This window comes from Paenibacillus aceti, from assembly GCF_003614185.1.
Classification (GTDB): Bacteria; Bacillota; Bacilli; order Paenibacillales; family Paenibacillaceae; genus Fontibacillus; species Fontibacillus aceti.
On the sequence record NZ_KZ987724.1, the window covers coordinates 5,503,806 to 5,561,476 of the forward strand.

The window sequence follows — 57,671 nt, forward strand, 5'->3', positions numbered from 1 at the left end:
CTTTCTCGTTTATCAAGCTCGTAAGGGAGATATGCTCGTCAAAGTGGACAACCAATCGGCTATAGTACATGTAGATGCAGCTCCATTCGAGCACATGTTGTTTACCACAGACCCCAATGATCCGTTATACGCCGAGCGTAAACGATATATCAAGGAAAGAACAAGGGCTGAAGGAACAGCATAGGAAGGGGGGAGCAACTTTGCGCCGTATCACGATAGTTACTTGTATGCTAATAATGCTGGTTCACAGCTTTGCCCTCGCTACGCCAGCTTTGGCAGCTAGTGAAAAAGGCATCATAGGTCAACAGGTCGAGCAGTATTATGAGGATGAGGATAATAAGCCTGGCTTGATGGAGCGAACCCTTTCTGATGTCCTCATTGGAGCGGCTAATTTTTTGATAAAAAAATTTAATATGAAAGATGTAACTTTGCTGGTATTCGGCAAAAATCCCGAAACATCCAATGATGGGTTCTTGCAGGGGGGTACGGAAGACCTTCGATCAAGTTTATACCTTGGAGTATTTTCCGAGGGAATGATGGATGCGATAGACGCGATCTATACTGCTTTGGAACGTTTTATACCGTATCCTATTTTTATTGCTCTTATACTGATGGCTTTTTTACTTCTCTGGCACGGATACACTGGAGAAGGCAGAACAAAGGCCAAAGATTATGCAACAGCCTTTGTTGTCGGACTAATATCTTTAAGATTTGGTGTGTATTTGTGGAAGTTCGTTGCTACGATTGTTAGCTGGTTTACGGATTTAATCTGGGCGGTTATGGTCGATTACGGACTTCAGCCAGGACTGTTCCTCAATACGATTTGGGGAACTGGCGAAGCTGGGTATGATGATATGGTTAGCTATCGGGGATTTATCGTTTCAATTTTAGTTCTGCTAGCCGCACTTATGACTGCAAAACTAAACTACGACTATACCATACGATCCATCAACCTGATGCTACTCATAATCACATTCGTTCCGTGTTGCATAATGACGCTGTTTCCTCGCTATCGCAACGCTTTGCAAACGTGGTGGGATCAGTTTGTTGCCAATATGATATTGCCCTTAGCCCATGCTCTAGCATTAGGGCTATTTTTTTTATTGCTTCATTTTAGTAGTGAAGGTATTTCTAATTGGGTGATTGTAGCGTATCTGTTTGGTTTTTCTTCCATACAAAATTTTGTTCAACGTCTATTAGGGGTTGAGCAGCCAGACTCTAGAGCGGGGAGAGCTTTAGGTTTCGGCACGATCCTTGCGATGAGTAAAATGTTTTCAGGAAAGAAATCAAACAGTGTTAATAATGGAAAGACGAGCGCGTCCAAAGACCAGTTGGTAGGAGAGAATAGCTCATCTGACGCGATCGGCGGTATGCCTGGTGATGCTACGTCTGCGGGGACAAGAGGAACCGTTTCTGGTACTTCGTCTTCTAGTGCAATGTCTGGTAAGCCGAATTTCAGAAATAAGGCGACAAATATAAGTAAAAAGGTCGCAGGTTTCGCATTAAATCAAGGAGCCAAAGGTGCTGGCGCTGTTTTAGGGACCTCTATCGGACTTATGGCTGGGGATCCCCTAAAAGGCGCTGTAATTGGCGGAGCGGCTGGAGGCCTTATCGGAAAAGGAACCCAAAAAATTGGCCAAGGCAGTATGTGGTTGGGTAAGAAAGCTTACTCTGGAGTACAGAAATTAAGTGGATTGAGGAACTCAGAAACAATTTCAAGCGAAGAGAGTGAGATCGGAGAAGATATGCCGATTTCTTACCCAGTTTCCTCAGTTCCGTATGAAGAAAAGCCAATACAGCGTTCTAATACAACAACGACTGAACAGCCCTTTAGACCAAGAGTGACTAATACAAAAGCGTCAAACGAAGGTGTAACTATGCACAGTAGTAGACTTGGCAGAATGGTAACTGGTCAGCCTACTACTAGAATGGAGACTGATCTGAGTGGTCAATCTGGAAAAATCAAAGATGAAAACACCATAAACAGGGGCGTTAAAAACAACGGCGAAAACTTTAAAAGCAACGTTGTTGTAAACGGGAGAAATGGGGGAGTCACGATTAAAAAAGAAATGATAGACGCCAATCAAATCAAAAATGAGGAAGGGGAGACTGTATATTCATCGAGAGAGGACAATACTCCTTCACAATCTGGTTTTTTTCAAAAATCGGATTCGTCTAAATCCCCCCCATCTGGAGGAAAGCATTATAACTACCACGTATAAGGTGAAAAAATGGATATTGAAAAAATATTAAAACAAGGTGGCAAGCTTCTTCTTGATAAAGCGGTCAAGGCAATACTCAAAGCAATTCTCCCCTACGCACTTGCTATTGGAGGAATTGTACTGCTGCTATTTTTGATCTATTTTATGATTTTCGAGCTGCCGAAGCAGTCAGTGATGGGGACGCTTGATACGGTTAAGGAGCGCACATCTGGTTTCTTCTATGGGACGAAAGAAGAAACGGATGAACAGTTGTTTGATGAGTATCAGAGCATTGCTGATCGCTGGCATGAAGAATTAACAGCGGAGCAGGAAGTACAGGTTCAAAGCTACGCCTTGAATTGGCAGTGGCTTGCTCAGGTGGATCGTTCATTGAACGATCCTTCTTTTTTTAACACATTTTTAGATGAAAACGTCAAAGAAGTTGTGCTGAAACCAGAGGAGACTTTTGAAGAAGTACGCCCCAAGTTCACCTGGAAAAATTCTGAGATTGTCACGGCGAAAGAGGTCTGTCTTCGAAATGAAGATGAGGAAGGTGAAGTTACGTACAAAAAGTCAACAGTGAGTGAGCGTCAGCCCGTTCTTCTTCTGAAAAAGGCAGAGACGATTCAAAATGATTATGTCTATACTTATGCTTCGGAAACAACAACTGAAACGTCACCGTCTCCATGCGGCGAGTTGACAACAACGGTAACCCAAGACAAATTACAACGGATTGAACCAATGTACAGCGAAGATTGGGAGCCATTAAGAGAAATCCTTATTGCTCATGGTGCAAAGAGAGTAGAAGATCAGGACTTTCTTTTAGAATACTGGCTTTCATATCTTTCTGATGGTGACGGCGAAGGAAATCCTCTAATTGGCTGGTCTCCAGTTATTGGGGGATTAGTTTGGCCAACAGAGGGAAGTAAGATCACATCAACTTTTGGTAGCCGAGTCCATCCAATCACAGGGCTGATAAAACTGCACGCGGGCGTTGATATTGGAGTACCGATTGGTACACCTGTTTATGCTGCGAAATCCGGTAAGGTGATCTTTGCTGACTTTTTGGGTAACGCAGGCAATGCGATTATGATTCAACATGATGGCGGTATGGAGACGAGGTATTATCATCTGAATAAGGTTAAGGTGGAATCAGGACAAACGGTAGAGGCAGGGGAAGAGATTGCAGAGTCGGGGAATACTGGCGGTTCAACGGGACCGCATTTGCACTTTGAAGTACGTGTAAATGGAGAGCCTGTGAATCCGCTGGTTTATTTCGGTTATGAAGAATCATCCGATATATTGACTTACCGCCCTTTGGATATTCCTGTATTACTTGAATGGTTAGGCAAACGAAATTCGATGTTGGCTACAAAAGAGATATTAACCATGATTGACGATGCGGCAAAAGCTCAAGGGGTTGATCCTTATTTGCTAATTGCTATCACTGGAGCAGAACAATCTTTTGTTCCAAAAAGCAATAAGTATGCTGATAAGATAGTGAAGAATCCATGGAATGTCTTTGGAAGCTGGAAAGAGGGGAAGGGAGCTGAATTAACAACCAAGGATGCCGCTATAATTGCAGCCAAGACGATAGTAAAGCTTTCGAAGGGGAAACCATCTACAGTTAGTCCTATCGCATGGTTGAGCGATCCTGAAAATCCAAACGGGGTATATGCAACAGGTTCAAATTGGGTTAAGAACGTAACTAGTATTTATGAACAATTATCCCAATTAGGGGATTGACGGGTGTACAAAGTCGAGATACAATAGTATTGTCCTTAGCGAAGCTATGGGCTTTTAATTGTAAAAATATACCAAAACAACAACCTCTATAATCAGGGGTTGTTTTTGTTTTGCTATAAAATGGAGGAGTACAGATGATTTTAAAAGTACGGGCGTTGTTAATGGCGATTATTTTACTGGTCAGCCATGTCCCCTTAAATACGGCTTTTGCTTTAAATGATGCATCTATTGAAGCATCTATAACTCAGGAGATCAAAGACAATTCTAAGGCATTTGATCCTGAAAAAGTGGGGAATCGCTTAAATGAAAAGGGAGAGGAACTTTTTTCTGCTGTTCGGTCAGGAAGTAACTTTTATATTTATCTCGCACTTGCCATTTTTCTAATCTTGCTTATCGGTGGTCTATTCTATAAGAAGTTGTTGTCACTTGCATTTTTGGTTTTATTCTTATCCATAATTGGTTATCTAATTATTAATTTCTGGCCGCAGATATTTGACGGGGTTATGTCTATTTTGAACTGGTTGTTTGATGATAAGGGAGGAGCGAACAGTGAAACTACACCTGGTGTTTGATTTGTCCATTCTAACGCCACTTGCTGAAGCTTTAGAAACACAAGGTTATTTTATTGCTGGTACGGATGTAACGCTTGAGCAGTTTGCCGTTGCTGCATCAGCAGGGCAGGTAGATGCGGAAATCGCAATTGTTGATGGAGGTCTAGGAGTAGTACATAGGCAGGATTGTGTGAACTTCTTGAAGGAAGTGCGTATGCGCGTACCAGATACAAGACTGATTGTTATCTTGCCAGAAGTAGATAGCGAGTGGCAAAGAAGTTTGGGGATGTACGGTATATATGATGTTTATGCCGCCGAACAATTCGGAATAGAGGATGTACAAAGATGGATTCAAACGAAAAAAACATTGGCTGATATTCCTGGCTTTAATCCTGAATTACCGGCGTCTCAAAAGAAAGTTGAGAGGAAAGTTGGATTTTCTTTAGAGAAGAATAAGGGGAAGGTTCAGACGCTGTTGTCCGACTGGACAAGGGGATTTAAACGGGCTGAAAAAATTACTGTACCGGTAAATGATGAAAGTAAAGAGAGAGAAGCCCGTGAGTTAACAGATCATGTAGAGAGTCCTGTTACTTTAAAAGAAAAACAGGAATATGTAGACATGGATAAGCAGAACAAAACCGATTCTCAACCGGAGAAACTGCCGATCTATCATGTATCCCAGCCCTACATCGTTGCAGTTGGGGGACTGGCACGTAGGAGTGGTAATACACACACAGCCCTCCAGATTGCCTATGAGACAGCGAGTAAGGGATTGAAAACGGCTTTTGTTGAATATAGAAATAAGCCCAGACCATCAGACATCGTGAGTTTTGCTACAGATTTTGACGGTTTAAAGTTCAAGCGCCACGGTATTGATTTCTTCCCTAATCGTTCGCCATTTGATGTAGCTGAAGTTTATACGCTCGGGTATGACTCAGTTATTCTTGACCTTGGCGTATTGGTGGATGAGAACGAAGGAAGATTAGAAATGAATTCGGCTGCGCAAGAATTTTTGCGTTGCCCATTTCAACTCATTACGCTCTCAGCTGCACCATGGGATTTACACTATATTGTCCAACACTTAAGCCAACTTTCTGTCCTGTTGAGGAAATCCTCTTTCATTATTAATTATGCCGATGAAGATATGATCAAGGAATTTAGAGAGATGTTCCCATCTATAACCTCTATTATGAATCTTCTAGAGGCTAATCCATTTACGGATGCAGGGGAACTTGCTTATTGGCTGGAGCAGCCCAAAACAAAAAGAAAACGATGGTTTGTACAATAAAGGAAGCCTCTACTCTATTTTTGAGTGGAGGCTTTTTTTATTTAAGAATGAGGGGAACATCTATTCCCCGATGAATTTTATTTGGAAAGGAGACACGGAATGCTTAGATGGAAGAAAGAAAAAGAACCACCGCGCTCACCGACAGGCGTTATGGTTGCGCTGTGGAACCCAGCGGGTACAGATTCTTCACTTCTTTTAGAGAAGCTGTTGAGTCAGGTGAAAAAACGGGAAGAAACGGCCGTGGTTGTTGAGTTTCCATGTTTGGGTTTGCCACGCGTTGCTTACCGCATGGGGGTGACGGAGCTCGAGCATGCACAGTCGGTAGATCAGTTGCTGATTGACTATGATAGGGGGATGTTACAGGGGATTCACCAGTATTTGCAGCATTTTGATGGGTTTGATGGATTACTGATTCAGCCCAAAAGCAAGCCTGACAGCCCTACGCTAATTAAGCTACAGCAAGAAAAGACGCTGAGTGAATTGCCCGCGTATTTGAAAGTCCATTTGTCTGGATATCACTACATCTTTACGGTCCTACAGGGGCAACTGATTCATCCAATGACCTTCTTCTCGCTAAGAGAAGCAGATCAAGTCGTGCTAAATATGAATGAGCCGGTTGAAATTATTCGTACTTATGCAGCCTACAAAACCCTAAGACAGGACTACGATATAGGGAATGTATGTCTGTTTAGTAGTGAATTTAAAAACGGTGATTTTAAGGAAGAACCTCTTCTGAGCCGTCCAGAACAATTATTTGCATTATGGGAGGGAGAAAAGGATGGCTATCGGATTGATCAATCCGGCAGAGTACGTACAGTACCGTCGGCCTGAAATTAAGGCGACCAATACCCGCAGTAAGACGGATGACGAAAACCTAAAGACTTTGCTGGAGCGGACGCAGCAATACCTTATCACAAACTACAATGATGAGTTTGTCCGGGCAATCATTGATGAGCAAGCACGGAACAGGGTCAAATACCATATCTCAGACTTTATCCGGGATCAGCGAGACTTGAAATTTAGCATGGATATTGGCGAAGTTATTGACTATATCCGTACTGAAATTACGGAGATGGGCGTGTTGCAGCCGGCACTGGATGATCCGGCAATTAGCAGTATTGAGATTAACGGTCCCGCGGAAGTGATCGTAGAGCGCAATGGGTTTCCTGTGCATATGACCGAAATCCGTTTTCGTGATAACGATCATATTTATCAGACCATTGATAAAATGCTTATGCCAATTGGTAAGACACTTACTGCAAATGAGCCTGTTATTGACGCGAATTATCGCGGGTTCCGTATCAATGTAATCATGGATGTGACTAGGGGAGGGGTCAGTACCCACAGCCCGATCATCTCCATTCGCAAATTTCCGCCGGATGTATTTTCGGATGAGGAATGTATTTCTTACGGCAACATTTCAAAGGAAATATCCGAATTTCTTAAGGATGTTCTTCCCTATGGGGTAAACTGCATCATCGCGGGGGGAACGAATAGCGGAAAAACCACGCAACTCATACGCTTTCCTCAGTACTACGATCCATTGACCCGATTTTTCTGTATTGAGGATTCCGAGGAAATGTTGCTCAAAGCTAAGCTTAGCTATCAGGATTATCCCAATATCGCTTCCGTAATTGTAAAGGAGCATGAGGATGATCGAAAAGCTTATCCCATTCCGAAACTTGTGAAAACGAGCCTTCGGCAGAATCCTGATGTTATTTTGATCGGTGAGGTACGGGATGAATTTGCTGCCACCCAAGCCCTTGTGGCTGCGAACACAGGACATATTGTCCACCTGACGATACATGCCAACGGGACGGAGGAGGCTGCTGTGCGGTTTTTACAACTTTCAGGAAATAATCCTATGACTGCATCACAGATCGTCATGTCCTTTGACTTGATTTTGTTTCAGAAATATGAAGCGAGTACTGGGAAAAGGGTGGTCTTTGAAATTGGTGAATTGATTGGTTTTGAAGGTGATAAGCCGGTTATTCAACCCATATTTCAATATGATCCAGTTCGTCGTCGATTTAATCAGAAGGGAAAGCTGACAAAGCTAAAACGAAAACTGATTGCCGAAGGCGCTCCTGAAGAAACAATATCTCGTTGGTGTGAGGAGGAGTGAGTAATGTCATTATGGGTCAGTTTCTTTTACTTTTTTGCTTTGTCTCTTGTAACATTGCTACTGGTCATTCCTAATGCCAATGCAGGTAAGGGATTCACACTCTCCAAGTTTCTTGGTTATGAGCAAGTGCGTAAGGAAGCGGAGATGGTTGGGTGGTCACTCACCTTTCGGGAGTTCGCTTTCCTGGTTATGTTTTCCGTTGGTTTGATCGGCTTGATTGCCTTGTTCACAGGAAACTACTTTTTTATTGCCTTGGGAGCCGTATTGTCTTTTACATTGCCAAGAACGATTGTCCTGAAAGTGAAACGAAAAATCAGACAAAACGTCCTGTTCGATCTTCCTTCAAACTTGCGTCTTTTTATCAGCAAGCTAACTGATTTTCCGAACGTCCAGAAAGCATTAGAAAATGCAGTGCTTGATATGGACGGTGTGACTAAGCCGATCTTCGAAAAAGCATCAAATCAATTACGCGTGGGGCTTCCGATTGATCGAGTTTTTGAAGAGATGTTAAGTGAACTGAAGATCAGAAAGATGGAAGACTTCTTGGATAAGCTCAGAATGGCTCAGATGGAAGGATTTCATCCTCAGTCATTGGATAGTTTGAAGGAAACCGTGGATGAGATTGGAGAGGATATCACTCAGATTCAGGAACTGGACATTGAAGCTAAAAGCAAACGAAAACAGCTCTTTACTGTCATCGGTATGGCGTGGATGATGCCAGTCATGATGTCCTTTATGAACAATGGCAATGCAAATGTCTTTTTAAATACTTTGCATGGTCAGATTTATATAGTTTCCTTTGCAGCCGCAACGCTGTTTTCTATAGGAAAAGGCGACGATTACCTGTCGCTTAATCTCGACAAAATTTAAAAGGGGGGATGTCCATTGATTGTATCTAATATCTTACTGTTTCTGTCTGTCATGATTAGTACCGGTCTGGCACTAAAAATTCTCTTGCCCAGCTTCGATATGGAAAAGCGCTATGCGAATCAGGCAGCCTTACTCCAGAAAAATCACAGAGAGTTACGGCAACTGAAAATGGACCCAATCACGGTTATGTTTGCAGAAAGGCTCATGCCGAAGTTACTCAATCTTCGGCTGCCAATTTTTAATGGGAAGCTTCGTCGGATGTACAATCTGCTTGGAAAAGAAAACACCTTTGAGGAAGAGCTTGCTGACAAAGCGGTTAAATCGCTTGCCGGGAGCCTTCCTTTTTTAGTGCTTCCTTTTCTGCTCGATCTTCCAGTTCTGTTTTTAGCCATACCGTTGGCAGTAGCTGTGTTCTTTTTTGCGCAACTTGGTGAAATAACCAAGGCCTATAAGCGCAGGCAGGAAGAGATTACAAGGGATTTGCCGCAGCTCATAAGCAAAATGATGATCGCTCTCGAAACAGGCAAGTCATTCTTGACGACAATTCAGAGGCTGGAGGAAACGAGTGGTCCCCGGATGAAGAAAATGCTGGCACGGCTCAATGCCAACATCCGCATTATGAAACTCACCGATGCCGTAGATTTGTTTGCGGCTGAAACCGATGTACCCGTCATGCGGGACTTTGCTGCTGCGGTAAAGATTGGGGTCAATAGCGGTTATGGAGAAGCCAAGAAGTACTTCGACAGCATTAAGGGAGATCTCCGGAAACTCCGGCTTGCTGCACTAAAGGAAGTCACCCGTAGCCAGCCAGAGAAGATTAAGATGCTATATATTCTGGTGGCTCTTCACGCTTTTGCAGCCGTCATTATTGCTTTTATTGATATTTTTTCACAAATTCAAAACTTATAAAATTCAGGAGGTAATTGGAATGAAAAGATTTTTGAACAAAGTGGTAACTTGGAAAAATGGTGTGGCTGAGAAGTTGGTAGTTCGTACTGAAACAGTTGTACTCAGACTGGCAAGACCTTTACAAAATCAACAGGGGGCTTCAATCGTAGAAATTTTGGGTTATGCCCTGTTAGCTGTACTTGCTATTGTGGTTGTATGGGGCTTGATCAAAGGCTGGCTCCCTACTTTCTGGCAATCCATCACAGGTAAACTTGACAACCTTTCTTAATGATTAATACCAAAAAAGCCACGGGAGGAGAGAGAAGTTCGGTGCTTAAAACATGGCTAGCTCCGCTCAGGAATAACCGTGGAGCTGTAGGTTCCATTCCACTCATGTTTTTCACGCTGGTCGCAGCCATTTTTCTCTATCTTGGTATCGACCTGTACGGTTACATCGTACAGCAGCAGAAATTGACTGTTGCTACAAATGAGTTGCTTGAAGTTATCAAGGCCGAGAATGGTTACGATAGTGCGAATCGCGAGCAGTTCAATAGGCTTATTCAAAAGACTGGTATTGATCCGGCTAGAGTAACTCTCACGGCTACTCCGAAACTTGTGGAAAGAGGAAATACCGTTGAGGTTGAGGCTAGTATGGAATATGAATGCATCGGCCTAAAACCGCTGGGAAAGACGGTAAAGCTCCCGATACGCGTAAAGCAAGATGGTTTAGCTCGTACATTCTTCCGATGACAGGGAAGTGATCTAATATGTTCCGAAATCTGGCGCTGATATTATTCGGCGCCTTTGCTTTGTTTTTTCTCACTGATTTTCTGGTAGTCTACAACGCCCATATCAAAATTGAGAAGGCTGTGGAACAAGCGCTTGATGGAGCGATTATTGCTGGTGTTCAGAAAGCAGAGAACCAGAGAGGACGCTTGGAATTAAGTGAACCTATAGCGAAGGACACGGTTTACAGCATTGTTAAATCAAATTTGAAACTAAATACAGACCTCACTAATGATTACTTTTCTAATAGTAATTTGAAGACGACGGTTTCTTATTTGAATACAACTTCAAAAGCGCCAAGAATTGAAGCTCAGTTTGATACTCGTGTGAAGCTCGTTGCAGGTAAGATTTTCGGATTGGAATCTTACCCATTGACAGTTAAGCGCCATACGCCATATCTTGGAGAATTTAAGTAACAGGGAGTGAAATGTATTTTGAAAAAATTATGGAATAAGGCCACACGACGATTGCTCATCGTATTTGTCGCCTTAATTTTGGCTGGAGTAGCCGTTGCTATTCAGAGCAGCATCGTCAATAAGCAGGTGACAACGGAATTGGTTTATGTGGCAGCAGATAATTTAACTCCGTATAGTCTGGTGGAAGGTAAGCTCGTACAACGCAAGGTTGTGAAGAGTGAAGTTCCAGATGATGCTATCCGGGATTTGAAGGAGTTGGAAGGCGAATCTTGGGTAACAACTGAGGTTGGGATTCTTAAAGGAATACCAGTTTCCAAGTCGATGCTTATCCCGGCTAAGGAAAGCAAATTTGGAGAAAGTCTTGAATTAAAAGACGGAGCGATGTTTGTTGGTGTCAAGACGGACCAGGTTAAGAGTGCCGGGGACATGATTAAGCCGGGAACCATTGTTGATGCTTATGTGTACATCAAGGGGCAAGACCGACAGCCATCCGAGTTGGTTACTCCTGCTGATGATCCTTTGCTTAAAGGTCTACTCATTAAAGATAGACAGAACCAGAACGGTTATGAACCTCAGAGGGAAGGATCGGGGAATCAGAATCCGATCCCAGCCATTGCCGTCGTAGAGACTACTAATCCAGATGTGGCAGCAGCACTGATTAAGTATCAACAAGAAGGAGAGGTTTACTTCACACCGACTGGTGTGAACGTAGATGTGATTTCCCTAGAAAAAGAAGTGAATGCTGCCCAAAGCCCTGATGAAGTTTACTCATCCCCATCTGGTACGGAGTCCCCTGATCAGTGATTAGGGGACTTATTCTATAACAGGAGGTTAGATAATGTTTAGAAAGTCACTTATATTCTTGATATCCGTAGCATTGTTTACATCTACACTGCTTGGACAAGGCCCACGTGCATTTGCTGATGAAAAAGTTCAGATCAGCATTAAGGCTGATCCTAAGATTGATATTGCACTGGCAGCAGGAAGCACGAATTTAGAATTGTCTAATTTCGAGCAGGATTTAAAGGCTAAATTAGCTGCTAAAGGTGTGGATGCTAATCAGTTACAAGTACAAGCTTTAGAAATGAAGTCTATGACAGCAGAAGATACATTTGATTGGCAAATATATGACCATATTAATTATCCAGAACCGTATGGTAACTCACTTTATCGGCATATTATCGTGAGTAATAAGGATATAAGTTTCTATGGTTATACTGATAAAGCTCATAAAGATTTTATGTTCATGCCAGATTCCTCTGCGGAGAAAAAAACTTTCACGTTCGAGGTTTTAGAGCAAAAAATGGACTGGCATACACTTGAAGGGGCTGGATTCTTATTTAATGCAACCATTAACAATGGATATGTTTCAGGATATGTTATTTTATTCGGTCAAACGGAAATCAAATTATTTGAGCTAAATCAGGTAAATGTAGAACTGCTTCGAAATGGCACTTATAATTCATTAGCCAATGCAGGAAGGCTGGTTTCTACATTTCCAAGACTTGCGGTGACTTCACATCAAGTCAAAATTGAGGTAACTCCAACTAGTATTAATATGTGGGATAACAATCAAGTGTTAATAAATAACTACACTTTAACAAGCAAGTATGGGAATGGGTTTGGTCCATTTGCAAGCTACACAAGCCATGGTTGCTCTTCTGTATCTTCCTTTACGTTTAAAAATATAAAAATGGAAACGAAAAAGCCAAAGCAATACAGAGAAGTATTATTGCAACCAATCTGGAGGGAAGGGTCAGATCGCTTTATTGTCAATGTTGATAATCATGTGATTTCCGATTTAAACAGCACAACGGCTTCTGGAGAAATTTTAACACGTATGATTAATAACGCTGTTGATTACGTAGCTATAGGCTCTTCAACTAACCAAGAACAGGCCAATGCCTTTATTACACGTAACAATGGTAACGGAGTATTTATTAATGGGAGTAGCTATTCAACTGCGATCGATCAGTTAGCAAACTATATCTTCACTAAAATCAGATCGAATGGCAGTTCACAATACATGATCCTCGATGAGGATAATCATCTTGAGGTTAATCCATCTTCATTCATGAAAAATACCCAAACACCAGAATTTCCAAATGGCCGTTGGAAAATTGAGCATGATAGTACGTATTATGAGAACAGTACTGGTCAAGCTCAATGGAGCGGAAGATGGCAAAAGGATTTACCGCTGAAATTTGATAAACCAGGGCGCTATGAAATCTGGTTTGGCGAAGACCATCCTACACCACAATACCTCTATGTGCATCGTAGACCAGTAGCAGATTTTACATTAAAAGTTACTAAAGGGACTAGCAATTACACGATTACAGTTAACAATCAGTCCTATGATCTCGACATGGAGTCCACACCAACAAAGGGGATTGCACAAACGGAGTGGAAATGGCGCGAGACAACAGCCACCACATGGACAGATGGCATGATTCCTGGCAACCTTCCTTTGGGTAAGGACTATTTAGTGCAACTTAGAGTATTGGATTATCAAGGAGCATGGAGCCAACCAATGGTATGTTATGTTTCTACCGGTTCCACTGCATTGAAGCCTATTGCAGATTTTCGAGTTCCAGATCAAGTGACCAAGTATAAAACGCTTGAAATACAAGATCATTCGTATGACCCGGCTGGCAGAAACATTACACAAAGGGTTTGGAGTATTAAGAGAGAGGGTACTGAAATATACTCTGGTTCAACCATGATAAGTAACTTTTTAGCTTACGGTGCAGGGGAGTATACAATCTCATTAAAAGTTTTAAATGATGCCAATTTGTGGTCGGATGTATTTCAGCGTCATATTACAGTGACGGAGGATTTATCGGCACCTAAAATCTCATTTAGTCCTTCTGATGCAACTTGGACAAGCGATCCTGTATCTGTCACTATTCATTATTTTGATGATAGTGGATTGAGCAATAAATACTACAAAGTGACTCAATCTAACCAAACTCCGTCTTCATGGGATACGGCAAAAGATATTGAAAATATTACACTTACCAATGAAGGTCAGTGGTATATTCACGCTAAAGCACAGGATATTGCAGGGAAAGAGACCACGATCTCAGCGGGGCCATACCAACTTCAACTGTCCCCGGATATTCCTGTTTTAAAACTCAATTCTATTGGTGAGAACTGGTCCGAGATCGGATGGTCACTGCCAAACCACTCTTTAGGGGATGGATATCAGTATAAAGTTGAGAATATTACAACAGGACGCTCATGGTTAGTGAACCATCCAACGGATCATATCAGGGAAGAAGGATTGGCTGCTGGATCGATTTATCAATACCGCATAAAGGCGGTGAATCACGTAGGAGAAAGTGAATGGAGTGAACAGTTTGAAGTGCTCACTCTTCCGGCTCCTGTTGATGGTTTGAAGGTATCATTTGTGCCAAATAACAGTGGGACGGTCAATGTCTCGTTTGATGATGTTGAGTCTGCTGTAAGCTACCAACTCACTATCAAGGAGGGATCTGATATTGTTTATGAGGAGGAGCTTAACACCGCTGGAACACATCAAGTAACAGGACTAGAGGGAGGCAAGCAGTATACTGTAATTGTAACTGCTCATAATGCAAGTGGCGCTGGTCAAAGTAGTGTACTTGGCTTTTTATCTCTTCCAGCAGCTCCGGGCGAATTCCAATCCGTTCAGATCAGAGAAACAGAAGTGGAGTTGTCATGGACGGCATCGCCAACCGCAGCGCTGTATGAAGTGCTGCGTGATGCAGTAAGTCGATATAGCGGGTCTGATCTATCCTTTACTGACACCGGTCTGAAAAGCGGAACAGAGTATGATTACTCGATTTCAGCTAAGAATGAATCTGGGTTCGGTGATATCGCTTATCTTAATGGGGTTTTGACGCTTCCGGGCAAGACGAAGATTACTGTCGATGAGATTGGTAAAGATGTGGTCAACTTTTCAATTGATACGGTTCGTGGTGCTGAGAAATATGTGGTGCTGGTGAACGGAGTGAAGGAAAAGGAATTGGCTCCTGAAACAAAGCAATTTGAAATCGATTCTCTTAATTCAGGCACTGAATACACATTTGAAGTCTACGCTGAAAACCGGAGCGGTACTGGCGTAGCCAACAGAGTAACAGTCCGCACTTTGCCTGACAAACCGGGCGAATTATTGATTACAGACATTTCCGATACAACGGCGAAGCTTAGTTGGCAGCCAGTAATAGGAGCGGACAAATACAAAGTTACAGTAACGGATGACGTGTATTTTGAGACATCTGGAACTGACATTTCGCTCAGCGACTTACGGGCTGGGGGAAAATATCAGTTGAAAGTGCAGGCTGGAAATGCATCGGGATATGGTGAGGCTGCTGCTAAGACATTATTAACATTGCCAGCCAGCCCCGATGTGCGGATAGACAATGTTCAAGCCACTCAGTTTACCTTGGCTTGGAACGAGGTCATTAGCGCAACGAAGTATGTAGTTCACAACGAGCAGGGTGAGATTATTGGAGAAACAAAAGAAACCAGTTACACTATCAAAAATCTGAAGCCTGGCTCCACTCATACTGTTTACGTATCCGCCGTGAATGAGACTGGCGAAGGTAAAAAATCCAGCTTCACTCAACGCACTCTTCCGGGTGAATGGGGCATCGATCCGAATGATCCTCAATCCAGTCAACCAATCACTGTTGGAGACCGAGACGAGCATTCTGTAGTGATCGTTATCGATCCGGTTGAGGGAGCGGATCAGTACAAGATTGTTGACGACGCTGGTAACGTCGTAGGCATCATTACTGCCCCTGAGACAGCCAAGGAGATCGGAGGACTGGAGAGTGCCAAAGAATATGACAATTGGTCGATCATCCCGATTAACGACGTCGGAGAAGGTCAAGCAACTCCTGTTCCGCCGTTTGTGACACTGCCGTCGTCAAACTTTGAGGTGTCTGTTGGCAATCCGACTACATCTTCGCTGACAGTCACAGTAGATAGTCAGTTAACGGATGAAATCTTTGTCTATGCAGTGAATGGGAAGGAAGTACATCGTGGTAAAGAGAAGTCATACACCGCGAGCAATTTGTCATCGGATAAGGGCTATACGTTTACTGTCTGGACAGAGAACAGCGCTGGAGATAAAACCAAACCTAAATCAGCGACTGGTAAGACGCTGCCAATACCATCATCTGGTGGAAGCAGTTTGTTGCAACCGAAACCGCCTGTAGACGAGAAAGAAGCAACACATCCGAATACAGCTGAGTCTCAAACTCATACGGATCAGGCCGGGTTTGAGGACATTGAGCGCAGCTTTGCTAAGGAAGAAATTCTTGCGCTTTACGCCAAGGGTATCGTCAAAGGCGTGTCTGATTCCAAATTTGAACCGGACCGCCAAGTGACTCGCGTGGAATTTGCTTCATTGCTCGTACGGGCTTTGGAGTTACAAGAAGCCTCTGATGCAGCACTTACCTTTGAGGACATTCAACGTACAGCCTGGTATGCACCGGAGCTTTCAGCAGCCGTATTAAACGGTGTGGCCAAAGGAATTAGTGTGAAGGAGTTCCGACCACTAGATCCAATCACACGGGAGCAAGCGGCTAAGATGACCGCTAATGCGGTATATAAAGGCAATGTCCCTGTAGCTCAAGCCAACTATAAAGACAAAGACTCAATTGCTTGGTGGGCGAAACCGGAGGTGGCTGCTCTATCTACTGAGCGAGTTATCACCGGTTATCCAGATCAGACATTTAAGCCAAAGCGTGACATGACACGGGCTGAGTGTGCTGCTCTGATATATCGCGCGCTTAGACTATATCAATGAAACCCATTTATTTAGAAATAAAGTTCTAAACTTTTTTGAAATGGTAATAATATAATAGTAACCGTGGGTAAATTGTTTCAGGAAAAGAGGAGATTTAACGCTCTCCTCTTTTCCTTTTTTTGTAAAAATATACTTCTAGCCTCTATCATCCCTCTTTATTGCTACCTCTTCTTTACTTTTGTGCTTCATTAGAGCTAAATACTCCCAAGTCAGTAGAATTATATTGGTGTTCAGCCTTGGGTTGCCGGCCATAATATGTATTCCTCCTAAATGAAATAATGTAGCCCCTTAAAGATACCAACTTTTTCGGCCAGAATTTTAATGCAACGGACTTCAAGCGAGGAAAAAAGCTCCAAATAAAAGAAAATCCTTCCCAATATGTTCGATTCTAGGTATTTTGAAGGAAAACTGTTGACCAATGTCGAATGATTAAAAAGATAGTCATCAAAAAGGCTAACAGCAAAAATGTATATGGAGGAGTATATGGAGGATTGAAAGCAGTGAAGAAAGATTGTTTTATTTTTGACGTCATTAATTCTTATGCTTTCCATGTTTATAGGAGCATCTGCTGCTGCAGGAAATGACATTAAAGTTATGATAAATAGAAAATAATGGGTTATTAAAGATGATGTGGCTCCACTTCATCGAGGTGATCCAGGCTTTAGCAGTAGGCTTAACTGCTTAATAATATTGTCGGGAAGAACTGAGAGGAAGAGGGTTCCAATTATTTTACATTGTGATGTTCCCCCAAATACATACCATGCTTGTTTTTTTTTTCAATCAGTTAGAAGGCGATTATGAATAATGGTTCAAGATTAGTGGTGATTTACCCCTAATAGAGTAAAATATGAACATCTGATACGGATAAGAGATCCTCTGAATGGATTAACAGCAATTGATAGCAAATTTTCAATTAAATAAAAGGTGAGGAAAAATATTTATGTATACTACTCAGGATATGCTTATAGAGGAAATAATACAAATTAGGACCGAAATAGAAAATGGGGTGAAGCCTTATAATCTAAAAGCCATAAGGCGTTGTGAAAAAATAGAGAGAGAGCTTAACTCCAAGGAATTCGATGCAAGATCTTTAATTAAAGAAAAATATAAGATACTAAAGATAAAGAAAATTATTGATTCAGCAGAAAAAAGGCAAAATAATAAAATAATTACATTATCGATTTACTTAATCTTAGGCTTCGAATTGATGTTAATCTTTTATAAATTCGCTTCACCAGCTAATAATTTCTTGTATAATCTTTTTTTCTTTATGTCACTTGCAGTACTTGGTTATTTAGGGGCATTAACGCATCTATATACAAAAGTTTTTAGAGCTACAAATTCTTTTGAACTCCGTGCCTTACTTGCATTGATCTTCCCTATAATATTTTTGAATATTTGTAAGATTGAAAACGAGCAGATTACTGGAGTATATCTGGTGAATTTAATTATTTTTATTGGAGGTTATAATACGGAAGTAATATTTGGTGTTTTAAATAAACTAGTTGATATGGCAAAAAAAGCAGTCAATATTCCTGATAAAGATGCTGGAATTGGATTAAGGAGCCATTCCTGTAATGAATTAATTTGAGGTTTGAATAAAAAGAGCGTCTCCTGTATGCTGGGTTCCGAATGGTCGACATTCATTCCCTAAGTTAGAAGGAGGACGCTCAATATGAAGTATAAACAATCTAAGAAACAGAATCAACGTATTGAACAAATTACCGAAAATACACTGGTTATCGGTGCAGACATCGCCAAAGAAACCCATGTAGCACGCGGGATCGATTTTCGTGGGATCGAATTGGGAAAAGATTGTGTATTTAAAAACGACCGTTCAGGTTTGTTAAAACTAGTATCGTGGATGAAGGAACTTCAACGGCAACATGCCAAGACTGACGTCATCTTCGGCATCGAACCAACCGGACACTACTGGTTTACCCTGGCTGAGTTTCTACAGCATGAGGGCATTAAACTAGTTATCGTAAACCCTCATCATGTTAGCAAGAGTAAAGAACTTGAAGACAATTCACCAACGAAAAACGACTACAAGGATGCCAAGGTTATTGCAGATCTCGTTCGTAACGGCCATTATTCGGAGCCCCGGCTTCCAAAGAGCGTTTATGCGGATTTACGCATCCTCATGAATCATCGAGAAAAGGTTATGTTAAACCTGGGTCAAGTCCAAAGACGGATTCAAAATTGGCTCGACCGGTTCTTTCCTGAATATCAAAACGTGTTTGCTGACTGGGAAGGAAAAGCCTCTCTCATCACGCTTGCAGAATTTCCTACCCCGCAAGAAATTGTAACACTTGGAGCTTTCACAGTTTTGAAACGGTGGAAACAAGAGGTTAAACGGGCGGTTGGCATGAAGCGAGCAGAGAAACTGGTTCAAGCAGCTCAGGACTCTATCGGCCTCACAGAGGGTTTAATGGCAGCCAAGATTGAATTGAAGAACTTGCTGGAGCAGCATACTTTGTTTACTCGGCAGATAGACGACATCATGAGACAGGTGGTAGAACTGCTTGAACAGATCCCTGGTTCGGAAGAAATGCTAACGGTTCCTGGGGTTGGAGTCGTAACATTGGCTGGATTTCTGGCCGAGGTAGGCGATCTCAAAGGATATAATCATAGTCAGCAGATTATACGGCTTGCGGGCTTTAATCTAAGGGAGAACAGTTCTGGGAAGAAGAAAGGGAAGTCCACGATTACCAAACGGGGACGGTCTCGACTTCGAGCTTTACTGTTCCGTGCGATGATGCCCATGGTGGCAAAAAATACAGAATTTAAAGCGCTGCATCACTATTACACGAAACGAGCCCAGAACCCGCTAAAGAAGAAACAATCTATTGTAGCCTTATGTGGAAAACTCATTCGAGTATTGCATACGTTGGGAACAAAACAGATACGCTACAATGCAAATGACGTATTGGGACCGGTACGCCAGTCTCAGCTACAGATGGTTGCTTAATTCAAACATTAACGATTCATCTTGCTTCACAGTGCTTAGACTTCAAACGCGACAAACAGAAGCACGGAGTAGCCGCAGATTTTTCATCATAAGGGCAACGACCCAGTAAAGGAGCAAGAAGCGGCATCCACCCCTTGAGAGGTAGAACGAAGGAATGTGAGGGCATAGACCCAGTGTGACATGGGAGGGTAAACCGTCGAGGGAATTGTGGATATCCAAGGTGCGATCATAGGTACCATCCACAGATTGGAAAATGTGTTCCAGGCTTTATTCCCGTCACCGGTTCCTCGAGAAAAATATGTCATAACAGCATGATATCCCCATCTCTTGAGAACATCGTGTTTGAGATTCTAAGAAAACGTGAGCAAATGAAAGAAAACATTAATTTATAGTGGGAGTAATGAACATGAGAAGAATCTTTAAGAACTTAGTTGAAGACGAAGAGTTTTTAACCGCTGCGATACATCAAGTCAGGGTTTTTGTTGTGGAAAACCATGAAGGACGTAAACGGGTAGTGGATTATGGTGGGCCAATTCGGAAATACACGCCAGAGTTTGTCAAGGTATCGGATACATATTACAACAGAGCTATTCATGAGTTTAAAGTACAAAAAGAATAAAGTATTTTGAGCGAGTTTATTGGGGGAGAACCAGATTTAATAGTCAGACAAAGAGCATACCTTTTAAATTAGAACTTAAATGGATAGAGATTACATTTTAAAACGAAATTCATAGATGATAGATTTCCTTGATCATAGAGTATGATTAAAGTGTGGGGTCAAGTTTGGGATGTTGGAAAATATATAGGTTTGATTGCTTCAACACTGTTATTTTTAATATTGCTTATTCTTCTTATTTGGTCTGCTTTCTGGGATAAATTTAATGATTTTGGCTATCTTCTGAAAGGTATGGTGTTTTGGGGATTTGTTACCGTTGCCTTTTACTACTCTATTTTTCCTCAATGGCAGCCAGACGTTCCAGCCACCCGCTCTACCAGTAACACGTTTAGTACAGGAGGAATATTACTCGGAAATTCCATCACCAAACCAGCCGATGATAAAGTCCAGGTCAAAGACACTAATGGCCAAACGGGCTTTGGCAACGTAGGAGCAAGCGGATTGGATAGTCCCGGTCAGGATAGTGTAGCAGATAAGGATGATCTACAGTCTCTTTCGTACAGCATTTCATCTATTAATGCTCATTATTTCTTTCCGAACAGCGGTGGCAATGGTTATTTAGCGATAGCTCCTGGCGATCGGGTTGAAACATCCATCGGTGAGCAAACACTCTACTTAAGCATTTATACGCTGCAATCTTCGGCATTTCTATTATGCAATACACATTTTCTTGTTAATTACTATTCGTCATTAGAAAATTTGTATACATCATCGTTCAACAAACCACAATCATAATATCGATTGTTCAAAGAAAATATTAAAAAATATAGTTATTAGTGGAGGATTTGAGATGATGGAGAGGGAAATTAAGAAGAATGAAGAATAATATGAAATCATCATTATGGATCAATCATAACTTTATGTTTATATGGTTTGGGAATATACTATATAATTTTGGGTTTCAAATTTATATTATTTCCCTTCCTTTATTTATAAATCATTCCACTGGCTCTGCTTTAGCAATGAGTACAATAAGAGCAATTGATATTTTACCAAGTATTCTGGCTGGTATTTTCGGTGGGGTGATAATAGACCGAGTTAATCGAAAAAAAATGATGATATTAACTACATTAATACAATTTTTAGTTTTATTAAGTATCATAGCTCTTGTGTTTATGAATGAAGTAGAGGTTTGGCAGCTATACATATTAGTCTTTTTTCTATCTCTTGGTGGATATACCTTTTGGAGTTCACATACATCTGCGCTACCTCAAATTTTAACCAAAGAACAACTGATGGATGCAAACTCTATAATATCGTTAACCAGTACATTAATTACTATGATTGCACCGGGTTTTGCGGGTTTTATCATTGCTTCATACTCATATATAACAAGCTTATCTATTTTTTTATTCTGTTTATTAGGCGTATTAGTATTCACACTCTTTGTAAAGATACCCGATCAAAGAGTTAACTCACATAAAGAAAGGAATTCATTTTGGAATGATTTAAAGGAAGGCTTTTATGTACTTTATAGCGAAAAATATATAATGACCCCGACAATAGCAATTTTAATCAAAAATTTTGCTAATAGTTTGATCATAGGAATTATACTTTTTTATGCAGCAAATGGTTTAGGAGCCAATGAGAAGCAGATTGGTCTTATTTTTAGTATTGCAGCACTTGGTGGGTTGATTAGTTCCTTAGTCACTCCTAGATTGCGAAAATTCCTCCCAAGGGGGAAAATATTTCTTCACTCTATATTAATTGATGTAATTGGAATGATTGGCGTAACTCTCTCAAGTAATTGGTGGATGATGGCAATTTCATTTTTTATTCGTTCCTCTGGAGTTACTATGTCAAATATCGTATACTCAACTATTAGACAGGAGGTCACACCTAATCATTTGCTAGGCCGTGTAGCTGGAACTTCATCAATGTTAATGAAATTAACCATGCCGTTGGGGTTGTTGGTTTCGGGAATATGGGCAGAATTTCTACCCATTAAGTATTTATTTGTTATTGCTACTGTTGTTATTGCTACTTTATATTTAGCTTTAAGAAAGCATTCTTTTGTAAAAGTTAATTAACATCAGTGTACATTGTATATCTAGATAAGTAATTTTAAATTAAGTGAGGTTGGCAAATAGCATGAATATTATAAATGTATTAGATAACGGTTATGTTCGTCTAGTAGACCACATGGGTTCAGATTTAAGTATTGTTAATGCAGCAAGAGTCTCTTATGCTAAAGAATCTAAAGAGTTTAGTGATAGAGATGCACGATTAATACAATTTCTTGCTAGAGAGGGACATACGTCACCCTTTAGACACGCTGTTCTGCAATTTGAAATATATGCACCCCTGATGGTTGCAAGACAATGGTGGAAATACATTATTGGATCTGCTCATTACGAAGGAACAGGGGATAGTCTTGAAGCTTGGAACGAATCGAGTAGGAGATATGTTACAGAAGACCCTACATTTTATATACCTTCATCTACTGAATGGAGGAGTAAACCCAAAAATAGTAAACAAGGTAGTGGAGATATCATTTCATGGGAACTTGGAGAGGTATACACCAAGAAGTTAATGGAATACATTGAAATAGGCATGAAGAATTATGAAGCAGCACTGGAATCAGGAATATGTGCTGAACAAGCGCGATTGTTTTTGCCGTCATATGGTATGTATGTTCGTTGGTATTGGACTGCATCACTTCAATCCGTTAGTCATTTTCTCAATCAACGTCTTGCTCATGATGCCCAGCTAGAAATCCAAGAATACGCAAAAGTTATAATGAGTTTATGTCGTGAGTATTATCCAAATGCCCTTGAAGAGTTAATTTCAACAAAGTAATTAATTCAAACAATATATAAATCGAGTAGAAGGGGGCGCCTAGCCCCCAACCTCACACCACTGTACTAGCCCGCTCGTTATACAGCGATTGATGAAATATTCCGCAATAATCAATATTTCTGTCCAACAGAATTAGTAAACTAGTTTTAATTTCGTGCGATGAATCGAACTACAAGCAATTCGCAGTACTTCTTCCTTGCATTTCCCCATTCATATGCTTTTGCCCATGAGACACTGTACGCTGTTCTCGGCCGTTCCCACTGTTTCCAGAGACACACATGCGTAATCCTCTTGGACCCATTCAGCCAGTTCTTTGAAGACTCTTGTGGTATCTAACAATCTATACTATCCACAACATCCTGTTAGATACTGTTTTAGTTCCTTTATCCATATTTATATCGCATTGGACTTTTCCATGAGGTTATTTTTTTGATCCTTGTCTTTACTCGATGTATGGATTTTTCGACATCTTAACTTTCGGCTCTTCTTTGTCCCAACTAAACGTGAATCAAAGAACTTTCGTTTCCACGGGCGGTCCACTGTACTTTTCGTTTGGTTCACATTGAATTTTAATTTTTGCTCAATTGTGCGAAGAATTCTTCACTCGCTAATTTGCCTTCCAGGTTCACGCTAGATGATCACAACCGTCCGAATAGAGGATGATTCGGGGTCGAGCTTATTCAAAGTGTGGACTTAACTTGCCCTTACAGTGTTCTTCCCTTGTAGACCAAGCGAAGGACACACGACATCTCTTGCCCTTCGAAAGTTCCAACCTTCTGAGTACCCTCGCAAATTCAACGTTACCCCAGAAAAGCCCCTTCAGGTTTATACTTTCACTGTTAACATTCGAAATGTAAGTCTTTCATTCCTATTTCTTATGTTTATCCCTTCTGCAGACTGTTGCAAAGTCTACTAAGCTATGGAACTTGCTAACTTTCTATAGGTTCGATCCTTGAAATTATTGCGTTTGATATCGCCAATAAAGTAACCGTCAAACTCAGCCCACCTTCAACGATTTAAACTTCCATGAGAGAATGAAGTAACTAAATCAAGGAGGTTGTCTCATGACGAATAAAGAGCGACGCTATCAAGAATGGGTGGTACGTATTGCCGAATATCAAACCAGCGGCCTTACGATGGCAGCGTGGTGTCAAACCCACTCGCTTACGAAAGAAAAACTGAAATATTGGATACGTAAAGCAAAACCAAATGCTACGTCACATCCTCTTCCTCATTCTCCTCGCTTTGTGTCCCTTACAACAACCAAAGACATAGAATGCTCTAGTTCTTCACTTGTTGTCCACATTGGAAGAGCCAAGATTGAACTTCGTGAAGGATTCAATCCACAGCTACTTCGTGAAGTTGTGCAAGCATTGGATGTGGATGACGTCTCATGTTGACGTTACCCAGCTCCGTTCAAGTCTATCTAGCTTGTGGATCGACGGATCTACGCAAATCTATCGATGGACTGGATCCCTTTGCACCTTCTTTATTCGCCTTTTGCAATCGCGATCGCAACAAACTTAAAATTCTGTATTGGGAACACAATGATTTTTGGCTATTCTATCGCCGTCTTGAACGAGGAACGTTTCATTGGCCCAATAAAAACAGTGAACCTGTAACCATCACTAGCCGCGAGTTCCGTTGGCTACTTGATGGGCTTTCGCTAAGTCAACGACAAGCTCATCCGAAAGTGACTTCATGAGGTGAGTACCGAAACACCATGAGGCATTAAAGGCGCTACCGCCCACAGAGGACAAGAGGCAAACGACAGCTCAGCAGGGCTAGAAATTTTGCAATCAGCTTTTTAATATTGAATGCGAACTGAAGTGAAGGAGCATCCCCCGAAGAGCGTTACACTATCCGCCAGGAGCGAAGTCTCCCGGTATTGGATGCTTATTTGGTATGGCTATGTCAAGAACGATTGTGATTGGAAGAAAAAACTGGCTCTTCGCAAATACGCCTCGAGGAGCAAAAGCTAGCGCTAAAATTTAATTGAAACAGCGAAAAAGACTGGACTAAATCCGTTAAAGTATCTCATGTATCTGTTAGAGCAACTTCCGCAGTTGCCAGATCCGAAAGACCCTGAGGCATTGGACAACCTGTTGCCTTGGTCAGCGTCACTTCCGTTAACTGCAGAGTATTTAAAGCCTAATCTAGCATAGCCCAGCCCTCATCTTGTTGAACAGGTGTGGGCTGTTTGACGCTTACCTAATAAAAGTATTATTGTTAATTTTATTCCAATAGGAATATATTTCCTTTTATTGATCTCTATATTATTATATAGTAAAATAAAATATGTAAGAAATGGGTGATTTACTGTTGGATAGAATATCATTAACTGGAATGGCATTTTTTTGCTAAACATGGAGTATTTCTAGAAGAACAAACATTAGGACAGCGTTTCGAGATAGATGCTGAATTATTATTTGAAATGTTAGATGCGGGAAAGACAGATGACCCTCTTAAAACTATAGATTATGCAGAAGTGTATCGTTGCATTGAGGGTATAGTAACTAAGAATGCATATAAGTTAATTGAACCTGAATTTCGAAAGTAACATCGTCTGAAAAACAAGAAAAGGGCTCCAATTCTTTGGTAGAATGGTGTTTGTCCAGAACATCACCTACAAAGAAAGGAGCACCTTTTAGATGAAGTCTACCACACCCGTCAGCAAAATCAAGACCGAATTTACCTTGCAAAACGCCTCAAATGTTGGAGGAAGCAAAATCTTTCTGGAATATCTCGAAAAAATCAAGCTCGGTAAGGCTTTGCAGAATTTAAATTGTACCAAGCAAGGCAATTCCCTGTTCCCTGTTTTCCGCATCCTGCTCTATCTCATTGTCGGCTGGATACTCGGATGCGAACGCCTCTTTCATTTCCGCAGGCTGCAACATGACGCGCTCATCCGGCGGTTTCTCGGCGGGCGCTGTCCGCATCACACCCTGCTGTATAAGGAACTGGATCGACTCAGCAAGACCCGCCCAACCTTAACGCTGGATTTGCGAAAGCTGAATCAGCAGATTATTGCACCCTGTCTGCCTTCTGAACTCATCGTGGACCTAGACTCCACGGTAGAAACGGTATACGGTCACCAAGAGGGGGCGGCAGTCGGCACGAATCCCCACAAACCCGGACGTAAAAGTTACCATCCGCTGATGGCGTTTGAGGGCCAGTCGCGCCTGTGCCTGAATGCAGTACTGCGTGCTGGGAATACGCACGCTTCCACCGATGCAGCCGCCTTCCTCCGTCAGATCTTTGAGTTGCTTGGTGACCGTCCGGTAAAGTACGCCCGGTTTGACAAGGGATTTGGCGGCGAAGACTTCTACAGCCTATGGGAAGCCAAGCGAATCGGGTATGTCGGGAAATTGAAATGGACGCAGCGACTTCAGGCCGAAGTAGGGCGATGCCGCTACTGGAAGCGGTTTGTCGATGAGGATTGGGTCATCGAGGGGATCACCCTGATCTACCAAGCCACCTCATGGAAGAAACCGCGCCGCGTTGTGGTGATTCGTAAAGCGCAGGTGTTTGACGGCGATCAAGCTCGGCTTCTCCTCGATACGGACTGGCATTACGAAGCGATCGTCACCAATCTCGAGTGGGAGCCGATCGACCTTTGGCGCTTTTACAACCAGCGTTGCTGCATGGAGAACTATATCAAAGAAGCCAAACGCGGCTTTTCCATCGATCGAATCGCTACCGGTGACTTTACCGCTAATGAAATCGACCTGCTCATCAAGCTGCTCGCCTACAATCTCTACGAGAGATTCAAGCGAGACTGTTGCGAACCGGTCCATCAAGGGTATACGATTGCCCGGTTCCGTCTAGAGTTTTTCCACTGTGCAGCTACGATGATTCAGCATAGCCGACAAGTCGTTCTGAAACTGGCTAAAGATTTCGCGAACCGCTGCGCCTGGCAACGTATCGCCGCCAAAGTCGCTGCCTTAGAATGACGTTTACCACAAATTAACATGGAAACCGTTTAGCCCTGTCTTATGGGGAGGGGGAAAGACTACCCTCTTTTCAGAATCGTCGCGTAATCCACTGGGTATTTCCCTGTTTATTACAGTTGTTGCCTACTAATCCTGCTACAAACTGGCCACCATTATGGGCTTTCGAAATTCAGGTTGAAACACTTGCTCATGAAATAGCTAACTCAATATTGGAGAAATACGGTCTAGTTAAAGGAGTAGTTTTAACAGTTTCAAAGCCAAGTGCCCCAATACCAGGCATTTTCAATAATGTGAGTGTCACGCTTACTAGAGAGAGAAGCTTAATGAGGGGATGTGAGAACGATTAGAAAGACGATCATCATGGGGATATTAAATCTCACTCCAGACTCTTTCTCAGATGGTGGCGCTTACTATAATGTGGATCTTGCATTAGAACGCGCAAATACAATGATACTTCAAGGTGCAGATATTATAGATGTTGGGGGAGAAAGTACCCGTCCAGGAGCTGAAAAAGTTCACTCGGACGAAGAGTGGGAGCGGTTAAGAGATGTTCTGACCCAGTTCAGAAAAGATAAAAGAATTACGGTTTCTGTTGATACGTATAAATCAAGCGTTGCAAGTAAGGCAATAAGTGCGGGTGTTCGTATTATTAATGACGTTTGGGGCGGTATGAAGGACCCGGAAATGATCCCTTTAATAGCAAGTTCAGATTGTAAATACATTTGGACTTATAATAATGAAACACCAATTTTTAACAATGTTATAGATGATTTAAATCAATGGACTGAAAGGATAATTATTGAGTGCTCCAAAAGGGGAATGGATTCAGACCGTTTATGGATAGACCCAGGAATAGGATTTAACAAATCTCATGTTCAGAACATGCAGATTCTTGCTGGCTTGCAAAATTACTGTTCAAACTTTAAGGATTACAACGTTGTTTTAGGAACAAGTAGAAAAAGTGTTATCGGTAATATCCTAAAAGTGCCCCCATCTGATCGGTTGGAAGGTTCCCTTTGTACAGTTGCATTAGGTGTATCAGCAGGAGTTTCTGTTGTTCGTGTACATGATGTTCTTCAAACAAAAAGGACTTGCGAAATGACTGAAGCAATATTAGCTTATAGTTGATTTTAAGGTTAGGGGCGATTATATGATTGCTGAATTTAAAGGAGTGCTTCCAGGACAAGAAATTTTTTTTACCACTCAAGAAGAACTATACTCTGAACCAGATTGTGCACTAATATTTGCTTTTTATAATAGACAGATTATATTTACTCACCATAAAAAAAGGGGGTGGGAGCTTCCGGGAGGGAAACGAGAAAAAAACGAATGCATAATTCAAGCCGCATTACGTGAACTACTTGAGGAAACAGGAGCAGAAGCAAAGGGGATTGAAACTATTGCACAATATAAAATTTGTGAATTTAATGAGTTGGTATTCACAAAAAATATATTTATTGCAGATATCAGTAGGATTCATGAAAGAAAGGAAATATATGAGACTGATAAAATCATGTTAATGAAAATCCCCCCTGAACCTACTGAGATAATGAATGACAGGAGTTATAGTTTGTTATTAAAAGATAAGGTCTATGAATTAGCATTATCAATTTGTCAAAATCACAGGTTTTTAAATAAAAAATAAAAATATTAAATATATTGAGGTGCTATATTTGGAACTTAATACAAATAATGAAAAACTTATTTATACACTTAGAAACAAAGTTTTGAAGAAAGATGAAAAAAGAATCCTAATCGCTAGCCTGAATGATTCCAAAGAAAATGAAGATAATTATACTCGATTGAATTGCAAAGGATACGGGAGAGTCAGAGTCTTTAAAAATTTTTCTATTCATTTCAGTTTGGAAAACCAACAGACTCGGAAACCGTTATTTAGAGGTCATCCACCAGTTGAAGAGTTACGTACACAAGTTTTTCAACTTGCAGCTTGTAATTGGCGTTGTTGGTACTGCTTTGTTGATTTTGAACTATTAGCGGGAAATCCTAAATACGGTTCTTTTTTTACCACGGATGAATTAATTGATATGTACTTAAGCGAACCTAATTATCCAGATGTTCTTGACTTATCAGGTGGACAGCCTGATATCGTTCCAGAGTGGTGTTTGTGGACAATGCAATCGTTGGAACGTCGGAACATGAAAGGGAAAATTTATGTCTGGATGGATGATAATTTAGGGACTGAAACATTATGGGAGGTGCTTACTCCAGAAGAAATAGAATATATGGCAACGTTCCCTAATCACTCTAGAGCATGCTGTTTTAAGGGATATGATGACGTTTCATTTAAGTTTAATACAGCGGAGAGGCATCTTGATTTTAGTACACAGTTTAATATATTCAATAGATTACATAAAGATGGATTTGATCTTTACGCCTATGTTACATTGACTAGTCCAAAAGGAAATGTTACCCGAAAAAAAATATCTGATTTTATAGATCAGTTACAAAAAATCCATCATAATGTACCCTTAAGAACAATTCCTTTAGAAATTCAACCATTTACAGCGATGTTATCTCGTAAAAATGATGTACAAACTGAGTCATTAGTAGAACAAGAAAAAGCCTACTATTATTGGTGGGAAGAGATGACGAAGAGATTCTCTAGTAGTGACTTGGAAAAACCATATGATCAAATTTCTTTATTGTAAGAGGACTTATCTCTTTAAATAAAATTAAAGTATAAGGGGGGGTTATATGTCGTATAAATCAATTTTAAATTACATTTCATTATTCAATCGAAACGACAAAAAACAAAATCTGCAATATATGCAAAAATTACTGGAAGAAATGGGTGATCCACATAAATATATCAAATATATTCATGTAGCTGGTACTAATGGAAAAGGTTCTGTAGTGAGTTATATTGGTAGTGTTTTAGCAGAGTCTGGTTATATCACGGGGATATACACCTCTCCTCATATTGAACGTTGGACTGAAAGGTTTAAAATAGGGAATCAAGAAATAAGTGAAGAAGAATTCATAGCTGTCGCCGAACTAGTAAAGCAGAAAGTTATTGAGCTTATGCAAAGTGGTGCAGGAGAACCCACAATGTTTGAGTTTCTTACAGCAATGGCTTTTCAATTTTTCAAAGATAAAAATTGTGACTTTGTTGTCCTTGAAACTGGCATGGGGGGAGAAGTTGATCCTACCAATATTGTAGAATCAACAATAGTATCAGTTATTACTAAAATTAGTTTAGACCATAATAGTTATCTTGGAGATACCATCGAGAATGTGGCTGCTAAAAAGGCAGGAATAATAAAACAGGGTATTAAGACAGTATTATATCCCCAGGATATCTCGGTAGAAAAAGTTGTTGAGAAAGTTGCTAGTAGACTTAAATCTAGAGTTCACAAACCGAACTTCGATCAAATTATTGTTAATGAGAAATATATTGATAAACAAATATTCTCGTATAAAAACTATCAGAATATAGAGGTCTCTTTACTAGGTAAACATCAGATTGAAAATGCTGTTGTAGCTTTAGAAACTTTAGAACTATTGAATAACATGGGTATAGATATTTCTGAGGAGAACATAAAAAAAGGTATTTCGAAAGTTAGTTGGCCTGGAAGAACAGAAGTTTTAAATACAGATCCTCTTTTTATACTTGATGGAGCACATAATCTAGACGGAATTAAGGTTCTAATTAATTCATTGAAGGAATACTTCCCTGATAAAAAACTAATATGCATATATGCCGGTTTAGAGGGGAAAGACAATAATGAAATGATAAAACTAGTTTCTCAAGAAGCACAAGTAATCTACTTTATCGATCATAATCATCCTCGAGCAATACCATCAAAAGAATTACTACAAACTGGTTTGAAATATTCCCAAAATGTAAAAGCATGTAACTCTATTGAAGAAGCTATAAAGGAAAGTATATCCGGCATAGGTCCGGATAGTTATGTTTGTGTCGCTGGCTCAGTTTTTTATATTAAAGAGTTTAGGGATTACTTTTCTAAAAAATATACTGAAACACTGTAATTTTTAAGTGAGGTTGATGAACCCTGACACGTGCACACTCCTCGGGTTACTATGGTGTAAGCTCTGCCAATCGATTGGCTACAGAAATAGGTATGAACATCCTAGAGAACAATGGGAATGCAATAGATGCCGCTATTGCTGTTTCCTACGCAATAGGGGTAGTTGAGCCTTATTCATCTGGTATAGGTGGAGGGGGAGTAATGTTGGTTAGTCCTCCTAATGAAGCTCCTATTATGATTAATTATCGTGAGATTTCATCATTTGATGAAGAACGATTATCATCGGATGTAGGTATTCCTGGATTCGTTAAAGGATTGGAACACATTCATCAAAAAATGGGAACTATCAGTATGGAGGAACTATTAAGACCTTCAATTGAACTGGCTACATATGGATTTCCAATAGGTGAAATCTTAGCAAAACAACTAAAAAATGCAACTCATTTAAATAGAGAACAATTGAAACATTTTTTTTCTAACAATCTCCCTCTACGAGAAGGAGATCATTTAATACAGTTGGAATTAGCTGAGACTCTCAAAGATATATCATCAGGAGGAGCTGAAACCTTTTATTGTGGGAAACTTGCAGAGCAACTATCAGAAGCTAGCGGATTATTATTAAATGATCTAAAGAAGTACAGAGTGGAAGAAAAAGGAGCACTTACAGGCGAATTCTGTGGTTATGAAATACACTCAGCTCCACTTCCAGCAGGTGGTTGCACACTAATTCAAATTCTTCAAATGGTTGAAATGGCTTTAGAGCATGAAGTTAAACTGACATCGGAAACAGATCTAGTTGATTTATTGTGTAAAATTGTAAATATTTGTAATTATGAAGGTATGTCTTTATTGGGAGATCCTAATCACGTTCATCTAGATGAGAACTACTTAGTGAGTAGTTCGTATTGTAAACAATTACTCGAGAGAACTTTGGATAAGTCATTTAATAACAATGTATCAAATAAAAATGCTGATTACAATAATACGACCCATATAGTAATTATGGATAAGAACAACATGATGGTGTCTGTAACAAATTCCATAAGTGGTGTTTTTGGTTCGGGGACATATGTAAAAGGCTTTTTCCTTAATAATCAACTTAGAAATTTTTCATCAGATCAAAAGTCTCCTAATGCTAAGGTTCCAGGAAAGAGACCTTTTAGTTTGGTTGCACCATCCATACTAAAAAAAAATAAAACACTATTGGGAATTGGATCAGCTGGTGGTCAACGAATTCCTATTATACTTAGTTATATTTTGATCAATTATATAAATAATAAACTATCTATAGAAGAATCGATAAAACTCCCTCGCTTTTACGTAAATTCAAACAAAATCACACTTGAAATAGGGAATGAAGACATTAAAGGGGATTTAGAAAATAGAGGATATATTGTTGAATTATTAGAAGATAGCTTCTTTTTTGGAGGCGTGAATTCGCTAATTTATGATGATAATTTAGGGCAACTTATAGGTGCGGCTGATAGCAGAAGAAATGGGCATTGTATGATAAGTAGTTTGAGTAATTAATTTAGATCAGAATACAGGAGGTAAATGCAGATGAGCACCTATGAAACCTTAACTTCAGCGTTATCGGAAAATGAAATCTTTAAGGTTCAATATAAACAAGTACTGAAGAATATAAATGATTTAGGAATAAGTAAGTTTTGTAAATTAATAGATTTAGCTGATCAAGAATTGAAAAATAACTCAGTTCAATTTTTACTGGGATATGGATCTAATTTTTATTTTCCTGAACCTACTGATGAAAGATATATTCCAGTTGATTGGATACCTAAAATTTTGACTTCAGATCAATTTTCTCTATTAGAAAAGGGGATAGAACAGAGGGCTAAAACATTTAACTTATTTCTGAATGATTATTACAATGGAAGATCGAGTATTGTCCCCGATGAGATTATCAATACTAGTAAATTTCTATGTGAAGAAAATAAGTCCCTTAAGTTCAAATATCAAGTTTACACTCATTTGTATGGAATTGATATGGTTACTTGTGATACAGGAGAAACTTATGTATTGGAAGACAATTTAGGTCTCCCAGCAGGAATTGGATATCCTCAGATTCTCAGATCTATTAGTAAAAAAGTGATTCCTGAATTATTTGATGGTTATCGCATTTCTGATATCAATATGTACTCTTTGGACTTGTATAGGGCTTTAGCATCCTTATCTGATGTTGATAATCCTGTTATAGTCTATGTGCAAAGAGGTCCTGGGGCGGTTGACCATTTTGAATCACGCTTGTTGGCACAGCATACAAATATTATATTGGCTGACCCAGAAGATCTTCATTACGAGAACAATAGTGAGATATATTTAAAATTAAGTAACGGTAAACTTATGAAAATTGACGTTATTTACTTGAGATTAACTGAAAGATTTAAAGATGTTTTTGATTTAATGTCTAGAGCTTTAGTTACTGGTAAAACTGCTATTGTCACTTTTAGAGGAAATATGTTGCCTGCGGACAAAGCGATTTTTGCTTACATACCAAAGCTAATTAAATATTATTTAAATGAGGAGGCTATTTTAAAACAACCTGAAACTTATTGGTTAGGAGAAGAAGAACATTTAAAGTGGGCACTTGAAAATATAGATAAGTATGTTATTAAGAGTAGGTCTGGTGTCGGTGGAAAACAAGTATTAATCGGCCCTGAAGCGAGTAAAGAGAAGATCGAAGAATGGAAGGAAATTATAATTTCTAACCCTAAAGAGTATATAGCTCAAGAGGTAATAAACTTTAATCAATTTGTAAAATGGGATAAAGAAAAAGATGTGTTGAGTCCTGTCTTTTCTGACCTAAGAATGTTTGGAACAATTGATAGAGATAATAGTGTTAAAGTGATGAAAGGTGGAAGCTGTAGATGTTCTTCACCTTCAAGTCGAATTGTTAATATGTCAAGTGGTGGAAAAGTAAAGGATATTTGGGTGCAAGAACCTTAAATAATATCGGTAAAGAAGGACGGTGCATATTTATGGATTTAATGACCAAAAGCAAAGCTGTCAAAATTTTTTTCTTAGGATGGCAAGCATCAAAAATTAGTAGTGATATTGACTCGATTATCACTTATTTTATTCAAAATGATCTAAGTAATTATAAAAATACTGATTATCAATGGTGGATGCTATTACTTGAAAGATTAGAAGTTCAGAAAGATTGGTTGAGTAATAATATCAAAGACCGAAGTAATTCAGTTGCAATAAAGAATTTCATTGTTAGAGATCTTAGTAATCCGAAATCTTTATTAAATTCCCTTTATATATGCAAGGAGTTTTCAAGCGGCACAATTAACATCGAAGTTTATAATGAATTGCATTCAGCTATTGAATATCTTAAAAATGTTTCTGAGGAAGAGCTTGATTTGAATTTTATTAAAATTCTTCAGAATATAAAAAAGTATTTAAATGCTGTCATCGGTATTATTTCAAGAGATGTACCTTATATGCATATAGAAAATGTTATTCAACTAAATGAGTGTTTTGCATAATTCCGTTTCAGAGAAGAAGCGATAGCATATTCACTGTCGTTAAGGGGTAATTTTCGAAAATGGTATTATATGGGTGAAGAAAAGGGCAGACTTGCAGAATTTTAGAACAGCTCGTTTTTTAAGCGGCAGCCCGTTTTGAATGATGAGAAACGGCGAGCGCAGATGCAAGCAGAACAATGGCATTCAAATACTGGTGAGTTGTGACTTTCTGAATGCCCCGGACATGTGCGGCGTCTGCCGTCAAATAGGTTTTCAATCGGGAGTTGCAGCGTTCTACGCTGGTTCGTTCATTGTAAAGTTCCTTCCAACGCTTTGTATCCCGATGAGGGATGCTGTATCGCCGGAGATCATCCTTCGCATTTACTTTGACGACCATTCCATAGTTTGAAGACGAGCAGGCAGCCATGCCAAGCGGACAGTCGACTTTACCCGTGGCATGCGGGCAGCGAAATTTATGCATATCGCCGTCAACTCCCCAGTATGTCATCGCATAACCCATGGAACAGCACGGTGTTCCGTTCGAGGTCATGCCAGCAGGCGGTTCCTTCTCCCCCCGCAGATTAAGGGGAATGATGGCTTGTGCCTTGACGTTGCGGGCGGCCTCATAAACTTTCATTTGGTCGTAGCCCGCATCGAGTATGAAAAATCGTGTGCTCGTCCTGGACGCTGTTTTCTCGATCAGGCCCGGCGCCATTTCTCCATCATTGACATGCGCCGGCGTTACTTCCAAGGCGATCGGCAATTCACTTTTCGTATCGACCGCCAGATGAATTTTGTAACCAAACCATGTGATTTTATTGCCGAAGGAATCAATTTTTGCGCCCCAGTTCGCATTACCCGTTTGCTCGCTTTTGCGTTTGGGCTGCTTTTTCTCGTAAGCGCGGAGAGCGGCGCTGTCTATGGCGACGTTACTGCCTTCTATGATACCTTCCTGCTGACAGCGTGTGACCAAATCCTCAAAAAGCCGTTTTGCCAAGTCCTTTCTCGTCAGTTCTGAGAAAACTCGGCTTAATGTGGATATGGAAGGAGCTTCTCGATCCAGCGGAAGACCACACTGATAACGAAACCGGAGATCCGTATCCAAACGCTTATGCAACCCTGAAAAGGTACTTATTCCTTCAAGCGGCGCAGCCAAGAGTGCTCGTAGAATACCTTGTCTGCAGTATCCCTCAGCGCCTCGGGGTGAACGGCTTCTCAGTTCCTTGGCATACGGTCTCAGATCGAGAGAACTGAAGAAGATCGGCAATCTCTCCTTGGGTTGAATTTTTAAAAGTTCTTCGAAGGAAAACAGACATTCTTGGAGAATATACAAAGTGACTTCCTCCATCCTTGAGGTTTTTGGGTTTGGTCACTTGAAAACTTCTCCAAGTTGGGGTGAAGTCCCTTTTTTATGTCCGAAAATCCTTACGGCTCAAGGCCTCAGATTACTGCAAAACGCTCAAATAAGTAAGGTGAGGGTTCTTATGAGATATGATGAAGCTTTGAATTACATTTCTCAATTGAGTACTAATATTTCACAACATCGAAGAGAATATATGGAAACTATTTTGGGCAAACTTAGAAACCCACATAATAATTTAAAATTCATTCATATCGCAGGTACTAATGGAAAAGGTTCAACTGCTAATTATATTAGTAATATATTATCCTCGTCTAATTACAGGGTTGGTTTATTCACATCACCTCATATAGAAAGATGGAATGAAAGAATAAAAATTAACAATGTAGAAATAGCTGATCAAGATTTTTCTGAAATTGCAGGATTAACAAAATATGCTGTAGAGCAAATGGTTCTTGAGGGATTGGAGGCTCCTACAATCGCACAATTTCTCACTACAATGGCACTTCAATACTTTAATAAAATGCAATGTGATGTAGTTGTATTAGAGACTGGATGTGGAGGAAAAATGGATCCTACCAACGTTATAAGTTCTCCTGAAGTAGCTGTTATTACAAAAATAAGCTTAGATCATACAAATTATTTTGGGAACTCGATCATTGATATAGCCAAAGAAAAGGCAGGGATAATTAAAGAAAATACAGATACAGTTCTTTACCCACAAAGTGAAGAAGTTACCAAGATACTTTTAGATTGTTGTGTATCTAAAAATGCCAAATTACAACAACCAGATTTTAACAAATTAATTGTAATGGAACAGAATATTGATCGACAAATTTTTTCATATAAAGGATATAAAGGAGTCGAAGTAACCCTTTTAGGTAAGCATCAGATTGAAAATGCTATCGTAGCTCTTGAAGCTGCTGAAGTCTTGATAAAAAAGGGCTATAAAATTACGGAGAATACAATCGCTAATGGTCTTAAAAATACAAAATGGCCAGGAAGAGTTGAACTCTTATGTAAAAATCCTGTTTTCATTCTTGATGGAGCACATAATCTCGATGGTATTGAAGCGCTCGCTAGCTTACTGAAAGAGTATTTCCCGAATAAAAAGATTATATTTATTTATGGTGGTTTAAGAGGTAAGGATAACGAAAAAATGATTCAAGTACTGGCGCCTTTGGCCGAGAGATTCTTTTTAATACCTTATAATTATCACAGGGCTGTGCCACCAAAGGAGATAGCGGAGAAAATTAGTAGCTTTATGGATAATTATAAAGTTTGTATGTCTATTGAGGAGGCTATAAAACAAAGCATCAGTACAAGTGTAGACGGTATTGTTTGTGTAGCAGGATCAATGTATTACTTCAAAGAGTTCAAAGACTACTTTAATCATAAAGAAGAAAAACTTAATTAGTCATCTTACAGTGTGACGCACCATTCTGAAGTTATTGAGGGAGAGGGAGAGGCGGAATTGAATTATATTGAAACAATAAACTATTTAGAGAGCATTGAGAAATTTGGTATTCAACCCGGACTACATCGTATGCATGCTCTCCTTGAGGAAATGGGAAATCCTCAAAAAAAACTGAAATATATTCATGTTGCAGGTACAAATGGAAAAGGGTCGACTATAACTTTTTTAAATAGTATTTTGACTGAGTCTAAGTATCGAATCGGAGTATACACATCACCGCATATACATAAATGGAATGAAAGAATAAAAGTAAATAATCAGTATATAACCGATGAGGAATTTTCAAAAGTTAATTCATATGTAAAGAACAAAGTAACGATACTACTTCAAAAGGGTTTTGAACATCCTACAACTTTCGAGATTACAACAGCAGCTGCTTTTCAATTTTTCTATGAAAAGAAATGTGAGTTAGTGTTACTTGAAGCTGGATTAGGTGGTGAGTTTGATGCTACTAATGTAATTGATTTTGCAGAAGTATCTATCATTACAAAAATAAGCTTCGATCATTTAGACATTCTAGGTAGCACATTACGAGAAATTGCTAGGACTAAATCAGGAATTATTAAAGAAGGAACCACCTTAGTTTTACATTCTCAGGATTATGAAGCTGAGAATGAAATAGTAAAAACTGTTCAAAATAAAAATGCTTCACTGATAAAACCGAATTTCGATGAAATTAAGGTATTAAAGAGTGATATTGAAGGATTCGTATTTAATTATTCAAATTTTACCAATCTATTAATAACTATGTTAGGTGAGCACCAAATTAGAAATGCAGTGATAGCTATAAATGCTTGCTTAGCTTTAAATCAAAAAAAAGACTTTAAGATAAGTGATGATGATATTCGTATTGGAATATCTAAAGCTTATTGGCTTGGAAGAATGGAGGTTATTAATGAAAACCCCTTGGTTATTATAGATGGTGCGCATAATGAGGATGGAGTTGCTAACCTAGTAAATAGCTTATCCAAATATTTTCCAGACCAAAAAATTAAATTTATTATTGGGGTTTTACAAGATAAAAATTACAAAAAAATGATTGAACTAATCTTGCCGATTGCGAGATCAATTTCAACAATTACTCCTTCTAATAATAGAGGACTATCTAGCAAAGTGCTTGCTAAATGTGTTGAGGATCAACAATTTGATGATATTGATGTTTTTGAAAGTATGCAAGAAGCTATTAGAAGCAGTTTGAATAGTTTGGGAGAGAATGAGGTTATTTGTATTATGGGATCTCTTTATATTATTGGTGAAGCAAGAGAGTTCTTTAATAAATGAATATTATCAAATATGAACAAATACTAAACTAGAATTTATTTTAGGGAGGAAAAAATGAAGCTAGATTGGTACAACCAAAATAGAAATTGGAATGTAAATGAAATAGACATTAATCAACAAAAACAAATTGGAAACTCTATACGAACCATAAGGCACTCTAAATATTTGAACTTGCTAGCTGTTCTGCAGTTCAATTCTAATATATATATAATGGATCTTTCTACTCAGAAGGGATTTAGTATTCAGCTTCATGAAATTCAGAGTGATATTAAGTTTATCTTTTGGAGTAAGAATACAAACTGTTTATACGCTCTAACAATGTCAAATTTGATTTATGAAATTGAAGTGGATAAAGATTTTGGAACATGGAAAATAAATAATACTTTTCACAATCCTCTTTTTGATTTTCCTTCATTAAATTATATTCAGATCAATGATGTAGTCAACATTGAAATCCTATCGGATATTAATGAATTAGTAGTTAATAGTGGACTACTTAAAGATAGAATTTGTTCTATTTCATTACATGAAGAAAATTTAGTAATTGGACTAATTAACGGAGAGATATTTGTCAAGGTTGATCAAGAAAAGCTGGTATCGTACAAGGATTGTGAGAGTGAAGTAAATGTAACTTATATTTTGGATGAATCTCTTTTTATAACTTGTTCTTTAGATACGTATGTGCGTCTTTGGAAAGATAACGGAGGAATATGGGATAGTATTGAATTAGGTAAACATACTGGTTGGATATATGACTGTGCTTATTGTAAAGAAAAGCAGATCTTCTATACTGCAGGTGGGGATGGTGTTATTAGTGAATGGTCTGTAACCGAGCAAAAATTAATCGATTTTATTCCACTTAATAAAGGTGTAGCTTCCTCATGCTATTTAAGTTCTGTTTCAGATGATCTATTTGTAGGTAACTATGACGGTAGTTTGGTGAAGTTGAACAAAAAATCAAGTCAGATAGTTCATAAGTATCATAAGAATTCTATATGGAATTTTTGCAAAGACAAATCAGGTACAGCTGTTTATAGTGTTGGCGCTGATAGTAAAATAGTTTGCTCGAGAGCTGACACTGGGCACATTATAAAGAATCTTGAACTAAACGGAGGATGGATTAATGGTATAGAATATTACTCTACATTAAATTGTATTGTAGCTGTTACTTCTGATGGAGAAATAATAATATGGGATAGGGATAACGATTCTTATGAGAGGATCCATCTAGATGATTATTGGTTTAATAATGTTAAGATTGATATCCAGAATAATCATTTAGTAATAGCAACTGCAGAAGGTGACATACTTGTTTTTGACTTTTTCAGGAAGAAGATATATAAAAAAATTCATTTCCATAAGGATCAAATTCTAGATATTGCTTTAGATAACTACAAAAATATATTTATAAGTGTCTCTATTGATGGTGAAGTCGCAATATGGGAACTTAAAAACTTCAAATTAATCAAGTCAATAAAACTCTCACAAATACACCCCACATCTTTGGCTCTGAATAACAAACATGACCAACTCATAATTTCATCTTTAGAAGGCGACATAGTTATAATTTCAATGAATGAAAATTTCAAGATTTCATATTTAATAAAAGCACATGAAGGAAGGATTTGGAAGTCGAGCGTTGATAGTCATGGTGATTTCATGGCAACAATTTCAACTGATCGGAAGTTAAAAGTTTGGAAATTACCATGTTTAGAATTTCTCAAAGAATGGTCGGACTCTACTTTCTTGACGAGTTGTTTAGTTTCTGGAAATAAAGTGTATTTTGCTAATCAAGATGGTGAATTCGGATGTTTGAGTATAGATAAATATAGCAGCGAGAATAATTCATATCTAATCAGCGACCAGAGAACTTCCTGTCAAATCGAGTCGGAAAAGGACCTTTTTGATGTAAAGTGTTTGCTAGTTACTGATCATCTTGATCCTATGAATAAAGCATACACTGAAAGAGTTTATCGTATCCTTGAAGACTTGAACTTAGAATATGTTAGTGTTGATCTGTCCACAAATTCTAGGTTAAAGGAAATAACTTATAGTTTATCTGGATGGCTCCATTATCCACAAATTTATTTTAATGGTCGATTTATTGGTGCTGGTAGTGTTTTGTTAGAGATGTATCGCAATGGAACTCTAAAAAGATTAATACTACAACACATGGAAATTAAATCTTAAATTATATGAATAGATAGTAATTCCAAAACTGGAGGTAGCTGTGTTTATACTCATTGATAATAACGATTCATTCACTTTTAACTTATATCAGTACTTCCTTAGATTTGGTGTAGATATTACAGTTATTAATATTGAGGATATAGATAATCTGAATATAAGCGAAATTAACCCAGCAGGTGTAATTATTTCTCCTGGACCAGGTCACCCCAAAGATCTGCCTAAATTAATCCAATTTATTAAAGATATAATGTGTGAACAAATACCAATTTTAGGAGTATGCCTTGGCTTCCAAGCAATTGGGTATGCGTATAACGGTTCTACTATTGAAGGGGTAGAACCTGTGCATGGAAAGGTCTCTTTAATTACTCATGATGGTAAAGATATTTTCGAAAAAGTTCCCTCTCCTATCAAAGTAACTAGATATCATTCTTTAGTATTAGACGAAAGTAAGGTTCCATCAGAGTTATTGATAACAGCGACAACTAGTGAGGGAACAATAATGGGGATTAGACATATAACACAACCGACATTTGGCGTTCAGTTTCATCCGGAAGCAGAACTTACAGAGTTCGGTATGGAGTTAGTTGGCAATTTCGTAAGATTATGCGGAGAGTTGAGTAAAAATAACTAGGAGGTCTGATATATGTATCTTCCTACCGGATCTGCTCATGTTCATTTTCGCGATAGACATGGTACATTACATGAGTATTTCTTTGAAAATCCTAAAGAAATCATTCAAACATATAACATAGAAGAAGTAGTAAGTTGTCTACATCGTTCAGAAGAGGCATCTAGACAAGGAAACTTTGTAGTTGGATATGTCGCCTATGAGTCAGCAGCTGCATTCGATAAAAGGTTACTTACTAAACCTGCAACGAAGTGTCCTCTTGTATATTTTGCTGTATATGATCGTGAGCAAAGTTTAGACAAATTCGAAAATTATACAGGTGGAGAGTACGATACAGGTTATTGGTCATCTGACACTCCAGCTTCTGAATATAGTGAAATAATTAATTCAATTAAACAAAGTATAAGAAAAGGGGACACATATCAGACTAATTATACTATTAGACTTGAATCTCACTTTAGTGGTGATGACATTTCTTTCTATAAAAATCTTTGTAAAAGCCAAAAAGCTTCATATTGTGCTTACATCAATTTAGGTGATTTAAGAGTTATTTCAGTTTCTCCTGAATTATTTTTTGAGTATCAAGATAACTTTATTGTGACTCGTCCAATGAAAGGTACAATAGCCCGTGGAAGATGGTACGAAGAAGATTTTCTGATGAAGCAAAAGTTGTACCAAACAGAAAAAGAACGAGCGGAAAATATTATGATTGTTGATTTATTAAGAAATGACCTAGGGCGAATAGCTGATGTAGGATCAGTCAAAGTTTCGAAATTATTTGAAATTGAAAAATATCCAAATGTTTATCAGATGACTTCTGAGATTAATGCGACCACTGATGCTGGATTAGTTGAAATTTTTTCAGCGTTGTTTCCTTGTGGATCTATTACAGGTGCACCCAAAGTAAGTACTATGGAAATCATTGAATCAATAGAAAAAAGTGAGAGGGGTGTTTATTGTGGAACAATAGGTTTACTGCTTCCTTATAATCACTACATCTTTAATGTTGCGATAAGAACTGTTCAAATAGAAATGACTAATAACAAGGCTGTTTTTGGTGTTGGTGGCGGAGTTACATGGGATTCTTCAGTAGAAGGAGAATATCAGGAATTAATTAATAAAGCAGCAGTATTACGACAGGATCCAATTGAATTTCAAATTCTTGAGACACTTCGTTTTGATGGAGAAGAGTACTATCTTTTAGATTTTCATTTGGAGAGAATGTCTAAGTCCGCAGATTATTTTGGTTATTCTTATGATAGAGAAGAAATAATTAAAAAACTCGATGCAATCGCAAATAAATGTAATAAATCATTAAGGGTACGTGTTTTGTTGTCTCAAAACGGAGAAATCAACATTGAAAGTTCTGAAATCAAGGGTAAATACAATATAATAAATTTTTCTTTAAGTGAATTTAAAATTGATTCTAAAAACCCATTCTTTTATCACAAAACTACAAATCGTAATATATACAAATTCAATAAAAACAGTTGCATTAACGATGTTTTATTATGTAATGAACGAGATGAAATCACAGAATTTACTATGGGAAATGTAGTTTTAAAGATAAATGATACTTTTTATACACCACCGGTTGAATCAGGATTACTTCAAGGTACATTTAGACGCTATTTGTTAGAAAATAATGAGATACAAGAAAAAATAATCAAGAAAGATGAACTGAAAATTGCACAAGAAATGTGGTTTATCAATAGTGTACAAGGGTGGGTTAGAGCTCAATTAGTAACTTTTAATGAATCTCAATATACTCGATTGGAGAGATAATTTTATGTTAGATGTTAAGCAAAATAATATTATTGTACAAAATAAATCTGAAATAGAAAAATGTATTAGACATTTACTAAGTCTTTTAGGTGAAGATCCTCAACGTGAAGGGTTAATAGAAACTCCTGCGCGTGTAGCTAGGGCATATGCAGAATTATTAAAGGGTTATAGTATGGATCCTTGGGAAGAGCTTGGAACCAAATTCCCCTCTGAATCTCAAAGTGAGTTAGTAATTGTAAAGGATATTTACTATTACAGTCTTTGTGAACATCATATGCTACCTTTCTTTGGAAAAGCACATATTGGATATATACCACAAGAAAATATAATTGGGCTATCTAAATTGGGACGATTACTAGATGTATTTGCTCGTCGATTCCAAGTTCAAGAAAGACTTACAAATCAAATTGCTGAATCACTTCAGAATTATATTAATCCATTAGGCGTGATGGTTGCATTAGAGGGGGAACACATGTGCATGTGTTCTCGTGGAGTTAAGAAAATCGGAAGTAAAACAATCACATATGCAAGTACTGGTTGTTTTGAGGATGATAGAGGACTGCGAGATGAATTTCAAAGAGCTATTGGACAATAGTCCACTAGTTAAATTGAATGAATTAAGTCGAAATATAACTTAACAACCTATGATAAATACACATGAAAGTAGGGATAAATTGACAATTGCATATATAGGATTAGGTACTAATCTTGGTAGAAGGCATGATAATCTTAACACTGCTTTAGATTACTTGGAGAAAAATGAAGAGATTAGAATAACAAGTATGTCTAACCGGTATGAGACTGCGCCTATAGGAAATATTAATCAACCTAATTTTATTAATATGGTCTGCTCGATTGAAACTTCATTAACGGCATTCGAATTACTGGAAAGTTTGATGGAAATAGAGAATGAACTTGGGAGAGTTAGAGAAGAAAAGTGGGGACCTAGAATAATAGATCTTGATATATTAACGTTTGGTAAAGAAAAAATTAATCATCCTGATTTAATTATCCCACACCCTCGTTTAACAGAACGTCTATTTGTTCTTTTACCTTTGTTAGAACTAGATTTAGTATCATTTCCTTATTCTTACGATGAGCTTAATCGTTATATTGTAGACTTGAATGAACAAAAAGTAATACGTTTAGAACAAGAATAGAAACAAGAATAACAAGTCAGGCGCTAATTTATGTTCCTGAACATGTTTTTGATCCGCGCAACCGAAGCCAAGAGTGGATCAAAGACCAAATTTTCCATATAAAGAACATGTTAATCATTATGGAAGGGAGATCCTTAATACTTTTGACATCCAAGCAACATATGAGCGAATAATATGTGATCAAATGGATGTTACTTTATTCAGGCAAGAACAAGGAGGAGTTGAAAAATTAACACAACAATTCAAAAATGACGAGACAAGTGTTCTTCTAGGGAGCGGAAGTTTTTTTTCTGGATTCTCCGTTCCTGGAAGCTCATTAGTTTCCGTTATATTTTCACGATTACCCTTCCCAGTTCCCTATGATCCCTATTTTAAACTGATCGGTGAAGGTTTAGAGGATGTCTTTATGCAAGAAGTGCTTTTTCCCAATATGATGGTTAAACTAAACCAAGGAGTAGGCAGGCTAATCAGAGATATAAAAGATTATGGAATTATTACTATATTAGATCCGAGTGTTTTTCCTCGGATTATGGCAGCTTGATCCAAGGCTGACTTTGAGGAAAAAGGTTACAAATTTACGCGATCCCTAGATGAGGTTCGGGATTTCTATAAATGTAAATTGAATAACGGCTCTCAAGCCAGCTATATTCCCTATTCAAGGAGTCTTCTTGAAATTCCTTCAAATCTTGAAGAAGTCGTAGCATCGTTGAGATCGAAAAAAGAAAAGAAAATTGTTAAACAAAAAACTAAGAAACACAAAATTACTCCGGAACAATTTGAATTCGCTCGTAGCATATGTAAGGAACGGGGTGAGGAACTTTCCTCCAAACTCAAATTTGGGGAAGACCTCTACAAATATTTAGTAGACCTGTAATATGTGAAGTTTCAGGATATATCACCGGTTCGAGAACATGTTCCATATATTAACCAAAGTCAAAGGATAGTACTTTCTAATTACTATGGAGAAGGAACGCGAGTATATCAAGCCAAAAAATGCACAGAAGCTGCATTTGGATGCACAGGCGATTGTTGTGATGAAAAGAAGGCTGAAATTACATCCAAAATTGAAACGTGTGGCGGAAAATTAGAATCTATATATGAAGGGAACGGTCATTGCTGGCTACGGATTACACCGTATGAAAAAAACGATGAAATTCTTTCGATTATGCTCTCTCGTTCGCAAATTCAACATGAAAATGGCGAGAGTTTATTGCATCCGTATCCGCCCCATACCATGATTCTTGTCACGATTATGTTAATCATTTATTCGAATTTTTAATCAAATTAGACAGACCAGTTCAAGAACTGGTCTGTTAGTGTAAATGTTATAGAGTTTCACATTCCTCCGTGATGATCCATTAGGTGAACAATTGGCGGAGAAAAAAGAATAATCAATGAGAGACTAGACATAAATAGTACTGCCAGTTTTCTTTTCATTATTATACACCTCTGTAATTATTTTTTGGTAGGCTTCTATTAAGGCTTTATCGCACTTTTCACGTAAGCTTTCAAATAGGCCTACACACTTAATTATACAGGTTTTTTCATTAATAGATTCTGATTTATTTAAACTATCCACTAAGTACTTAAAACCATTCTTATAGAGGCCTTTGCTTAGGTGATAGTCAGCTAATTCAAAATAAAGGCGTGCAAGACGTTCTTCAATAGTCTGTTTAGTATAAACATCATTTGAATGTTCTGCTTTGACTATTGAAGAAATATCAAATCTTTCAAGAATGCTATCAACATTATAATGATAACGATTGGCCGCTTCGATGATATTCAATAAAGATAGCAATCGTTCGTCTTTGTTGGATTCAAGATACTGGATGTATTCTGGTAGTACGCTAAAATCTCCAGCTGACAACTTGGTGACCATTGTATTCATCTTAGCCCAAGCATAGAATTTTTCTTTCCAAATAAGCGTATCCTTATCATCTTCTCTTACCCAATCTAAGTTTGCGTACAATGCAATGTACTGCATGGCTCGTTCATAGTCTTTCTTGATTTCAAAAACGCTGCCTAATAGTAGATTTGAGTAAGCTATATATGTGAAAAGTGGTGTTGTTAGTTTATAGTCTTGATGATTATATTTTGTAGTTCTTTGATATAGGATTTCAGCCTTGTTTTTGAGTTTTTCAGCCGTTTCCTCTACTTTGTCCCACCGGCGTAATGAACGGTATGTATTCGCTAAATCCTTCAATGCGTCCAACTGATCGTATTCATCCAAGCGATCAACGAATAATTCAAATTGTATTGCTGCTTGATAATTTTTTTCTTGATCCTTTCCAAGTTTGCACATAAACAGGCGATATTGGCAAAGGGCCAAACGTTCTGAATGCTGACTTCTTTCACTGAGAGCAACATTTTCATATAAAATGATAGCAGCTTCTTTTTTACCGATTCTATAGAAATCTTCTGCCACTTCAAAGAGGTGTGGAGAATATAACAAGTTGTCGAGCAGCAATTGAACGGCTTTATGAATCAAGTCCCAATTGCCAATCTCTGCACACCCATAAATAAAAGGTTTAATTCTGCGCCAATTGGGAGTAGATTCTGCTAGAACTTCTTCAAAATACTGAATATAGAAATAACCTTTTGCTAAACCCATGCATTCAGTGATGAGGTCCAATTGTTCGATACTCAAGGTTCGGTTTCCATTCAGAATGTAACTTAATGTTCCGATATTTAAACCTATTTTTTGAGCAAATTGACTTAAGGTTAACCCCTCCTGCTTCATAAAATCATTAAGTCTTGTAGTAATCGTGGTTGCAGAATCCATACTAACCACCGCCCCGATAAGATTTTCCAATATTTCAATAATATCCAATATTTGAATAATGGTCAATTTTACACCACATGACACGAGTTTATTGAAACAAATCGCTGAAGATAATAATGTACACCGCTGTTAGTAAAGAAATACGCTATCAAGTATGCTCTATTCCCAAGAATCTCGTGACTTCAGTCATGAGTGGTTCATCCAGTCAAAAACGATATTATGATTATGTCTTTATGTACGAACAAATGATCTTGCATTTTCATCTCACAAGGTATATAATGGAATTAATTCAATAGCGAAGCTGTAAATAAAAATATGTAAATATTTTACAGTTCTAATATCCTCTTTTTAGAGGGTATTTTCTTTTAATGACCAAATGATAATACAATGAGCGAGGTCAGAACACTGCATAGTGCCTAATTGACTATTCATAGAGATTATTTGCTGTCACGCGGCTATATTTATAAATGAAAAGTTTTTAGCTCCATCGACCTCAGTCGGTGGAGCTTTTCACATTTTATAGAGACTGAATATAGAGGAGGGGAATTGATTCAAAGAAATTGAGTGAAAACAGCGCTTGGATTATAATGGAATCTATGTTGTGTATTCGGAATTTGAAGTTTTTTGGAAATCAATAGGGTATGCGAATACCCCACTAATTCAGAAAAGGGAGTGTAGAAAAATGTTAAAAAAATTAGGACTTGTTTTAATGTCTACGGTTATGCTGCTGGGGATGGCATTGGGATCGGCTTCGGCGGCCCGGACAGTTTATGTTCAGGTTGATGGAAAGAACGTGAGCTTTCCAGATGCGAAGCCTTACGTTGAGAGCAATAGAGTATTGATCCCGGTTCGGTTTGTATCTGAATCGCTGGGGGCGAAAGTGGATTATAAGAAGGAGACTGTTGGTAAGAGAGTAAGCCGGACGGTGTACGTGACTCTAGGTGATAAGAACATTAGCTTGGAGGTCAACAGTAAAAAGGTACTGGTGGATGGCAGTATCGTAACCTTGGACGTTCCAGCCCGAGTTAAGCAAGACCGAGTATTTGTACCGCTGCGGTTTGTATCGGAGGCATTGGGTGCTACGGTGGAATGGAAGTCCAGTCAAAGCCTTGTAAGCATTTCTACTGGTAAAGCTGTAGCTGATCCTGATCCGGTTCCGAGTGATGATAACATGTATAGCACTGAGTTTGAATGGAAGGCGGGATATACAGATTTGGCAAAGGAACTGTTTGTTGACAATATGAAAGTGTCCAACGGTAAATTGACTTTCACAATGCCACAAGGAGCAACCGGAAATTATGGAAATACCAAACTAGTTTCCGGAAAGAACTATACTTTCGAGATCGGTAAGGGCAAAGGAGCCATCTCATTTGCGAAGGTGTATCCTGGACGGGACGAACAAGAAGGGTATTTTATCAACTTGGATAGTAGCTTTAATGAGGATTTAGCTGCTCTTTTCGGAAATGTTAATGAAGCGATCGTAGTAACCTCTGGTGGGTATACTGCGGCACCATTGTCAGAAGTACAAAAATTGGCACAAAATCTTAAATAACGAATCTGTGAGTGTCTATATGTAATCTAAGGGTCTGCGAAGTGTTCGCGGGCTCTTTTTAATATTTATTATTGGTGGTGGAAAAGAAATGAAGAAGATAGGTTCGATATTTTTAATGTTATTCGTGCTACTATCTGCTGTTGCATCTGCTGCAGGAATGCCAATGTTACAGAGGTATGTGAAGGATGTTGATCCATGGGAATATAGCAAGACAGGTGAGCATTTTATAGGTTATATTCCTGCATTGGGGTATAAAGTTTCGGACAACAAGTGGAAACTGTATCAATGGCAAGGGGTATTTACCTTTGCTGATGGTCAGAAGCAGATTATAGACAATTACGACGTGTTTGCTGTGAAGGAAAAACCGGGCGATCCGGTATTTTCGGACAAAAACGGATTTGGACTTACCTATAAGAGCAAGGAAGCTGTAGGGGATCTGTTTGACGCTGTATGGTCAGGACATATGCAAAATGTCTCTCAGAAGCAAAAACAATATTTCCGGGATACTTTTACTGTTCGTGGGATAGATTATGATTCTGATCATGACTATTCATATATTGTAGATCAGTTCAAATTCCTCCGCACTTCCGGCATCGTCAGCCGCATGGGTATTCAATTTGATAGAACACAAAAGATTGACGGTAAAGGCCATGCCTACTTTAATGTCACTGCTTGGCCTACCCTGAAAGTCACACAGGGCGAGGAACTGACCGTGAGCTTCACAACTGCTGGCGTTGATACTGGTGAACGTCAGGTGGATGTCTATGCGCTGCCTAAAGATGCATTTCCTGACATGAGTAAGCGAGTAAAACTAACCTCTATCATTACAACCGATGCTCAGTATAGCAATACCGTCAAAATCGCTAGCAAAGAGCTATCGCGTGTTTTAGGCAAAGACGTGGACATTGTTGTAGATGATGGCTACGGACGTACTCAGATCGAGAGTGTGACATTGGCGGATGATCTCAACATGGACTACGTTCCAACAAAGCTGACGCTAACTGAAGCTGGCCAGCTTTGGGTGAAATTCCGCTATGATGGCGATGAAGATATTATCTCTGGTGACTACGCAAGTGAACGCGGAATGCCAATGACAGCAAAGGTAACGATCGGCGGTGCAGTTCAGGCCGACATTGACCTCTCGTCAATGCACAAGGAGCTGCCAGAGCAGTTTACGGTAGGTAAAGAGTACAGTTATATGCTTGGGAAGATTGAGATCAGCGAGGATCCAGGCATCTATTACATTAAGGCAGATGTCACGATAAACAATCCGAATCATCCAGACCGAGCGCTGGAATCACCGAATGAAGCTTATCATAATAACGAGATAAAAGGCGGCTGGACGATCGAGCGTAAGGGGGCAGAGAACGACCTGATTGCCCAGTCCATTACGGCCAGCCCATCGGCGCTAACCGTAGGTCAATCGTCTACCGTAACAGCAAAGGTGAAAAATGTGGGTAGCACGGATATGTCCAACGTACTGATTCGCTTTGTGGAGAATGGTAAGAAGATCATATATGAAACCCGAAAAGACATGCCAGCCAACAAGCCAATTACTGTAGGAGGCTTCAAATGGACAGGCCCGGTTGGGACTCATAACTTAAGTGTTCATGTAGACCCCGAGAAGGAGAAGCAGGATAAAGATCGTTCTAACAACGTAGCCTTCACAGGCTGCTCTGTAACTAAGAACAGCGGGGATGCTTATTGTGATACCACCAAGCCAGAAGCAAAGTGGGATGTATCATATCCATTGATTACTGGCTATCCAACCAAAACAAGAACAGTAACATGGACGGATAGTGAAGGCAAATCGCATACCTCTACCGAATCGTACACTGACTACAGTGATCCGATTTGGGAGAACCGTACAGTAACCTATAATGAAAAGCTGTCGGTTACGGCTGAACTGAATACCAAACAAGGGATTCCTACAGCCCCGCCTTGGAAGCCGGAAGAAGCGAAGGAATCAGACAGGGAAAGTCGCGGTTCATGGGAGATTATACCTTGGGCTGAGGAGAATGGTTTGAATCCAAATGAAGTTACTCGTGCCGGTTATGGAGTGGAGATCAAGGTCCAAACCAAGTACACCACAGATTGGGAAACAAAGGTTCCTAAAGGTTTAGAAGGAACGGCCAAACCGATTGGAGGGGAACTGAAAGGGCCGACTGAGGTAAGAGTATATATTTGGGATACCAACGATGATTACGTGACCAGCATCGGCCTGGTTAAGACAAGTGGGGATGATAAGTCAGCTACGTGGGAATTGCCGAGGGAGCATTTCAAATCTAAGTTTCTTGATATCTACGAACGAAAATTCTACACGGATGTCAAAGCTCCTGATGGAGAGTATACATTTGAGATTGTAGCTATGCATGCAGGGCAGAACGATTTATCATCTTGCCTCGTTAAGAAGATAACCATCTATGGAAGTATGTACGATGATTGGCAAACGAAGCGGGATACATCGGAGTGGTATTAATAATGATCGTTGCATGTATGTGATTTGAGACTTATAATTTAGATATAAGATAAATATATTAATAATGGGACGGCGGTCACCGTCCCATGCAACAGCCGCTTTTAAGGGCGGTTCGGCTTTAAGAGTGAATGACAAAAAGTAGACCAATCACCTTTGCTGGGGGCGGTCTACTTTTTGTTGTGGAAAGAAAGTATAAGTACAACGAGAGTCGCAAATGAAATCATTAGCGTCAACGATTGATATACTTCCACAGGCATCACCTCCCTTCCGAGAGGTTAGCCGACCGCCCATATAGCCTTTCTGTTGCATCTTCAATTATAGCATGAACAAACATCAGCAGTCTCTTCGGAGGCTGCTTTTCTGCATTTAGTAAGAGTAATTTTGAAAGGAGAGAATATGAGCTATATTTACGTGCATGTTACTCTTTTCCTTGTTATAGGAGTAGCAACATATACTGATCTTAGATGGAGAACTATTCCGGATTGGCTTATTATGAAAGGATTAGGGCTTATATTACTGATAAGGATTTTTAATTCAGATCAGAATCAATGGCGTTATTTTCTTGGACTGTTTGTAGCATCAGGTGTGTTGTATCTTGCCGCTTTACTGATTCCAGGTTCAGTCGGCGGTGGAGATATAAAGTTGATGGCTCTAGTCGGGCTGGCTATTGGCTGGCAGGAGTCATTATTGTTTCTTTGTTTAATACTGATCTTGGCTGGGGTATGTGGAGTCATTGGGATCATGGTTACGAAAAATCGAAAAATGAAAATACCACTGGCGCCATTCTTTTTAATAGCGCAGACATCAATGCTTGCAATAGGATTAAGTTAACTTGAACTTGGAAAAATGGTTAGAACGAATATATCAATATAGAATGTATGTTTCCATTTTGAGATGAGGATGGTATAATTATCTTATATATTTATTCTCTCTATACTCCCTAATGCAGGAGACAAGAGTCACCTAAATTGGTGAAGGTTTGCAATCCCTCCCCTACAGGCTATAGGCTGAGGAAAAAGTAGGACAAAGAGGTTTCCCCAAATCTCCATCGCTGAGAACAAGGGAAGAAGAGTACCGAAAGGCTCTGATAAAAGTATTGCTTTCACGCATTTGCTTGTATCTGTTGAAATTATGACATTGTTTTAAAAGCCGATTTTTGCATGGATTTTTCATGTGGGGATCGGCTTTTTTATATTTAATGAAAGGAGCGTGCGCCATTCTTATTTGTTTGATAAGTTAAATGAGGAGGTATTAATTTGCTGTTGCACGTCAAAAGTGGAGAGTTGTATCCGGTCGAGTTTCTCCCCCTGCAACCTGTAGATATAAAGCGGGGTATGAGAGGCTGGGAGAAAGCATTTAATTGGGACATCTACTTTGGATACCGAAATGCTGAATTATATAAATTGGTGATCCGTGGGAATGATTACATACAAGGGGTTATTGCCTTGGAACGAAAAGCAGATCATGTGTACATACACTTGATCGAAAGCGCACCTCATAATCGCTTTGATACGGTGTTTGATTTTGTGGGGGAGACTTTAGTTTCCTTTGCTTGTCAACGTAGCCTTGATCTTGGCTATGAAGGATTTGTAGCTCTTGATGCAAAAACACATCTAATTGCCTATTATGCACGGAATATGCTTGCTACGCATATAGGCGGTGGTCGTATGATCATTAACGAGGCTAACGCCAGAAAGCTAATTATGCTATACTTAAAATAAGAGGTGATGACCATGGAAAGAATGAAGTATCCAGAGGAGAGCATTGATGAAGCAGCTCGCCGTTTAACCGATGGACATTATGTTGTTCCATCTGTTCCAGGGGACAATCCTGATCGTGACAGAACCATCAGTGAGGCCATCGCTAAAATGAAAGCTGAACGTGCAGAAAATGCTCGTTCCTGAATAACAGCTTATAGATATTTGATATTGTTTATTTAAAAGTCGATGAACAGGGAAACGCCTGTAGACATTGGCTTTTTTTTGCTATTCATAAAAATCTCGCCTCTCGCCCGGCGTTAAACGGCGGTGTTTATTTCCGACACCGCCGTAAGGCGGCTTGGGATAAACGGGAAGGAGTAAAATGAGTTTAGAATTGAAAGGGCACAGTGCCAATGAGATTATTCAGGAAGAGATGGAAATTCGTCGTATGAATGCGGAAGCTCGGTTGATCAACGCTCGGATTCGGGCTGAATTGTTCAAAGGTAAAAAGCAAATGGACTCAGGGAAATCCGCTTCTCCTTCTTGCGGGAACGACTATATTCTTCAGAAATATCGTAAAATTAAGCAGTTGGAGAGCTACGTTAAAGAGGAAAAACACCGCTTGTTAGAATTGATGGAGAACCCGGAAGGTGTATTTAATGTACACCTTAAAGATGAGCAAGCTCTCGATATTGGAGAAAAATATTTGAAGAAGTATTATTTCAGTTTGTTTCGAGAAAATGTATTGAAGATGGGATTGCTTCCTGAACCAAAGTGGTCAGATGAATTTAATGTCCTGCTTTGGTGGAACAAGTTATTGCCCATGCTCGATAAGGAAACAGTAAATGAACTGTACATGTTTTTCCAAGTGGATGAGAATGATCGTGAAGTTGAACAAGTCATGCGAAAAATGGTTGTAGAACAATATCGACGTTTAGGTTTGAAATGATTAGACTTAGCCTCTGCCTTCGGGTAGGGGCTTTTTTTGTTTTTACTGAAGGTTGAAGGGAGGTAGACGATCTTGATGAGCAGAGAAGCCATTTTGGATGCCCTATTATCGGCTACGGCTGAGAACGAAAACATGATGTGGATGTTGGCAGCTCTCAGGATGGCAGAACGGCCTGTGCAGAAGGAGCAGTTAAGAGAGGTAACTAATGCTTTATATCAGCAGATTCACCCTAATGTGGAGCAAGAGCAGTTACCGATTAGATCAAGGCACTTGCTGGACGAAGCAGCGGCAATGTTGGAAGGCGCATCGCTGGTAAAAGTAGCAGAAGTGGCAAAATCCAAGCGATACACATTATCTCCGTTAGGGGAAGAACTACTCAACTATAGGCAATATAAGCTGATGCAAGAACGAGTCAAACGAAAGGAAGTGGGGCAATGAATATCAGCTTGAAGTATGGTTTTTTCGGCTTGGGTATGGGAGGGACATCTATTGCTCATGCGTGTGCTGGAATACGGTTGACTGCAAAGAGTGAACAGCGCCCTTATACGGCCATGCTCGTTAACAGTAACCAAATGGATCTTCTTAAATTGCCGGATTACCCAAATATTAAGAAGATTACGCTCACGGGGTACGAACGAGGTGTAGGTCGAGATATTCAGCTTGGACAGGAGGCATTCAATGTCCATAAGGCTGATATTGCGGAGACTGTGCAAAGCTATTTTAGTGACCGAGATTACATTTTTGTCTGCTGTGGTTTAGGTGGCGGTACAGGTACTGGAGCGATTATTGAGGCTATTCGTCTATTGCACGGAAAAGGCTTTGTTGGGCGCTTCGGTCTGCTGCTTACGTTGCCACGGCGTAATGAAGGCAGGAAGGTACTGGATAATGCCTTGCAGCGTCTTCAGGTGATAAAGAGAGCTATGCAAGGATTAGGGGCTATCGTTGTAGTGGACAATGAAAAGCTGTTTCAAACTGGCCTGAGTCAAAGTCAGAGTGTAGAGGACTTCATGAAATCAAGTAATCGGCATGTAGCACGTCTGCTTCATGATCTTAACACTGTCACTTCCTGCTATAAGCCCTATGGTAGCTATCATTTTGATGCTTCGGAGTGGCTGAACATGTTAAAGACGGGAGGATGCCTGCATATTGGTAAGTGCGTACTACCTGCTCAGTCAGTTGATCTAGCTTCTCCAGTAACATACATGGAAGCAATCAAGCAAAGCGTGCTGAACGGAGAGCTGTCGGCTGGGTATGATCTTCAAGGCGCAACCAGTAGCGCAGTCAGCATTGTGGCTGACAATGTAGCGGCAAGACGTCTTTTCACTCATGCGTTTGTGGAGCAGATTCAGTCGTTCCTGCATGAGAGTACACCGATATTGGATGAAAATCCGGTGGCGACTTATGTCGGAGATCAGCCGGGGAAAATTACGATCTATACCGTATTTGCAGGACTCAATTTCCCGGATAGTGTGATGAAACTGACAGAGGAATTGGCAGAGCTAGAGCGCAAAGCGGAAGAACGCAGCCAGAAAACGGATACCATTGCAGAAGCGCTGGCAGGGGTCAAGTCCAAGGAAAAGAAGGCGGCGGTTGACTTGGAGTCGTTACTTTCAGAGTCTGAACCAGCTTCAGCCCCAGCCCAAGGGCAGTCGATTGACAAAGACCCGTTTGATTTTTTAAACCACTTGAAGTGATACGCTTCAATTAAAACGATCTGCGGCAGAAGAAACGAGAATTTTCTAAATTTTTACTGTTAAGTGATGCACATAAGAAAAGGAGAGTGAAGCAGATGTCATTTTGGGAAGATCAGGCCCGGAATAAAGTTGAAGAGGTTGAGGGGATGTATCGTCAAGCAGTGGAGCTTTCTTTTAAATTAGGAAAGTCTTTGTCGGAATGGCGAACGATGCTACCTGAAAGTACATCTCCTGATCCCAAGGTTTATCCACCGTGTATCTATAGCACATTCATGTTAGGAGATTATCCAGTGTATCAATTCTCTTATCAAGGAATGCTTCCGCTTTACCTGAAAGACAAGCAATACAAAAATCAGATTAAGGACTACTACACTCAGGCCACTATGGAAGCAACCGCAGCTTCTCAAAAAGAAGCCCCAATATTGAAGTCGGCCTTTATTTACATCTGTCATTTCTTTGAGGATTTAATGATTCGTGATCTGGACAATCGTAACCGTAGTGCAATAATCAACGCTATTCGATATGCCGGATTTGTTAAAGATGATTCATGGAAGGAAATTGAAACAATGGAATCAGGATTCTTGGATGTGAAGCGTAGAAACCACGTTCAAGTCTTTGTTACACCTTCCCGAAATGCTTTGAAAATGATCGAAAATGTCCGTGAAAAATATAAATCAGGGTACGATTTTTCGGGTATGTTTGAACCCGATAAACGCCCCGTATGAGTTGAACCCGTTATTTTCGGAAAGAACTTCTTGAAAATATATGCTGGATGTTGGATTGTACCCGGTACGGAATCGAGGCTAGAGCGGAAAGGTGGGAAGAGGCTACCGCGAAACGCAGTTGAGCGTTAGACTCTGAGCACCCCGTCCTACGCCCCCCGTCCATTAACCCATAAACCGTCCCTGACAAGACGATGTATCTTAGAATGCGGGGCAGTAAATTTCCAGCAGAAAGGAGGTAAACATGCCAAGACAACGTGAATGGACAGACCGGGACCTGAGTATATTGCAGGAACTGTATATACTACGGGAAATGACGAAGAAGCAAATTACGATGAAGCATTTTGCCAGTGAGAAGTACGCACATAAACGGTTATATATCATGAAGAAGGAAGGACTCATAACTACGAATGTGTTTGGTAAGAGAACCGCAGGTCGAACAGTCACGGCGGCTTATGTTCGATTAACCGAAGCAGGGATGGACTTGTTAATAGAACGTGGCTTGTTGGATAGCAAGAACTATCGTGCACGGGATTTGGGGCTGTCAATTCAACAGCGGCAGTACATTACGGATGCGAACGAGCTATTCGTGCAGATCCCCGAAGTGCCGTATATGGACTCTCGCCAGATCAAGCGCAAATACAATCTCAACCGTGGTAATCTAACGGTCGGTGGATTCAGAAGTGACAAAGGGGATTATATGATCTACATCCTGATGCCCGATGCCAGGGAACAAACGCTAGTCAAGATCATTAACGAGATCAAGAAGCACATGAAACTGCGAGGATTCCTGGTGTATTACAAGAGCGTATCCGTAAAACATGCTTTTGAAACCATGAGTGAGAAGCTAAATTTAGTTACAGGTGGCATTCCGGTTCACTTGCTGCCGTTCAATGAGTGGGGGATTCAAATCACAAGGGAATACATCCTGACAAACACGTTTTTAAGGCTACAGAAATTGCTTGAACCGTATGGAGAACTGAAAGAAGTTGGCCATTCCAGCAAATACGGATTTGAATACGGGCTGGTGCAAAAAGAACGGATTGGTCCGTGGAAAGACCCCTATGTCATCGAACTCCTGACGAGGAACATGATGACTTTGAAACGATGTTTAACCAACTACTCCATAGGTGTAAGCCAGACAGTAGGACGAAGAGTCCTTCTTTTTTGTTATGAGGATGAAGTTGAACACTACAAGCAGGAGTTATCAACCGCAGCACATGTGGATATTGTGGGTATTTCAAAGAATTCCCTTTGAATTCATTTGAACGAAGATTTGAAAGGAAACTTATATGCCATGATCAGATTCGTAAGCTTATTGCTCACTCTTGGCGGGTGGGCTTATTT

The 57,671-nt window shown here is 39.5% G+C and carries 55 protein-coding genes and 1 pseudogene (2 of these 56 cut by a window edge); 53 read left to right on the forward strand and 3 right to left on the reverse strand.

Annotated features, from left to right (window positions below):
* The 33 genes and pseudogenes from BFJ94_RS24700 to BFJ94_RS24860 all read left to right on the forward strand — a co-directional run.
* A protein-coding gene (locus BFJ94_RS24700) for a VirB4 family type IV secretion system protein (RefSeq protein WP_120464972.1) crosses the window boundary here: on the forward strand, positions 1-184 show its end. The gene continues 1,814 nt to the left of window position 1, outside the view; only the last 184 of its 1,998 coding nucleotides appear in the window; the start codon falls outside the window, past its left edge; the stop codon is at positions 182-184.
* Positions 185-200: 16 nt separating this feature from the next.
* On the forward strand, positions 201-2,222 hold the full coding sequence (locus tag BFJ94_RS24705; protein WP_120464973.1) for a hypothetical protein: 2,022 nt from the start codon (positions 201-203) through the stop codon (positions 2,220-2,222).
* 9 nt (positions 2,223-2,231) lie between these two features.
* Positions 2,232-3,947, forward strand: a complete 1,716-nt coding sequence (locus BFJ94_RS24710) for a M23 family metallopeptidase (RefSeq protein WP_120464974.1) — start codon at positions 2,232-2,234, stop codon at positions 3,945-3,947.
* 134 nt (positions 3,948-4,081) lie between these two features.
* Complete coding sequence (locus BFJ94_RS24715; protein ID WP_036714847.1) at positions 4,082-4,519, forward strand: hypothetical protein; 438 nt, start codon at positions 4,082-4,084, stop codon at positions 4,517-4,519.
* Complete coding sequence (locus BFJ94_RS24720; RefSeq protein ID WP_120464975.1) at positions 4,497-5,786, forward strand: hypothetical protein; 1,290 nt, start codon at positions 4,497-4,499, stop codon at positions 5,784-5,786. The genes BFJ94_RS24715 and BFJ94_RS24720 overlap by 23 nt, the downstream gene beginning before the upstream one ends.
* A 99-nt stretch (positions 5,787-5,885) precedes the next feature.
* Positions 5,886-6,617 (forward strand): hypothetical protein, encoded by a 732-nt coding sequence (locus BFJ94_RS24725; protein ID WP_120464976.1) that lies wholly within the window; start codon positions 5,886-5,888, stop codon positions 6,615-6,617.
* Positions 6,565-7,911, forward strand: coding sequence for an ATPase, T2SS/T4P/T4SS family (locus BFJ94_RS24730; protein ID WP_120464977.1), 1,347 nt, complete (start codon positions 6,565-6,567; stop codon positions 7,909-7,911). Before BFJ94_RS24725 ends, BFJ94_RS24730 begins: the two co-directional genes overlap by 53 nt.
* A 3-nt stretch (positions 7,912-7,914) precedes the next feature.
* Positions 7,915-8,781, forward strand: coding sequence for a type II secretion system F family protein (locus tag BFJ94_RS24735; RefSeq protein WP_120464978.1), 867 nt, complete (start codon positions 7,915-7,917; stop codon positions 8,779-8,781).
* A gap of 15 nt (positions 8,782-8,796) precedes the next feature.
* The gene (locus BFJ94_RS24740) at positions 8,797-9,690 is read left to right on the forward strand and encodes a type II secretion system F family protein (protein ID WP_120464979.1); all 894 of its coding nucleotides are present in this window, start codon (positions 8,797-8,799) and stop codon (positions 9,688-9,690) included.
* Between the two features lie 19 nt (positions 9,691-9,709).
* Positions 9,710-9,958: a hypothetical protein gene (locus tag BFJ94_RS24745; protein ID WP_009225524.1), complete on the forward strand. Its 249-nt coding sequence runs from the start codon at positions 9,710-9,712 to the stop codon at positions 9,956-9,958.
* A gap of 41 nt (positions 9,959-9,999) precedes the next feature.
* Positions 10,000-10,419 (forward strand): DUF4320 family protein, encoded by a 420-nt coding sequence (locus BFJ94_RS24750; protein WP_068779934.1) that lies wholly within the window; start codon positions 10,000-10,002, stop codon positions 10,417-10,419.
* 17 nt (positions 10,420-10,436) lie between these two features.
* Entirely contained in the window at positions 10,437-10,871 is a 435-nt protein-coding gene (locus tag BFJ94_RS24755) for a hypothetical protein (protein WP_036714857.1), read from the forward strand.
* Between the two features lie 18 nt (positions 10,872-10,889).
* Positions 10,890-11,675, forward strand: a complete 786-nt coding sequence (locus BFJ94_RS24760; protein ID WP_120464981.1) for a CpaB family protein — start codon at positions 10,890-10,892, stop codon at positions 11,673-11,675.
* 34 nt (positions 11,676-11,709) lie between these two features.
* Positions 11,710-16,668 carry a fibronectin type III domain-containing protein gene (locus BFJ94_RS24765; protein ID WP_120464982.1) on the forward strand — a complete coding sequence of 1,653 codons (4,959 nt, stop codon included), beginning with the start codon at positions 11,710-11,712 and terminating at the stop codon, positions 16,666-16,668.
* A gap of 940 nt (positions 16,669-17,608) precedes the next feature.
* A complete protein-coding gene (locus BFJ94_RS24770) occupies positions 17,609-18,259 on the forward strand; it encodes a hypothetical protein (RefSeq protein WP_120464983.1) in 651 nt (216 codons plus the stop codon).
* Between the two features lie 84 nt (positions 18,260-18,343).
* On the forward strand, positions 18,344-19,639 hold the full coding sequence (locus BFJ94_RS24775; protein ID WP_120460554.1) for an IS110 family RNA-guided transposase: 1,296 nt from the start codon (positions 18,344-18,346) through the stop codon (positions 19,637-19,639).
* Positions 19,640-20,045: 406 nt separating this feature from the next.
* Positions 20,046-20,258, forward strand: coding sequence for a hypothetical protein (locus BFJ94_RS24780; RefSeq protein ID WP_120464984.1), 213 nt, complete (start codon positions 20,046-20,048; stop codon positions 20,256-20,258).
* A gap of 141 nt (positions 20,259-20,399) precedes the next feature.
* A complete protein-coding gene (locus BFJ94_RS24785; RefSeq protein ID WP_162944394.1) occupies positions 20,400-21,050 on the forward strand; it encodes a hypothetical protein in 651 nt (216 codons plus the stop codon).
* 80 nt (positions 21,051-21,130) lie between these two features.
* Positions 21,131-22,345 carry an MFS transporter gene (locus tag BFJ94_RS24790; protein ID WP_120464986.1) on the forward strand — a complete coding sequence of 405 codons (1,215 nt, stop codon included), beginning with the start codon at positions 21,131-21,133 and terminating at the stop codon, positions 22,343-22,345.
* 61 nt (positions 22,346-22,406) lie between these two features.
* Positions 22,407-23,114, forward strand: coding sequence for an FAD-dependent thymidylate synthase (gene thyX / locus BFJ94_RS24795; RefSeq protein ID WP_120464987.1), 708 nt, complete (start codon positions 22,407-22,409; stop codon positions 23,112-23,114).
* 1,064 nt (positions 23,115-24,178) lie between these two features.
* Positions 24,179-24,514 carry an IS66 family insertion sequence element accessory protein TnpA gene (gene tnpA, locus BFJ94_RS24800; protein ID WP_120464988.1) on the forward strand — a complete coding sequence of 112 codons (336 nt, stop codon included), beginning with the start codon at positions 24,179-24,181 and terminating at the stop codon, positions 24,512-24,514.
* Positions 24,508-24,819: an IS66 family insertion sequence element accessory protein TnpB gene (gene tnpB / locus BFJ94_RS26245; RefSeq protein ID WP_120464989.1), complete on the forward strand. Its 312-nt coding sequence runs from the start codon at positions 24,508-24,510 to the stop codon at positions 24,817-24,819. Before tnpA ends, tnpB begins: the two co-directional genes overlap by 7 nt.
* Positions 24,820-25,031: 212 nt before the next feature.
* Positions 25,032-25,279 (forward strand): annotated as a pseudogene (locus BFJ94_RS26010) (transposase domain-containing protein); the annotation flags it as partial.
* A 176-nt stretch (positions 25,280-25,455) separates the two neighbouring features.
* Positions 25,456-25,674: a dihydroneopterin aldolase gene (locus tag BFJ94_RS26250; protein ID WP_120464990.1), complete on the forward strand. Its 219-nt coding sequence runs from the start codon at positions 25,456-25,458 to the stop codon at positions 25,672-25,674.
* Between the two features lie 91 nt (positions 25,675-25,765).
* Positions 25,766-27,067 (forward strand): IS1380 family transposase, encoded by a 1,302-nt coding sequence (locus tag BFJ94_RS24820; protein ID WP_120463466.1) that lies wholly within the window; start codon positions 25,766-25,768, stop codon positions 27,065-27,067.
* 119 nt (positions 27,068-27,186) lie between these two features.
* Positions 27,187-27,414: a dihydroneopterin aldolase gene (locus BFJ94_RS26255; RefSeq protein ID WP_369126915.1), complete on the forward strand. Its 228-nt coding sequence runs from the start codon at positions 27,187-27,189 to the stop codon at positions 27,412-27,414.
* On the forward strand, positions 27,401-28,195 hold the full coding sequence (folP, locus tag BFJ94_RS24830) for a dihydropteroate synthase (RefSeq protein ID WP_162944396.1): 795 nt from the start codon (positions 27,401-27,403) through the stop codon (positions 28,193-28,195). The genes BFJ94_RS26255 and folP overlap by 14 nt, the downstream gene beginning before the upstream one ends.
* A gap of 22 nt (positions 28,196-28,217) precedes the next feature.
* Complete coding sequence (locus BFJ94_RS24835) at positions 28,218-28,712, forward strand: NUDIX domain-containing protein (protein ID WP_120464993.1); 495 nt, start codon at positions 28,218-28,220, stop codon at positions 28,710-28,712.
* A 28-nt stretch (positions 28,713-28,740) separates the two neighbouring features.
* The gene (locus BFJ94_RS24840) at positions 28,741-29,736 is read left to right on the forward strand and encodes a hypothetical protein (protein ID WP_120464994.1); all 996 of its coding nucleotides are present in this window, start codon (positions 28,741-28,743) and stop codon (positions 29,734-29,736) included.
* 46 nt (positions 29,737-29,782) lie between these two features.
* On the forward strand, positions 29,783-31,078 hold the full coding sequence (locus tag BFJ94_RS24845) for a bifunctional folylpolyglutamate synthase/dihydrofolate synthase (RefSeq protein WP_120464995.1): 1,296 nt from the start codon (positions 29,783-29,785) through the stop codon (positions 31,076-31,078).
* Positions 31,079-31,152: 74 nt separating this feature from the next.
* Positions 31,153-32,607 carry a gamma-glutamyltransferase family protein gene (locus BFJ94_RS24850; protein WP_229717249.1) on the forward strand — a complete coding sequence of 485 codons (1,455 nt, stop codon included), beginning with the start codon at positions 31,153-31,155 and terminating at the stop codon, positions 32,605-32,607.
* Positions 32,608-32,637: 30 nt separating this feature from the next.
* Positions 32,638-34,041, forward strand: coding sequence for a circularly permuted type 2 ATP-grasp protein (locus BFJ94_RS24855; protein WP_162944397.1), 1,404 nt, complete (start codon positions 32,638-32,640; stop codon positions 34,039-34,041).
* A gap of 32 nt (positions 34,042-34,073) precedes the next feature.
* Positions 34,074-34,586, forward strand: a complete 513-nt coding sequence (locus BFJ94_RS24860; protein WP_120464998.1) for a hypothetical protein — start codon at positions 34,074-34,076, stop codon at positions 34,584-34,586.
* Positions 34,587-34,704: 118 nt separating this feature from the next.
* On the opposite strand, the gene BFJ94_RS24865 is transcribed toward BFJ94_RS24860, so the two are convergent.
* The gene (locus BFJ94_RS24865; protein ID WP_016311143.1) at positions 34,705-35,898 is read right to left on the reverse strand and encodes a transposase; all 1,194 of its coding nucleotides are present in this window, start codon (positions 35,896-35,898) and stop codon (positions 34,705-34,707) included.
* 1 nt (position 35,899) lies between these two features.
* Here BFJ94_RS24865 and BFJ94_RS24870 point away from each other — a divergent pair, with 1 nt between their 5' ends.
* The 9 genes from BFJ94_RS24870 (at position 35,900) to BFJ94_RS25530 (ending at position 45,725) form a co-directional block, all read left to right on the forward strand.
* Entirely contained in the window at positions 35,900-37,342 is a 1,443-nt protein-coding gene (locus BFJ94_RS24870; protein WP_120464999.1) for a bifunctional folylpolyglutamate synthase/dihydrofolate synthase, read from the forward strand.
* A 57-nt stretch (positions 37,343-37,399) separates the two neighbouring features.
* A complete protein-coding gene (locus BFJ94_RS24875) occupies positions 37,400-38,683 on the forward strand; it encodes a bifunctional folylpolyglutamate synthase/dihydrofolate synthase (RefSeq protein WP_120465000.1) in 1,284 nt (427 codons plus the stop codon).
* Between the two features lie 54 nt (positions 38,684-38,737).
* The gene (locus BFJ94_RS24880; protein ID WP_120465001.1) at positions 38,738-40,873 is read left to right on the forward strand and encodes a glutaredoxin domain-containing protein; all 2,136 of its coding nucleotides are present in this window, start codon (positions 38,738-38,740) and stop codon (positions 40,871-40,873) included.
* A gap of 40 nt (positions 40,874-40,913) precedes the next feature.
* On the forward strand, positions 40,914-41,504 hold the full coding sequence (locus BFJ94_RS24885; RefSeq protein ID WP_120465002.1) for an anthranilate synthase component II: 591 nt from the start codon (positions 40,914-40,916) through the stop codon (positions 41,502-41,504).
* Between the two features lie 12 nt (positions 41,505-41,516).
* Positions 41,517-43,286 (forward strand): aminodeoxychorismate synthase component I, encoded by a 1,770-nt coding sequence (gene pabB, locus BFJ94_RS24890; protein ID WP_120465003.1) that lies wholly within the window; start codon positions 41,517-41,519, stop codon positions 43,284-43,286.
* Between the two features lie 4 nt (positions 43,287-43,290).
* Complete coding sequence (folE, locus tag BFJ94_RS24895; protein ID WP_120465004.1) at positions 43,291-43,881, forward strand: GTP cyclohydrolase I FolE; 591 nt, start codon at positions 43,291-43,293, stop codon at positions 43,879-43,881.
* A gap of 79 nt (positions 43,882-43,960) precedes the next feature.
* Complete coding sequence (gene folK, locus BFJ94_RS24900) at positions 43,961-44,446, forward strand: 2-amino-4-hydroxy-6-hydroxymethyldihydropteridine diphosphokinase (RefSeq protein WP_162944399.1); 486 nt, start codon at positions 43,961-43,963, stop codon at positions 44,444-44,446.
* Positions 44,447-44,519: 73 nt separating this feature from the next.
* On the forward strand, positions 44,520-44,987 hold the full coding sequence (locus tag BFJ94_RS24905) for a helicase C-terminal domain-containing protein (protein ID WP_120465006.1): 468 nt from the start codon (positions 44,520-44,522) through the stop codon (positions 44,985-44,987).
* A gap of 336 nt (positions 44,988-45,323) precedes the next feature.
* Positions 45,324-45,725, forward strand: coding sequence for a hypothetical protein (locus tag BFJ94_RS25530; RefSeq protein WP_162944400.1), 402 nt, complete (start codon positions 45,324-45,326; stop codon positions 45,723-45,725).
* Between the two features lie 123 nt (positions 45,726-45,848).
* On the opposite strand, the gene BFJ94_RS24910 is transcribed toward BFJ94_RS25530, so the two are convergent.
* A complete protein-coding gene (locus BFJ94_RS24910; protein ID WP_229717213.1) occupies positions 45,849-47,294 on the reverse strand; it encodes a helix-turn-helix domain-containing protein in 1,446 nt (481 codons plus the stop codon).
* 616 nt (positions 47,295-47,910) lie between these two features.
* Between BFJ94_RS24910 and BFJ94_RS24920 the strand changes: the two genes are divergently transcribed.
* Together BFJ94_RS24920 and BFJ94_RS24925 are read left to right on the forward strand one after the other, a co-directional pair.
* Positions 47,911-48,780, forward strand: coding sequence for a copper amine oxidase N-terminal domain-containing protein (locus BFJ94_RS24920; protein WP_120465008.1), 870 nt, complete (start codon positions 47,911-47,913; stop codon positions 48,778-48,780).
* Positions 48,781-48,868: 88 nt separating this feature from the next.
* A complete protein-coding gene (locus BFJ94_RS24925) occupies positions 48,869-51,259 on the forward strand; it encodes a CARDB domain-containing protein (RefSeq protein ID WP_120465009.1) in 2,391 nt (796 codons plus the stop codon).
* Positions 51,260-51,426: 167 nt separating this feature from the next.
* On the opposite strand, the gene BFJ94_RS26260 is transcribed toward BFJ94_RS24925, so the two are convergent.
* Positions 51,427-51,516: a putative holin-like toxin gene (locus BFJ94_RS26260; protein WP_222860704.1), complete on the reverse strand. Its 90-nt coding sequence runs from the start codon at positions 51,514-51,516 to the stop codon at positions 51,427-51,429.
* A 139-nt stretch (positions 51,517-51,655) separates the two neighbouring features.
* On the opposite strand from BFJ94_RS26260, the gene BFJ94_RS24930 reads away from it, so the two are divergent.
* From BFJ94_RS24930 to BFJ94_RS24965, 9 genes are all read left to right on the forward strand, one after another.
* Complete coding sequence (locus BFJ94_RS24930; protein WP_120465010.1) at positions 51,656-52,090, forward strand: prepilin peptidase; 435 nt, start codon at positions 51,656-51,658, stop codon at positions 52,088-52,090.
* Between the two features lie 425 nt (positions 52,091-52,515).
* The gene (locus tag BFJ94_RS24935) at positions 52,516-52,980 is read left to right on the forward strand and encodes a hypothetical protein (RefSeq protein ID WP_120465011.1); all 465 of its coding nucleotides are present in this window, start codon (positions 52,516-52,518) and stop codon (positions 52,978-52,980) included.
* Positions 52,981-52,992: 12 nt separating this feature from the next.
* A complete protein-coding gene (locus BFJ94_RS25535) occupies positions 52,993-53,163 on the forward strand; it encodes a hypothetical protein (protein WP_162944401.1) in 171 nt (56 codons plus the stop codon).
* Positions 53,164-53,341: 178 nt separating this feature from the next.
* Positions 53,342-53,908 carry a hypothetical protein gene (locus BFJ94_RS24940; protein WP_120465012.1) on the forward strand — a complete coding sequence of 189 codons (567 nt, stop codon included), beginning with the start codon at positions 53,342-53,344 and terminating at the stop codon, positions 53,906-53,908.
* 72 nt (positions 53,909-53,980) lie between these two features.
* The gene (locus BFJ94_RS24945; RefSeq protein WP_162944402.1) at positions 53,981-54,346 is read left to right on the forward strand and encodes a hypothetical protein; all 366 of its coding nucleotides are present in this window, start codon (positions 53,981-53,983) and stop codon (positions 54,344-54,346) included.
* A gap of 35 nt (positions 54,347-54,381) precedes the next feature.
* Entirely contained in the window at positions 54,382-55,602 is a 1,221-nt protein-coding gene (locus BFJ94_RS24950; protein ID WP_338044304.1) for an FtsZ/tubulin family protein, read from the forward strand.
* Positions 55,603-55,697: 95 nt separating this feature from the next.
* Positions 55,698-56,327 (forward strand): hypothetical protein, encoded by a 630-nt coding sequence (locus tag BFJ94_RS24955; RefSeq protein WP_120465015.1) that lies wholly within the window; start codon positions 55,698-55,700, stop codon positions 56,325-56,327.
* Between the two features lie 241 nt (positions 56,328-56,568).
* Positions 56,569-57,582: a replication-relaxation family protein gene (locus BFJ94_RS24960; RefSeq protein WP_120465016.1), complete on the forward strand. Its 1,014-nt coding sequence runs from the start codon at positions 56,569-56,571 to the stop codon at positions 57,580-57,582.
* A gap of 39 nt (positions 57,583-57,621) precedes the next feature.
* A protein-coding gene (locus BFJ94_RS24965) for a hypothetical protein (protein WP_120465017.1) crosses the window boundary here: on the forward strand, positions 57,622-57,671 show its 5' portion. 439 nt of this gene lie beyond the right edge of the window; 50 of the gene's 489 nt are visible here — the first part of the coding sequence; its start codon is at positions 57,622-57,624; its stop codon lies beyond the right edge, outside the window.

Excerpts from the sequence above, each read along its gene's own strand:
- BFJ94_RS24710 (WP_120464974.1), top strand. The coding sequence starts at position 2,232 with ATGGATATTGAAAAAATATTAAAACAAGGTGGCAAGCTTCTTCTTGAT.
- BFJ94_RS24715 (WP_036714847.1), top strand. The coding sequence starts at position 4,082 with ATGATTTTAAAAGTACGGGCGTTGTTAATGGCGATTATTTTACTGGTC.
- BFJ94_RS24725 (WP_120464976.1), top strand. The coding sequence starts at position 5,886 with ATGCTTAGATGGAAGAAAGAAAAAGAACCACCGCGCTCACCGACAGGC.
- BFJ94_RS24730 (WP_120464977.1), top strand. The coding sequence starts at position 6,565 with ATGGCTATCGGATTGATCAATCCGGCAGAGTACGTACAGTACCGTCGG.
- BFJ94_RS24735 (WP_120464978.1), top strand. The coding sequence starts at position 7,915 with ATGTCATTATGGGTCAGTTTCTTTTACTTTTTTGCTTTGTCTCTTGTA.
- BFJ94_RS24745 (WP_009225524.1), top strand. The coding sequence starts at position 9,710 with ATGAAAAGATTTTTGAACAAAGTGGTAACTTGGAAAAATGGTGTGGCT.
- BFJ94_RS24755 (WP_036714857.1), top strand. The coding sequence starts at position 10,437 with ATGTTCCGAAATCTGGCGCTGATATTATTCGGCGCCTTTGCTTTGTTT.
- BFJ94_RS24765 (WP_120464982.1), top strand. The coding sequence starts at position 11,710 with ATGTTTAGAAAGTCACTTATATTCTTGATATCCGTAGCATTGTTTACA.
- BFJ94_RS24770 (WP_120464983.1), top strand. The coding sequence starts at position 17,609 with ATGTATACTACTCAGGATATGCTTATAGAGGAAATAATACAAATTAGG.
- BFJ94_RS24775 (WP_120460554.1), top strand. The coding sequence starts at position 18,344 with ATGAAGTATAAACAATCTAAGAAACAGAATCAACGTATTGAACAAATT.
- BFJ94_RS24780 (WP_120464984.1), top strand. The coding sequence starts at position 20,046 with ATGAGAAGAATCTTTAAGAACTTAGTTGAAGACGAAGAGTTTTTAACC.
- BFJ94_RS24785 (WP_162944394.1), top strand. The coding sequence starts at position 20,400 with ATGATTAAAGTGTGGGGTCAAGTTTGGGATGTTGGAAAATATATAGGT.
- BFJ94_RS24790 (WP_120464986.1), top strand. The coding sequence starts at position 21,131 with ATGAAGAATAATATGAAATCATCATTATGGATCAATCATAACTTTATG.
- thyX (WP_120464987.1), top strand. The coding sequence starts at position 22,407 with ATGAATATTATAAATGTATTAGATAACGGTTATGTTCGTCTAGTAGAC.
- tnpA (WP_120464988.1), top strand. The coding sequence starts at position 24,179 with ATGACGAATAAAGAGCGACGCTATCAAGAATGGGTGGTACGTATTGCC.
- tnpB (WP_120464989.1), top strand. The coding sequence starts at position 24,508 with ATGTTGACGTTACCCAGCTCCGTTCAAGTCTATCTAGCTTGTGGATCG.
- BFJ94_RS24820 (WP_120463466.1), top strand. The coding sequence starts at position 25,766 with ATGAAGTCTACCACACCCGTCAGCAAAATCAAGACCGAATTTACCTTG.
- BFJ94_RS24835 (WP_120464993.1), top strand. The coding sequence starts at position 28,218 with ATGATTGCTGAATTTAAAGGAGTGCTTCCAGGACAAGAAATTTTTTTT.
- BFJ94_RS24845 (WP_120464995.1), top strand. The coding sequence starts at position 29,783 with ATGTCGTATAAATCAATTTTAAATTACATTTCATTATTCAATCGAAAC.
- BFJ94_RS24855 (WP_162944397.1), top strand. The coding sequence starts at position 32,638 with ATGAGCACCTATGAAACCTTAACTTCAGCGTTATCGGAAAATGAAATC.
- BFJ94_RS24860 (WP_120464998.1), top strand. The coding sequence starts at position 34,074 with ATGGATTTAATGACCAAAAGCAAAGCTGTCAAAATTTTTTTCTTAGGA.
- BFJ94_RS24880 (WP_120465001.1), top strand. The coding sequence starts at position 38,738 with ATGAAGCTAGATTGGTACAACCAAAATAGAAATTGGAATGTAAATGAA.
- pabB (WP_120465003.1), top strand. The coding sequence starts at position 41,517 with ATGTATCTTCCTACCGGATCTGCTCATGTTCATTTTCGCGATAGACAT.
- folE (WP_120465004.1), top strand. The coding sequence starts at position 43,291 with ATGTTAGATGTTAAGCAAAATAATATTATTGTACAAAATAAATCTGAA.
- BFJ94_RS24920 (WP_120465008.1), top strand. The coding sequence starts at position 47,911 with ATGTTAAAAAAATTAGGACTTGTTTTAATGTCTACGGTTATGCTGCTG.
- BFJ94_RS24925 (WP_120465009.1), top strand. The coding sequence starts at position 48,869 with ATGAAGAAGATAGGTTCGATATTTTTAATGTTATTCGTGCTACTATCT.
- BFJ94_RS26260 (WP_222860704.1), bottom strand. The coding sequence starts at position 51,516 with ATGCCTGTGGAAGTATATCAATCGTTGACGCTAATGATTTCATTTGCG.
- BFJ94_RS24930 (WP_120465010.1), top strand. The coding sequence starts at position 51,656 with ATGAGCTATATTTACGTGCATGTTACTCTTTTCCTTGTTATAGGAGTA.
- BFJ94_RS25535 (WP_162944401.1), top strand. The coding sequence starts at position 52,993 with ATGGAAAGAATGAAGTATCCAGAGGAGAGCATTGATGAAGCAGCTCGC.
- BFJ94_RS24940 (WP_120465012.1), top strand. The coding sequence starts at position 53,342 with ATGAGTTTAGAATTGAAAGGGCACAGTGCCAATGAGATTATTCAGGAA.
- BFJ94_RS24950 (WP_338044304.1), top strand. The coding sequence starts at position 54,382 with ATGGGAGGGACATCTATTGCTCATGCGTGTGCTGGAATACGGTTGACT.
- BFJ94_RS24955 (WP_120465015.1), top strand. The coding sequence starts at position 55,698 with ATGTCATTTTGGGAAGATCAGGCCCGGAATAAAGTTGAAGAGGTTGAG.
- BFJ94_RS24960 (WP_120465016.1), top strand. The coding sequence starts at position 56,569 with ATGCCAAGACAACGTGAATGGACAGACCGGGACCTGAGTATATTGCAG.